58 protein-coding genes and 1 riboswitch (2 of these 59 running past the window's edge) are annotated in these 55,988 nt (G+C 56.7%); of the genes, 41 read left to right on the top strand and 17 right to left on the bottom strand.

Annotation, left to right across the window (positions count from 1 at the left end; genetic code table 11):
• Positions 1-2,629 carry the 5' portion of a carbohydrate binding domain-containing protein gene (locus tag BMW84_RS12285; protein ID WP_091068713.1) on the bottom strand. It extends 2,276 nt beyond the left edge of the window, so the window shows 2,629 of its 4,905 coding nt (coding positions 1-2,629); its start codon is at positions 2,627-2,629; its stop codon lies off the left edge, out of view.
• Positions 2,630-2,950: 321 nt separating this feature from the next.
• Between BMW84_RS12285 and BMW84_RS12280 the strand changes: the two genes are divergently transcribed.
• From BMW84_RS12280 to BMW84_RS12255, 6 genes are all read left to right on the top strand, one after another.
• Positions 2,951-3,388, top strand: a complete 438-nt coding sequence (locus tag BMW84_RS12280) for a hypothetical protein (RefSeq protein ID WP_091068711.1) — start codon at positions 2,951-2,953, stop codon at positions 3,386-3,388.
• Positions 3,389-3,463: 75 nt separating this feature from the next.
• Positions 3,464-4,636 carry a sensor histidine kinase gene (locus BMW84_RS12275; RefSeq protein ID WP_091068709.1) on the top strand — a complete coding sequence of 391 codons (1,173 nt, stop codon included), beginning with the start codon at positions 3,464-3,466 and terminating at the stop codon, positions 4,634-4,636.
• 13 nt (positions 4,637-4,649) lie between these two features.
• A complete protein-coding gene (locus tag BMW84_RS12270) occupies positions 4,650-5,345 on the top strand; it encodes a response regulator transcription factor (protein ID WP_091068706.1) in 696 nt (231 codons plus the stop codon).
• Positions 5,338-6,435, top strand: a complete 1,098-nt coding sequence (locus tag BMW84_RS12265) for a HAMP domain-containing sensor histidine kinase (RefSeq protein WP_091068705.1) — start codon at positions 5,338-5,340, stop codon at positions 6,433-6,435. Before BMW84_RS12270 ends, BMW84_RS12265 begins: the two co-directional genes overlap by 8 nt.
• Before the next feature lie 114 nt (positions 6,436-6,549).
• Positions 6,550-7,425 (top strand): M15 family metallopeptidase, encoded by an 876-nt coding sequence (locus BMW84_RS12260; RefSeq protein ID WP_091068702.1) that lies wholly within the window; start codon positions 6,550-6,552, stop codon positions 7,423-7,425.
• Positions 7,426-7,456: 31 nt separating this feature from the next.
• A complete protein-coding gene (locus tag BMW84_RS12255; RefSeq protein ID WP_254772969.1) occupies positions 7,457-7,984 on the top strand; it encodes a VanZ family protein in 528 nt (175 codons plus the stop codon).
• A gap of 81 nt (positions 7,985-8,065) precedes the next feature.
• Here the strand turns inward: BMW84_RS12255 and BMW84_RS12250 are convergent, their stop codons facing one another.
• Positions 8,066-8,584 carry a YfiT family bacillithiol transferase gene (locus BMW84_RS12250; RefSeq protein WP_091068701.1) on the bottom strand — a complete coding sequence of 173 codons (519 nt, stop codon included), beginning with the start codon at positions 8,582-8,584 and terminating at the stop codon, positions 8,066-8,068.
• 158 nt (positions 8,585-8,742) lie between these two features.
• Between BMW84_RS12250 and BMW84_RS12245 the strand changes: the two genes are divergently transcribed.
• A complete protein-coding gene (locus BMW84_RS12245; RefSeq protein ID WP_091068699.1) occupies positions 8,743-9,204 on the top strand; it encodes an AraC family transcriptional regulator in 462 nt (153 codons plus the stop codon).
• Between the two features lie 575 nt (positions 9,205-9,779).
• Here BMW84_RS12245 and BMW84_RS12240 read toward each other — a convergent pair.
• Entirely contained in the window at positions 9,780-11,285 is a 1,506-nt protein-coding gene (locus tag BMW84_RS12240) for a glycoside hydrolase family 43 protein (RefSeq protein ID WP_091068697.1), read from the bottom strand.
• Positions 11,286-11,479: 194 nt separating this feature from the next.
• Between BMW84_RS12240 and BMW84_RS12235 the strand changes: the two genes are divergently transcribed.
• Positions 11,480-12,391 (top strand): ArsR/SmtB family transcription factor, encoded by a 912-nt coding sequence (locus BMW84_RS12235; RefSeq protein WP_091068695.1) that lies wholly within the window; start codon positions 11,480-11,482, stop codon positions 12,389-12,391.
• 29 nt (positions 12,392-12,420) lie between these two features.
• Here the strand turns inward: BMW84_RS12235 and BMW84_RS12230 are convergent, their stop codons facing one another.
• A complete protein-coding gene (locus tag BMW84_RS12230; RefSeq protein ID WP_091068693.1) occupies positions 12,421-13,197 on the bottom strand; it encodes an ABC transporter ATP-binding protein in 777 nt (258 codons plus the stop codon).
• Positions 13,198-13,427: 230 nt separating this feature from the next.
• Here BMW84_RS12230 and trxA point away from each other — a divergent pair, with 230 nt between their 5' ends.
• Together trxA and BMW84_RS12220 are read left to right on the top strand one after the other, a co-directional pair.
• Positions 13,428-13,760 (top strand): thioredoxin, encoded by a 333-nt coding sequence (gene trxA, locus BMW84_RS12225; RefSeq protein ID WP_091068691.1) that lies wholly within the window; start codon positions 13,428-13,430, stop codon positions 13,758-13,760.
• Between the two features lie 18 nt (positions 13,761-13,778).
• Positions 13,779-14,093 (top strand): thioredoxin family protein, encoded by a 315-nt coding sequence (locus BMW84_RS12220; RefSeq protein ID WP_091068688.1) that lies wholly within the window; start codon positions 13,779-13,781, stop codon positions 14,091-14,093.
• Between the two features lie 130 nt (positions 14,094-14,223).
• Here BMW84_RS12220 and BMW84_RS24800 read toward each other — a convergent pair whose 3' ends face one another.
• Both BMW84_RS24800 and BMW84_RS12210 read right to left on the bottom strand, forming a co-directional pair.
• Positions 14,224-15,504 (bottom strand): TerD family protein, encoded by a 1,281-nt coding sequence (locus BMW84_RS24800; protein ID WP_175498790.1) that lies wholly within the window; start codon positions 15,502-15,504, stop codon positions 14,224-14,226.
• Between the two features lie 140 nt (positions 15,505-15,644).
• A complete protein-coding gene (locus BMW84_RS12210; RefSeq protein WP_091068685.1) occupies positions 15,645-17,000 on the bottom strand; it encodes an MATE family efflux transporter in 1,356 nt (451 codons plus the stop codon).
• 149 nt (positions 17,001-17,149) lie between these two features.
• Here BMW84_RS12210 and BMW84_RS12205 point away from each other — a divergent pair, with 149 nt between their 5' ends.
• Positions 17,150-18,022: an AraC family transcriptional regulator gene (locus BMW84_RS12205; protein ID WP_091068683.1), complete on the top strand. Its 873-nt coding sequence runs from the start codon at positions 17,150-17,152 to the stop codon at positions 18,020-18,022.
• 33 nt (positions 18,023-18,055) lie between these two features.
• Here BMW84_RS12205 and BMW84_RS12200 read toward each other — a convergent pair whose 3' ends face one another.
• Positions 18,056-18,907: a helix-turn-helix transcriptional regulator gene (locus tag BMW84_RS12200; RefSeq protein WP_091068681.1), complete on the bottom strand. Its 852-nt coding sequence runs from the start codon at positions 18,905-18,907 to the stop codon at positions 18,056-18,058.
• A gap of 219 nt (positions 18,908-19,126) precedes the next feature.
• Here BMW84_RS12200 and BMW84_RS12195 point away from each other — a divergent pair, with 219 nt between their 5' ends.
• From BMW84_RS12195 to BMW84_RS12185, 3 genes are all read left to right on the top strand, one after another.
• Complete coding sequence (locus BMW84_RS12195; protein WP_091068677.1) at positions 19,127-21,184, top strand: beta-galactosidase; 2,058 nt, start codon at positions 19,127-19,129, stop codon at positions 21,182-21,184.
• Between the two features lie 148 nt (positions 21,185-21,332).
• Positions 21,333-22,514, top strand: a complete 1,182-nt coding sequence (locus BMW84_RS12190; RefSeq protein WP_091069712.1) for an MFS transporter — start codon at positions 21,333-21,335, stop codon at positions 22,512-22,514.
• Between the two features lie 180 nt (positions 22,515-22,694).
• Positions 22,695-23,546: a metallophosphoesterase family protein gene (locus BMW84_RS12185; protein ID WP_091069711.1), complete on the top strand. Its 852-nt coding sequence runs from the start codon at positions 22,695-22,697 to the stop codon at positions 23,544-23,546.
• On the opposite strand, the gene BMW84_RS12180 is transcribed toward BMW84_RS12185, so the two are convergent.
• Both BMW84_RS12180 and BMW84_RS12175 read right to left on the bottom strand, forming a co-directional pair.
• On the bottom strand, positions 23,539-23,904 hold the full coding sequence (locus tag BMW84_RS12180; protein WP_091068675.1) for a response regulator: 366 nt from the start codon (positions 23,902-23,904) through the stop codon (positions 23,539-23,541). The two genes, BMW84_RS12185 and BMW84_RS12180, sit on opposite strands and share 8 nt — an antisense overlap.
• A gap of 23 nt (positions 23,905-23,927) precedes the next feature.
• On the bottom strand, positions 23,928-25,133 hold the full coding sequence (locus BMW84_RS12175; protein WP_091068672.1) for a sugar efflux transporter: 1,206 nt from the start codon (positions 25,131-25,133) through the stop codon (positions 23,928-23,930).
• 136 nt (positions 25,134-25,269) lie between these two features.
• Here BMW84_RS12175 and BMW84_RS12170 point away from each other — a divergent pair, with 136 nt between their 5' ends.
• Both BMW84_RS12170 and BMW84_RS12165 read left to right on the top strand, forming a co-directional pair.
• A complete protein-coding gene (locus BMW84_RS12170; protein ID WP_091068670.1) occupies positions 25,270-26,175 on the top strand; it encodes a helix-turn-helix transcriptional regulator in 906 nt (301 codons plus the stop codon).
• Positions 26,176-26,516: 341 nt separating this feature from the next.
• Positions 26,517-26,954, top strand: a complete 438-nt coding sequence (locus BMW84_RS12165; RefSeq protein ID WP_175498789.1) for a DUF5680 domain-containing protein — start codon at positions 26,517-26,519, stop codon at positions 26,952-26,954.
• Between the two features lie 136 nt (positions 26,955-27,090).
• On the opposite strand, the gene BMW84_RS24795 is transcribed toward BMW84_RS12165, so the two are convergent.
• Together BMW84_RS24795 and BMW84_RS12155 are read right to left on the bottom strand one after the other, a co-directional pair.
• Complete coding sequence (locus BMW84_RS24795) at positions 27,091-27,486, bottom strand: hypothetical protein (RefSeq protein WP_091068665.1); 396 nt, start codon at positions 27,484-27,486, stop codon at positions 27,091-27,093.
• 194 nt (positions 27,487-27,680) lie between these two features.
• On the bottom strand, positions 27,681-28,610 hold the full coding sequence (locus BMW84_RS12155) for an MBL fold metallo-hydrolase (protein WP_175498788.1): 930 nt from the start codon (positions 28,608-28,610) through the stop codon (positions 27,681-27,683).
• Between the two features lie 166 nt (positions 28,611-28,776).
• A riboswitch (guanidine-I (ykkC/yxkD leader) is annotated at positions 28,777-28,896 on the top strand.
• 70 nt (positions 28,897-28,966) lie between these two features.
• On the opposite strand from BMW84_RS12155, the gene BMW84_RS12150 reads away from it, so the two are divergent.
• From BMW84_RS12150 to BMW84_RS12140, 3 genes are all read left to right on the top strand, one after another.
• Positions 28,967-29,311, top strand: coding sequence for a DMT family transporter (locus BMW84_RS12150; RefSeq protein WP_091068661.1), 345 nt, complete (start codon positions 28,967-28,969; stop codon positions 29,309-29,311).
• The gene (locus BMW84_RS12145) at positions 29,312-29,626 is read left to right on the top strand and encodes a DMT family transporter (protein ID WP_091068659.1); all 315 of its coding nucleotides are present in this window, start codon (positions 29,312-29,314) and stop codon (positions 29,624-29,626) included.
• A 103-nt stretch (positions 29,627-29,729) separates the two neighbouring features.
• A complete protein-coding gene (locus BMW84_RS12140; protein ID WP_091068657.1) occupies positions 29,730-30,593 on the top strand; it encodes an aldo/keto reductase in 864 nt (287 codons plus the stop codon).
• Between the two features lie 164 nt (positions 30,594-30,757).
• On the opposite strand, the gene BMW84_RS12135 is transcribed toward BMW84_RS12140, so the two are convergent.
• Together BMW84_RS12135 and BMW84_RS12130 are read right to left on the bottom strand one after the other, a co-directional pair.
• Positions 30,758-31,615, bottom strand: coding sequence for an anti-sigma factor (locus tag BMW84_RS12135; RefSeq protein ID WP_091068655.1), 858 nt, complete (start codon positions 31,613-31,615; stop codon positions 30,758-30,760).
• Positions 31,587-32,198, bottom strand: a complete 612-nt coding sequence (locus BMW84_RS12130) for an RNA polymerase sigma factor (RefSeq protein ID WP_091068652.1) — start codon at positions 32,196-32,198, stop codon at positions 31,587-31,589. The genes BMW84_RS12135 and BMW84_RS12130 overlap by 29 nt, the downstream gene beginning before the upstream one ends.
• A 225-nt stretch (positions 32,199-32,423) precedes the next feature.
• Between BMW84_RS12130 and BMW84_RS12125 the strand changes: the two genes are divergently transcribed.
• Genes BMW84_RS12125 through BMW84_RS12115 form a run of 3 tightly spaced genes read left to right on the top strand, consistent with a single transcriptional unit; the run spans position 32,424 to position 35,646 of the window.
• Positions 32,424-33,593: a COG1470 family protein gene (locus tag BMW84_RS12125; protein WP_091068650.1), complete on the top strand. Its 1,170-nt coding sequence runs from the start codon at positions 32,424-32,426 to the stop codon at positions 33,591-33,593.
• Between the two features lie 5 nt (positions 33,594-33,598).
• The gene (locus BMW84_RS12120) at positions 33,599-34,576 is read left to right on the top strand and encodes an ABC transporter ATP-binding protein (RefSeq protein ID WP_091068647.1); all 978 of its coding nucleotides are present in this window, start codon (positions 33,599-33,601) and stop codon (positions 34,574-34,576) included.
• On the top strand, positions 34,576-35,646 hold the full coding sequence (locus BMW84_RS12115) for an ABC transporter permease (RefSeq protein WP_175498824.1): 1,071 nt from the start codon (positions 34,576-34,578) through the stop codon (positions 35,644-35,646). The genes BMW84_RS12120 and BMW84_RS12115 overlap by 1 nt, the downstream gene beginning before the upstream one ends.
• An 89-nt stretch (positions 35,647-35,735) precedes the next feature.
• Here the strand turns inward: BMW84_RS12115 and BMW84_RS12110 are convergent, their stop codons facing one another.
• Entirely contained in the window at positions 35,736-36,809 is a 1,074-nt protein-coding gene (locus BMW84_RS12110) for a M42 family metallopeptidase (protein WP_091068643.1), read from the bottom strand.
• A 232-nt stretch (positions 36,810-37,041) separates the two neighbouring features.
• Between BMW84_RS12110 and BMW84_RS24790 the strand changes: the two genes are divergently transcribed.
• The 16 genes from BMW84_RS24790 to BMW84_RS12035 all read left to right on the top strand — a co-directional run bounded on the left by BMW84_RS24790 (position 37,042) and on the right by BMW84_RS12035 (position 49,998).
• Positions 37,042-37,218: a hypothetical protein gene (locus tag BMW84_RS24790; RefSeq protein WP_175498787.1), complete on the top strand. Its 177-nt coding sequence runs from the start codon at positions 37,042-37,044 to the stop codon at positions 37,216-37,218.
• Positions 37,219-37,337: 119 nt separating this feature from the next.
• Positions 37,338-37,787 (top strand): stage V sporulation protein AC, encoded by a 450-nt coding sequence (spoVAC, locus tag BMW84_RS12105; RefSeq protein ID WP_091069709.1) that lies wholly within the window; start codon positions 37,338-37,340, stop codon positions 37,785-37,787.
• Between the two features lie 3 nt (positions 37,788-37,790).
• On the top strand, positions 37,791-38,825 hold the full coding sequence (spoVAD, locus tag BMW84_RS12100) for a stage V sporulation protein AD (RefSeq protein ID WP_091068641.1): 1,035 nt from the start codon (positions 37,791-37,793) through the stop codon (positions 38,823-38,825).
• The gene (gene spoVAE, locus BMW84_RS12095; protein ID WP_091068639.1) at positions 38,822-39,172 is read left to right on the top strand and encodes a stage V sporulation protein AE; all 351 of its coding nucleotides are present in this window, start codon (positions 38,822-38,824) and stop codon (positions 39,170-39,172) included. Before spoVAD ends, spoVAE begins: the two co-directional genes overlap by 4 nt.
• A gap of 187 nt (positions 39,173-39,359) precedes the next feature.
• A complete protein-coding gene (locus tag BMW84_RS12090) occupies positions 39,360-40,316 on the top strand; it encodes an AAA family ATPase (RefSeq protein ID WP_091068637.1) in 957 nt (318 codons plus the stop codon).
• A gap of 1 nt (position 40,317) precedes the next feature.
• A complete protein-coding gene (locus BMW84_RS12085) occupies positions 40,318-41,562 on the top strand; it encodes a DUF58 domain-containing protein (protein WP_091068634.1) in 1,245 nt (414 codons plus the stop codon).
• Positions 41,559-43,811 (top strand): transglutaminase TgpA family protein, encoded by a 2,253-nt coding sequence (locus BMW84_RS12080; RefSeq protein WP_254772968.1) that lies wholly within the window; start codon positions 41,559-41,561, stop codon positions 43,809-43,811. The genes BMW84_RS12085 and BMW84_RS12080 overlap by 4 nt, the downstream gene beginning before the upstream one ends.
• A 73-nt stretch (positions 43,812-43,884) precedes the next feature.
• A complete protein-coding gene (locus tag BMW84_RS12075; RefSeq protein WP_091068632.1) occupies positions 43,885-44,412 on the top strand; it encodes a YqeG family HAD IIIA-type phosphatase in 528 nt (175 codons plus the stop codon).
• The gene (gene yqeH / locus BMW84_RS12070; RefSeq protein ID WP_091068629.1) at positions 44,409-45,536 is read left to right on the top strand and encodes a ribosome biogenesis GTPase YqeH; all 1,128 of its coding nucleotides are present in this window, start codon (positions 44,409-44,411) and stop codon (positions 45,534-45,536) included. Before BMW84_RS12075 ends, yqeH begins: the two co-directional genes overlap by 4 nt.
• 16 nt (positions 45,537-45,552) lie before the next feature.
• Positions 45,553-46,410 carry a shikimate dehydrogenase gene (locus BMW84_RS12065; protein WP_091068626.1) on the top strand — a complete coding sequence of 286 codons (858 nt, stop codon included), beginning with the start codon at positions 45,553-45,555 and terminating at the stop codon, positions 46,408-46,410.
• A 59-nt stretch (positions 46,411-46,469) separates the two neighbouring features.
• Positions 46,470-46,763, top strand: a complete 294-nt coding sequence (gene yhbY, locus BMW84_RS12060) for a ribosome assembly RNA-binding protein YhbY (protein ID WP_091068623.1) — start codon at positions 46,470-46,472, stop codon at positions 46,761-46,763.
• Positions 46,764-46,814: 51 nt separating this feature from the next.
• The gene (locus BMW84_RS12055; RefSeq protein ID WP_091068622.1) at positions 46,815-47,417 is read left to right on the top strand and encodes a nicotinate-nucleotide adenylyltransferase; all 603 of its coding nucleotides are present in this window, start codon (positions 46,815-46,817) and stop codon (positions 47,415-47,417) included.
• The gene (gene yqeK, locus BMW84_RS12050) at positions 47,389-47,967 is read left to right on the top strand and encodes a bis(5'-nucleosyl)-tetraphosphatase (symmetrical) YqeK (RefSeq protein WP_091068619.1); all 579 of its coding nucleotides are present in this window, start codon (positions 47,389-47,391) and stop codon (positions 47,965-47,967) included. The genes BMW84_RS12055 and yqeK overlap by 29 nt, the downstream gene beginning before the upstream one ends.
• Positions 47,964-48,311 (top strand): ribosome silencing factor, encoded by a 348-nt coding sequence (rsfS, locus tag BMW84_RS12045; RefSeq protein WP_091068618.1) that lies wholly within the window; start codon positions 47,964-47,966, stop codon positions 48,309-48,311. The genes yqeK and rsfS overlap by 4 nt, the downstream gene beginning before the upstream one ends.
• Entirely contained in the window at positions 48,308-49,207 is a 900-nt protein-coding gene (locus BMW84_RS12040; protein ID WP_091068615.1) for a CvfB family protein, read from the top strand. The genes rsfS and BMW84_RS12040 overlap by 4 nt, the downstream gene beginning before the upstream one ends.
• A gap of 26 nt (positions 49,208-49,233) precedes the next feature.
• On the top strand, positions 49,234-49,998 hold the full coding sequence (locus BMW84_RS12035; RefSeq protein ID WP_091068614.1) for a class I SAM-dependent DNA methyltransferase: 765 nt from the start codon (positions 49,234-49,236) through the stop codon (positions 49,996-49,998).
• A gap of 740 nt (positions 49,999-50,738) precedes the next feature.
• Here BMW84_RS12035 and BMW84_RS12030 read toward each other — a convergent pair.
• The 3 genes from BMW84_RS12030 to BMW84_RS12020 all read right to left on the bottom strand — a co-directional run bounded on the left by BMW84_RS12030 (position 50,739) and on the right by BMW84_RS12020 (position 52,644).
• Positions 50,739-51,086, bottom strand: coding sequence for a VOC family protein (locus BMW84_RS12030; protein ID WP_091068611.1), 348 nt, complete (start codon positions 51,084-51,086; stop codon positions 50,739-50,741).
• A gap of 409 nt (positions 51,087-51,495) precedes the next feature.
• A complete protein-coding gene (locus BMW84_RS12025) occupies positions 51,496-51,654 on the bottom strand; it encodes an asparagine synthase (RefSeq protein WP_091068608.1) in 159 nt (52 codons plus the stop codon).
• A gap of 72 nt (positions 51,655-51,726) precedes the next feature.
• The gene (locus BMW84_RS12020; protein ID WP_091068603.1) at positions 51,727-52,644 is read right to left on the bottom strand and encodes an ArsR/SmtB family transcription factor; all 918 of its coding nucleotides are present in this window, start codon (positions 52,642-52,644) and stop codon (positions 51,727-51,729) included.
• 458 nt (positions 52,645-53,102) lie between these two features.
• On the opposite strand from BMW84_RS12020, the gene BMW84_RS12015 reads away from it, so the two are divergent.
• The 3 genes from BMW84_RS12015 to BMW84_RS12005 all read left to right on the top strand — a co-directional run.
• Positions 53,103-54,344, top strand: a complete 1,242-nt coding sequence (locus tag BMW84_RS12015; RefSeq protein WP_254772967.1) for an extracellular solute-binding protein — start codon at positions 53,103-53,105, stop codon at positions 54,342-54,344.
• A 75-nt stretch (positions 54,345-54,419) separates the two neighbouring features.
• Positions 54,420-55,298, top strand: a complete 879-nt coding sequence (locus tag BMW84_RS12010) for a carbohydrate ABC transporter permease (protein WP_091068601.1) — start codon at positions 54,420-54,422, stop codon at positions 55,296-55,298.
• Between the two features lie 55 nt (positions 55,299-55,353).
• Positions 55,354-55,988, top strand: the 5' portion of a protein-coding gene (locus BMW84_RS12005) for a carbohydrate ABC transporter permease (RefSeq protein ID WP_091068598.1). Its footprint extends 274 nt past the window's final position; 635 of the gene's 909 nt are visible here — the first part of the coding sequence; the start codon lies at positions 55,354-55,356; the stop codon falls past the right edge of the window.

Raw genomic sequence — 55,988 nt, 5'->3', positions numbered from 1 at the left:
CATTGTCGGAATTTTCCTTCATCTGGAACATCATTTCATAATGGCCCATTGTTTCGGTAAGCTCGGCGTTAAGTCCCGGCGAATAAGCCTGGAACCCGCGCAATTGTCCGCCGGTCAGCCTGGCATTGATGCTCCGCGAGGTATCGGTTTTCGCATCAAAGCTGAGCTTGTAGAACCTTCCTTTCGCCAGCGATACGATGGCCTGCGGCTGAATCGAATAAGCATTTCCGCCGGCGCTGGTAATGTTCACCTTCAGGAAATTCTTTCCGTCTACCGGTACGAGCGACAGATCGGCCGCGGCCCCGGCTTCTTTGTAGAGCGCCCAATGCGCTGTATTTGCGATACCCATGCCTTCGTCTCCGGCCGCCTGCTCCGTGAATCCGCTGTTATGGATAAAGTTGCCATTAACCGGCTGGAGCCACCCGTCAAGATAAGGCTCCTTCGCAATCGTAACCGGCACAGGCTCCCGGTAAGGTCTGCCGGTCAGGTCGTATACCCGGACGTAATCAATCTCCATCGACTGCGGGAATGTTGTATCTGCGGTCGGATTGCCGTCAAAATTGCCGCCTATGGCCAGATTCATCAGAAGATGGAACTCTTGGTTGAACGGCGCCGGATAAGCATTATTGGCCGGTTGCCCGCTGCTGATGCTATACCAGTCGTTTTTGGTCGAGTAGAGGGCACCGTCTACATACCAGCGGATCTCTCCCGGCTCCCATTCAATGGAATAGGTATGGAACTGATCGATGGTTCCGTTATTGGGGAAAACATATTCTTTGCCGGAGTAAACATTATCCGGCCACGTGCCGCCGTAATGAATGGTACCGGCAACGGTGTTCGGGCGGCTGCCCCAACCCTCCATAATATCGAGTTCGCCGGAAGCCGCCCAGTTGCCGTACTCATAATTCTCCGGCAGCATCCAGATCGCCGGCCATAAGCCTTTGCCGGTCGGAGCCTTCGCGCGGATCTCGAATTTGCCGTATTTCTTGCTGAACAGGCCCTTCGTCTTGATACGGGAGGACGTATAATCCTTGCCGTTCTGCGTCTCCTTGATTGCGGTAATGACCAGCTTGCCGCCAGATTCCTTTACATTTTTCTCGTTATTCGTATACCATTCCAGCTCATTGTTGCCCCAGCCGGGATTACCGACGGCGGTGCCGTCTCCAAGATCATAAGTCCACTTCTCGGGATCAATGGTACCGTCATTGAACTCATCGCTCCAAACCAGTGTCCACGGGTTTGCCGTCGGTGTAGGACCTGTACCGGCGTTGTTGCCTGCCGGTGACGCGCTGGCGGCAGGGGTAACAACCTTCAGCTCTGCGCTGCTGCCTTTATTCAATGCCGTACCGCCGCTGCTGACGCCGTCGGCATTATTTGTGACAGCACCGATGCTGCCGCTGCCCTGCAGCGCGGTGTTTGCGGCATTTACAGAAATCAGCAGCTCTGCTACCCGGGCATTGTCGGCCAGTTTTACCTGGCTTGGTGTGCTTAATTGAAGCTTACCCAGCTTGCCGGAGATCGCCAGCGTGAGTGCACCCGCCCGGTTCTCTTCTGTGCTCACTGCGGCAAAGTCGCCCTTAAGCGTCACCGCTTTGGCTCCTGAGCCGATCTCGACATTGGAAAACCCTGTTCCAGTCAGGGTTCCTTCCTCCAGCGTTGCCGCAGAGTCGAGCTGTACCGTTCCCGTAGCTGTCCCGCCGGTGGCATACACACGTACCGGGCCTCCGGGTTTGGCCACCATGATATTCCCAAGTTTACTGTTCTTAAGGCTTACGCTATGTTCTCCGCCTCCGCGGATGAAGGTTGTGCCGGTCACCTGCACCCCGTCAAGCGTGGCATTGCCTTCGGCGATGCCTTCGGAGAGGTACAGATTGCCTTCGATCACGGTATTCTTTAAGACGATATCCGCGCTGCTGAGCACGACATTGCCTTTTACGGTGCCCAGAGATACCTCTCCCGGAGACGCAACCCGTCCGCCAACCATCAGATCCACGATCCGGGCGAGCTCGGCGCGGCTGATGGCTCCATCCGGCTTAAACGTCCCTGCGGGGTAACCCTGTAAATAACCTGCAGCAGTTAACGCCGCCACGGCATCTTTCAAATTCGCGTCCGCACCCGCCAAATCCGTAAATGGAGCCGTTTGCTTACCGCCGGCTTCCAGCCGGAAAATCTTCTGCAATGCCACAGCAACCTCAGCGCGCGACAGCTTGGCGGAAGGATAAATCCGGTTGCTGGAGTCAGCGTTCAAATATCCCGCGGCTAAACCTTTCGCGATGTCGCTGCTGTACCAGCGCCCCTTTGCCGCATCCGAAGGAAGCACGGCCGACTCTGCTTTGTAGTTGAAGATTCGGTTCATGATGACGGCAAACTCCGCTTTGGTCACCGGATTATTGGGGCGAAAGGTCCCGTCTCCATACCCGCTAATGATGCCAAGATCACTCCAGCGCTGTACGGACTGTGAGGCCCAGTGGTCTGTTTTCAAATCAGTAAACGCTTTCAATTTGCTGGCTGCAACAATCTGCTGTGCAGATGCAGGCGCCGCAGCGGACACTGGGCCGCTTCCCAGGGGCGACAGCAGGCCGGTCACCAGGGCCATGGCCGCAAGCATGGCTGAAATGCTTTTTTTCATCCTCTGAATTCCTCCTTAGTGATGAATAAGAATTTCCTTGAACTCGAATCGGAACCGGTTTCGATCAACTGGAAGCGATTTCGGTAATATAGTCTCGCATTTCCTGTTACTGTACAAGGCACGGATTTTCTGATTCGGGTTCCATTTTTCGGGTTTGTTGGAAAAGCTAATCTTTGGGGGCGGGCTCCACGATTTTGCAAGGGTCTCGATAAATTTCAACCTTCCTCACTTTTTCTCTACTGTGGCCCAAAGGCAGCTCTGATAGATGAGTTCAGAAACAAGGAACTGAAACAACATCACTGAAATTCGGGGGGATTCAGCATGAATAAGAGATTTTCTGCAGGAAAAATGACGCTGTTGGCATCGGCACTGGCTGCTACCGCCGCACTGAGCGCCTGCGGCAACAATAACAGCAACGAAGCGGCAGCGAACAACGGGGCTGCGGCAATCAGCGGCGGCGAGCAAGTTACGCTGCGCGTCTTCTCCAACCTGCCAAACCGTAAATCGGGACAAGGCCTGGCCGAGCAAATGGTCATCGACAGCTACATGAAGGCTAACCCGAATGTCAAAATCGAGCTGAACACGCTCGTACAAGCCGGATACGTAAAGAGCTCGATCCTAAAGAATATGGCGACACCTGCAAGTTATGGTGCCTCCTTTGCCCCTCCAGTATATCGTTCGGCCGGAAGCAGAACAATCATCCCCGGAAAGGATTCGCCATTCTTAAACCTTATTCGCTTTTTCTCTACTGACAAATGAAATATTCACTATTGTATATTTCACAGAAAGTCCATACATTAATAATGGGTACATCAATCCAGAGGGAGAATAAAAATGGCATACCGTAAATATGAATTGCGTTCGTCATTAACACAGGTTATCCCCTTGATACTTACCACGCATTATCAATCGGCCGTGAACCGAAACGCCGTCTTCGCAGAGTTTTTGGAAACCTACAAGGAAACGCTGGACTTCACGTTTACGACAACGTTGACCCGCATGGTGGAAGCCTTGTTCATGGGGCCGATCGAATACAAGGAATATTTGAATTACCTGGAGAAGAAAGGGATCGAGCAAGGAGAATACACCGCAGATATCTACAGCGATCAATTCGAAATACTGCTGGAGATGAGCAAGGATTTAAATTTGACCGCGCAGCGTACAATGTTCCGAATCATTGAGGAGAACGTGGACCATGCAGAGGACCGCCTGTTTTTTCACGATCGCATCATGGAATGCAACTGGACCTGCTTTGCCGGCTTTGCCCAAGGGTATTTATCTAACAAAAAAGTGGAAATCGACAGTTTGCATGAACAGAAAATCGCAGTCATGGGACAAATGGCGGCAGGCATGGCCCATGAAATCCGCAATCCGTTGTCTTCGATTAAAGGATTTGCCCAGCTCGTGAACCACCGGTTGGCGGAGCCGGAGCTTAAAGTGAATGAATTGCGTGCATATATGGATATTACGATCAAGGAGATCGATGCCCTGAACGGGCTGGTGACGGATTTCCTGATTCTGTCCCGAAAAGGAGACGCCGCGCAGAAGGAAGGCACCGTCTTTAATGTAATGGAAGTGATACATAGGGTGAACCATATCGTAAACCAGCTTATTCTCAGCGACGATATCACTCTTTCCCTGGAGTATTATCAGGATGAAATCCGGTCGTTTGGAAGAGCTTCGCAGCTGGAGCAGGTCTTTCTGAACATTCTGAAGAACAGCATCGATTCCTTTGAGGGAGGCCGGGGACAAATTGATATTGCCGTGGCTGCCGTTCCCGATCCAGGCGAAATTGTTCTAAGCTTTAAAGATAACGGGGCGGGAATTCCGAAGGATAAGCTAAGCAGCATCTTCGATCCTTTCTTTACAACCAAACCGAAGGGGACGGGCATCGGGCTGTCCATCTGTAAGCAACTGATCGAAATGTACGGAGGCAGAATCCGTATCGATTCGGAAGTCCAAGCGGGAACCACCGTTAGCGTTACCTTGCCTTGGGTGAGGGAGTAAAGGAGCACAGCTCATGAAGCCAATTACAATATTGATAGCCGACGACGAGGTTGAAATTGCCGATTTGATCGCGTTGCATCTGGAACAGGAGGGCTACCGCTGCCTCAAGGTTCATGATGGAAGGGCGGCGCTGCAAGCGGTGCAGACGCAGCACATCGATCTTGCCGTACTGGACATTATGATGCCTGGTATGGACGGTCATGAAGTCACCCGGCAAATCCGGGAACGTTACCGGCTGCCGATTATTTTCGTAAGCGCCAAAACCTCCGATCTCGATAAAATCACCGGGCTGGTCATCGGTGCGGACGATTATGTCGCCAAACCGTTCAACCCGATGGAACTGGTGGCCCGAGTCAACGCCCAGCTTCGCCGTTCGCTTCAACTGAGCCAGCCGGCTGGAGACCGTTCGTCCGTTCTCGATGCCGGAGGTCTGACGATCGACCCGGAACGCCGCGCCGTCGCCTTATACGGTAGCCTTGTGGAGCTGACGCCCAAGGAATTCGATATCCTCTACCTGCTGGCCGGCCATCCGGGCAAGGTATTCAGCAGCGAGCATATTTTCCGCCAGGTGTGGGGCGAGGCTTATTACGAAGGCGCGAATACGGTGATGGTACATATCCGCACCTTGCGCAAGAAGCTCGGCAACGACCCGAACAAAAATAAGTGGATCAAAACCATCTGGGGAGTAGGGTATACATTCAATGGATAAGCTCTTTCGCGGTTTCCGGTTCCGGATGATTCAGCTGCTTGTCCTCAGCATGGCGGCTTCCGGCATTGTTACGTACATGCTCTATAAAATATTGCAGTCGATGTATGCCGACGTCAAAGTGGAGGACCCGCTGGCGAAGGTCCGCTTTTTTATCCGCGATATCGGCGACTTTAACTTTTTCCTGCTGTTCTTCGTCCCGCTCGCGATCCTCTTCTTCTTCCTGTTCACCAAACCGTATGCCCGTTATTTCCGTGATATCTCGGAACAGATTCACCGGTTGGCAAAAGGGGATTTCGGCGGCGAACCGCTGTACATTCCTTCCCGGGACGAGTTCGCGGATATCGCGGACGATTTGAATCTGGCTGCCGCGAAGCTGCGGGAGGCCGTGGAACGGGGGGATTTCGCGGAAAGCAGCAAAGACCGGCTGGTGCTCAATCTGGCCCATGATTTGCGGACGCCGCTGACCTCGGTGCTCGGCTACCTCGATTTCGTGCTGAAGGACAGGGATCTCACCCCGGAGCAGATCAAACATTACACCATGATCGCTTATGCCAAATCCCGGCGGCTGGAGAAATTGATCGAAGAGCTGTTCGAAATTACGCGCATGAACTACGGCAAGGTTACGATCCGCAAAACGCCTTTCGATTTAAGCGAGCTGCTGCACCAATTGAACGAGGAAGTCTACCCCTTGTTCGAGAATAGCGGGCTGACAGCGCGGCTGCAGCTCCCGCAGCATCTGCTGATGAACGGGGACGGCGAGCTGCTGGCCAGGGTGTTCGAGAACCTGCTGACCAATGCGGCGAAGTACGGGGCGGACGGCCAGTACATCGATCTGAACGGCCGCGCCGATGAACGCGAAATCGTCATTGAGGTCGTGAATTACGGCGGCGGCATTTCGGCAGAAGAGCTGCCCCATGTATTCGAAATGTTCTACACAGGCGATACGGCCCGGAGCCATCAGGAGGGCCAAAACGGTACCGGCCTGGGATTGTTTATCGCGAAAAATATCGTGGAGCAGCACGGCGGGACGATCGCGGTGCAAAGCGACCTGCTCCTCACCTGCTTTGAGGTCCGGCTTCCCCGCAGCTAAGCTGGCGTGATCGGCGGTAATTGCGGTAATTTAAGAAAAACTTTAGAATTACCCCCACTTCTTTTTTAACGTTTCCCTGTATCTTAAAGCCATAAGACAAGGGGGAACCTTAAGATGCGAAAGTGGGTTTTTTGGGCTGTGCTGCTGCTCCTTCTGACCGCAGATGCCGTATGGAGCGGTACGGGCATCGTTGGGGGAAGAGGGGGATTAAGGAACGCCGATCTGCCGATGGAGTCTTCCTCCCGGAACAACGAGCTGCTGGCGATCACGCCCGATCAGGTATACCGCGGAAATCTGCTGCTCGTCAACCGGGAATATGCCGTCCATGCGGAAGGCGTTGCCACAGATATTATAAAGCTGTCCGAGCATCCGGAGCTGCGCGAGGGGTACGGACTGATGGATCACTCGATCCGTCTCTCCAAAGAGGTAGCCAAACGGTTCGGCGGGATGGTGAAAGCGGCCGCTGGAGACGGGGTATCGCAATTCCTGATCAGCAGCGGGTACCGGAGCAAAAAGGAACAGGAGCAGCTTTTCGCGCAAAAGGGTAGCGATTATGCCCTGCCGGCCGGCAACAGCGAACATAATATCGGTTTCTCGCTCGATATCGGCTCGGCCGGCCAGGAGATGAGCCGTGCTCCGGAGGGGCGATGGCTGCGGGAGCATGCCGCGGAATACGGATTTATTCTGCGCTACCCGGAGGATAAAACGGAGATCACCGGCATCGAATATGAGCCCTGGCATTTTCGTTATGTCGGCCTGCCGCACAGCCTAATTATGCAGGAACAGCATTGGACGCTTGAAGAGTACCTGGCTGTTCTAAAAGAGCGGCAGTCGTATTCGGCAACGGTTGGGGGAAAAACCTACATCATCACGTATCATGCCGTTTCCGGCAATACGGTGATTCCGGTGCCTGCGGACCGGGGCTACGAATTATCCGGCAACAATATGGACGGGGTTATTCTGACGGAGCTCCCTTCATCGACGGAATAAGGCTTCCAGAGGCAGAAAGAGAGGTTAATTATTGAAATCCAAATCGGCATCATCCATGAAAAATATTCTTCTTCAGATCACATATGCGCTGTACGTCTACGCGCTGATCAAAATTATCCTGTTCAAATTCGGCTCCATTGAACCGGGTTTCTTGTGGGATCAGCTTCAGCATGCCGGCGACAGCCTGGCCCGCCAGCTGCAGTGGGGCAACTTTACGCCGCTCGTTACGATTTCGGATGAACTCCGGGCAAAGTCCGCCCATTCGATGGTGAACCTGCTTGGCAACATCGCCTTGTTCATCCCGCTGGGCGTGTTTGCCCGCCTGCTGTCGCCGGGGCGGCGCTTATCGCTGCCCGGGATGCTGCTGCGCGGCCTGGGTCTCAGCCTGCTGCTGGAATGTGCCCAGGGCGTGTTCGCCATCGGCACCTTCGATGTCGATGACCTGCTGCTGAATACGCTTGGCGCGCTGCTGGGTTACGGGCTATGCCGGCTGTTAATGGGCGGGAAGAAGCCTGGGGCCGAGCGGTCCAGCGAGTTCCAAGCCAAGACAGCTGGCTGACCGTTGGCTTGGAGTCAGATAAACAAAAAAAGCAGCTTGCCACAAAGGCAGGCTGCTTTTTTTGCAGGCTCCGTAATGCGTTTACCAGCCCATGCGATCGCGCAAAGAAGTAATATGGGCCAGATGATGTTTGCCGTGCCAAGCATAGATTCCGATATTTCTGCCGAGAGGAACTTCGCCGGATTCCGGATGGATAAAGGTCTTTTCCATATCGTCGGGAGTTAGCGCCCGTAAAACGCGGGTCCAGCGTTCATGCAAGGATTCCAGAAGGACAAGCGAGGTTTCAACCGGCAATTGATAATCCGGGAGCTCCGCCCATTTCGTTTCGTTATAAGGTTTGATCGTAGGGCGTTCTTCGGTGAGCGCCAATTTAAAGCGGGTGTAAGCATTCATATGGCTGTCTGCAACATGGTGAATGACTTGCCGCACCGTCCAGCCCTCCGGACGATAAGGTGTATCCAGCTGATCCTGATCCAAGTCCGCTACAGCCTCCCGCAATAATCCCGGCAAAGCTGCAATCTCATCGATCCAGTCGCTGGCCACGCTGCCGGTCATTTCACCGTCAAATTGAAAAGGGCCAATCGGGTATCTCAAATCCATCTGCTTCATCCCCCTTGGTTTTATGGCGAACGAAATGAGTCGCTAAAATCCATCATACTACAATCTCCTTATATTTTTGTAAAAAATCAGTGTAATTCATTTTAGTCCATGTTAGCATCCGCTTGTAGAGCAAATAACGCAGGAAAGGATGATGCAGGATGAATTTTACGGTTGAAGAAATCCCGGATTACCGCATCGCATACGTACGGAAGACGGGACCTTATGGTCCGGCCAATGCGGAGGCGATGGAGCGGATGAAGGACTGGGCAGCTGCACAGGGCAAGCTTACGGGCAACGCGATTCTGTTCGGCATCCCGCAGGACCACCCGTCCGCGACACCGCCCGAAAAGTGCCGGTATGACGCAGCCCTTGTCATTGCTGCCGGGGACGCGACCGATGAATCCGTCTGTGAAGGGATCCTCCGCGGCGGAACCTATGCCGTCGTGCGGATCGGACACACGCCGGAAGAAGTACGGCAGGCTTGGGCGGAGATTTTCCCGGCGCTCCAAGACAGGGGCTTTGAACCCGAGGACAGGCCGGTGATGGAACGGTACCGGGGCGAGCTCCTGCGCAAGCATCAGTGCGAGATATGCGTACCTGTAAAAGGAGCAAAAGAGTAGAATACGGTGCCGCGCCTTGCCTTCAGTAGCTCCGTTGGCTGCTGCATTGCAGCATTGGGACGGGAATGTGTAATGTATGGAAGCATCCGCAAGTAATCCGACAAACAAACCGGAAGATAAACCGGCGTGTCCATTACGGCCGCTCCACTCCTCCGCTAACGGACCTGAGTGCCGTTATTGGCAGCAATCCCTATCATTTCACCTGCTAACGGACTTGAGAGCCGTTATTATGCGGTTATTCGGCGAATATCAGCGTTATTGATGTGAGTAACGGCGCTGGTGTCCGTAAGCATGGGAAATACGGCGATTTCCCATAAATAACGGCGCTGGTATCCGTTAGACTTTAGTGGGGCGGGAGGAAGGCTGGGAATGGACGGGGGAAATGGGCACAAGCAGGGGGGGCAGGTGTGATTGCGGAGCGGCAAGTCTATAGCGCAACGGCAGTGCTATTGAGGGGCGGCGGCAGATTCGGTCGGCCGATGGACATGCAGGCTCCAGTAGCGCTCGGCGATGCCTTCAAAAAAAGGGGAGTTCCGGCAGGCCATGAATTGGCCAACCGGAACTCCCCGATTTTTTTACAAATACTCGCAATTGAAATTCGTAAACTCTGCCGAGGCATCTTCTCCGACCGCATACAGCCCGATCAGCACGCCGGTAAAACCGCCGGCCACCTCGGACGACAGGTATCGCGTCTGTGCCGAGCCGAGGAGAATGTCTTCGCTGCCGGAACGCAGGAAGAAGCTGTACCGTTCATGCTCCGACTTGATGACCAACGTGGCCTCATGAGCATCGTCGGACAGGGCGATCTCCCGCTCAACCGATTTGATGTCGCCGATATTCAGGCGCTCGATCACCTGATAGCCTGCCGCCGTTTTGCGGAGCGCCAGATCATAATGATGATTCTCGTCCATGTAGATCGTCAAGCCGGCTTCGCCTTCCTTGTTGCTCCAATCGAGGCTCACGTCGCAGGAGATCACGGCATCGAAGTCGCGCTGGCGCAGCCCGATGAACGTCGGCGTGGCCGGCGCATCCAGCGTAACCAAGGTACCTTGCAGCGTAACTTTATCCGCATCCAGGCGATAGTTGCCTTCCACCGGATGGCGCAGGCGGGCCCAATCAAGGTTCCAGTCGGTATTGCCGAAGGTGTATTGCTTTTTCTCCCGCTGAACAACCGTCTCCGGAATCCGGTCCGTCTCGATGCTGATCAGCGTCGTGCCGTCATGGCCTGCCGTGAACCAGCCGTCTTCCCCGAACGTAACCGGAGCCAGGAACACCTCGCGGCCGAGATGATGGAAGGTCAGCCAGCGGCCGATCTGCCGGAAGCCCAGGTGAAAAATCCACCAGTTCCCCGCACCGTCCTGCACCAGGTCGCCATGGCCGACGCCCTGCAGCTCGTAACCCCCCAGGTTCCGGTTCGTCAGTACGGGATTGTGCGCGTAAGGCTCGAACGGTCCGGTGAGCGATTCGCTGCGCGCATACGTAATCATGTGGCCGTATTCGGTGCCGCCTTCCGCCGCCATCAGATAGTAAAGGCCGTTAATCTTGTACATATGCGGACTCTCCAGATAACGTCCGCCTGTCCCTGCCCAGATCGAGCGGCTCGGACTCAGCTTGCGGCCGGTTTCGATCTCAATTTCGCACTGGACAATGCCGCCTTTGCCGAAATCGTCCACGCCATTGCTCATGAAGAAGGTCCGGCCGTCTTCAAAATACAAATCCGGGTCGATGCCGCCCTGATCGACGAACACCGGCTCCGACCACTCCCCATAAATGTCGTCGGTCCAGACATAGAAATTCTGGCGCAGCGTGTCGTTGGTCGTCGTCATGTAGAACCGTCCGTTGTTATGCCGGATCGTCGGCGCGAATACGCCGCCCGAGCTGCCTACGGTCTCCAGCTCAATCTGGCTTTTACGCGTCAGGCAGTGGCCGATTTGCGCCCAGTTGATCAGATCCTTGCTCTCGAAGATCGGGACGCCCGGAAAAAACTGAAACGAACTGCAAACCATATAATAGGTGTCGTTCACCTTGCAGACGCTTGGATCCGGATAGAAGCCTTTAATGACCGGGTTGTTGAATTTCATGGTTACACCTCGCTGGTTAAATTCGCTAAAACGAGAATTCGTAAAAATAAGAATCCAGTATGTCCATCACTAAGCAAATTAAACATCAACCGGCGATTTCTTGCAATGCACGGCGCTTGCTTGTACTCATTAAATCATTTAAATTAATATAAATATGATTTCAACATGGCGTTTGGCAATGGAAGGATAGGGCGATGATCAAAGCAAACGGAGAAGCGAAATATATGGCGCTGTATGAAGCGCTGGCCAGCGAAGTCCGCTGGAAGCTGATGGGGCTGATTGCCGGCGGGGAGATGAACGTAAAGGATATCGCCGACCGGCTGGAGCTCAGCCCGTCCATCGTCACCATGCATATCCGCAAGCTGGAGTTGGCCGGACTGGTCGGCAGCCGCAGGGTGCGGTTGAACGGCGGGACGCATAAGCTTTGTTTTCTCAAGCAAGAAAACATCGAAATCGAGCTGCCTTCCGCCAGCCGCAACGCCAAGCTCCGGGAGCAGACGATCTCCGTCGGCCACTATACCGCCTTTGATGTTCACCCCACCTGCGGACTGGGCACGCATGAGAAGGAGATCGGGGTGTGGGACGATCCGCGGTATTTTCTCGACCCGGAGCGGGTGCAGGCGGCAATTCTCTGGTTCGGCTGGGGATACGTCGAATATAAGACGCCCAACTATCTTTCGCCTGAGCAGGCTGCTGAGGCCATTGAAATTTCGGTGGAGCTGGCTTCGGAAGCGCCGGGTTTAAGCGACCATTGGCCCTCGGACATCGGGTTTACGTTCAACGGCGTGTTCCTCGGCACCTGGACCAGTCCGGCGGATTTCGGCAGGGCGGCGCGCGGCAAATATACGCCCAAATGGTGGCACCGGAACGTCAACCAATACGGGCTGCTCAAGACGATCCGCATCGATGCCTCGGGCACTTATATGGACGGGGAACGGATGTCGGAAGTCACGATCGCCGATGTCCGGCTGCAGGAGCCGTTCTGGACGCTGCGCTTTACGGTGGACGAACGGGCAGAGCATGTCGGGGGCTTGACGATCTATGGCGCCGGCTTCGGCAACCATGATCAGGATATCGTCATCCGCGTTTATGTGGATGAACAATAAATGAAGACCGGAGAGTTGAAGACCCGCGGCTAGTTGGCCGCACGTACATAGACGCGTTCCCCGTGTTTGTCCACAACCACTTCCGCTTCGAAAAAGCTGCTGAGCACGTCGGTGGTCAAAAGGTCTGCAGACTCCCCGCTTTGCACAACCTCGCCTCTGCGCAGCAGGAGCGTATGGCTGAATACGGGCAAAATTTCCTCCGTGTGGTGGGTGACATAGATCAGCGTCGGCGATTCCTTGGACAAAGCCAGCTCCCGGATGCTCTCCAGCAGCCGTTCCCGGGAAAAGAGATCCAGCCCGTTGCAGGGCTCGTCCAGGATGAGGATGCGGGGGTTCGCCATCAGCGCGCGGGCGATGAGCAGCTTTTGCTTTTCCCCTTGCGAGCAGGTCCGGTATTCCCGGTCCCACAGATGGAGGCAGCCGAGCTGGCGCATCAGTTCCCGGGCAAGCGACGTATCTTCCTCGGAGAAATCGTCATACAGCCCAATCGTGGCATGTTTGCCGCTGATGATCACGTACTGCGTTCGGTCGGTGCCGTAGAGCTTCTCCTGCAGCGAAGAGCTGACCCAGCCGATGGATTTGCGCAGCTCGCGCAGGTCGACATCGCCAAACCGGTGGCCCAGAACCGAAATGCTGCCCGAGGTCGGCCACAGATAGCCGGTAATCATGTTCAGCAGCGTCGTTTTTCCGGAGCCGTTGAGCCCGAGGAGCGCCCAGTGTTCGCCGGGCCGGACCTGCCAGTCCACGTTGCTCAGCAGGGTGTTCGCCCCGCGGGTCCAGGTGACCTGATGCAAATCGATAATCATGAAGCGACCTTCTTTCCACGTTTTTTTAATAGCATAAACCGGATGACACGGAATGTCATGGCGAAAAATGCGACATCAACCACGAATTGGGCTTTTCCGGCTTGCAGCCGAGCATACGTGCCCAGGCTCTTTTTGTTTGTAATTTACTTATTTAATGTAAGCTGGATTACAGAAAAACCACCAACTCGGGGGTATGATATAGATACAGAAACGGAGGAGGCGAAAGAGAAATGAACGTTCAGACGTTAACGAAAAATACATTTCATGAGGCGGTTGCGCACGGCGTGACGCTCGTTGATTTTTACGCACCGTGGTGCGGACCTTGCAAAATGCAGGGGCCGATCGTGGAGCAGCTTGCGGAAGAAACGAAGCAGCTGGCGACTATGGCCAAAGTCAACACCGATCAGGAGCTGGACATCGCTGACGAGTTCGGCATCAAGAGCATGCCGACGCTGCTCTTTTTCAAGGACGGGTATTTGGTGGACCGGCTGGTCGGTCTGCAAGGGAAAGAAACGCTGAAACGTAAAATCGCAGAGGTTGCCGCGCTCGGCACCAGCTGCTAACCGAAGGAGAGAGTGAACATGGAGAGACTGCAATCGCAGGAACAATTCGGAGAACTCACCGGAAGAGACCGGATCACCGTGATGAAATTTGATGCGACGTGGTGCCCGGATTGCAAAAATCTGGACCGCTTTATCGGGGATATCGTAGCGGAGCATGCGGACAAGGAATTTATTGCCGTCGACGTCGAGCAGTTCCCGGAAATCGCCGAAGCTAACGAGGTCCGGGGCATCCCCAGCCTGCTGGTCTACCGGAACGGCGAAAAGCTCGCGCACCTGCACAGCAAATTCGCCAAAACGCCGGCGCAAATCCGCGAGTATCTGGAGGCCTTGTAACCTATTCTGAAGGCATCGCAATTTAAAAAAAACTTTCGGGCATAACGCATATGCCTGAAAGGTTTTTTGAGTTGGGGCGCGCTCTCTGGGTGCTAATAAAGCCGGCTTGCCGAGAGTCCGCGCATGCGCGTTACATCGCCGGCTCTTCCGACGTTTCCAGCCCGAAACGTTCGCACAGCGCCTTCAGCCCGCCCGGGAAACTCCGGCCGATCGGGTGGAACCACCACTCCCCTTGCTGCTTGTACAATTCTCCGGCGGCAATCCCCGTCGCGTCCGCAGACGACTCCAGCGGAAATACCGCTACCGTAGCGCCTGTATCCGCCCTGACGATGCGCAATCCTGCGCTTGCCAACTGCCCCGGATTCCCGTTCTGCTGCTCCCCATGGTACAGCGTCAGCGCAAACAGAATCCGCTCGGCTTCTTCCGGAAGCCCGGCCGTACGGACCAGAAAGCTGCTCTGACGGTCCGCAGGTTTGAACAGAACAACGGAAGCGTTGGCATTCGCAGAATTTCCGTAGAAAATCAGGTCCTCTTCCTTCCGGCAGCGTCCCGAACCATCGGCGATAAACGCCGAGACGTCGACCTCGGGCCGCGCGGTACCGTCTTTCATCTCCCAGCCGAACTCAAGCAGCAGCCGGGGAGCTTCCCCGCTTGGGTTGACGGGAATCCGCTGCCCTTGGATCAGCGCCGGATAATCTTGTCCAGCTCCGGCTGTCCACAGTGCGGCTACAGCGGACGTATGAGACGTCGCTGGTATCGCGCCCCCGGCAGGGGCAGACGCCGGCGCGGCCGCTTTTTTCGCCGGCGTATTCTTTTTGGCCGGCTTCTTGGGCAGCGCCGTGAACGGCGTATAGCCTGCGGCATGCAGCGTGCCGCTCGCATATCCGGCTTCCTGACTGAGCAGCAACGGATCGGTGTGGCCGTGCTTCTCCATCAGCTTGCCGAGGATTTTGGCCGCGGCTCTGGCATCGTCCAGCGCGTCATGGTGATTCAGACCGATGCCGAAATGCCGCGACACGGTATCGAGCCGGTGCGAGTCGAGCTGCCCGAGCAGCTTTTTGCTGAGCAGATACGTGCACAAATATTGAAACGACGGATATTCGGCGCCGCATTTGTCCAGACAGTACCGCAGCACGCTCATGTCGAAGGAAGCATTATGCGCGACTACGACTTGTCCGGCGAGCCAGGGCGCGAGCTCCGGCCAAAGCTGCCCGAACGTGGGCTGACCCCGGACCATGGAGGGCGTGATCCCGTGAATCGCGATGTTCCGGCCGTCAAAATGTTCCTCCGGATCGATCAGCCAGCTCTTCTCCCTGACGATCCTTCCGTTACTATAATGAACCGCCCCCAGCGAGCAGGCGCTGGAGCGGCTGGCATTTGCAGTTTCAAAGTCAATCGCTATAAAGTCCATAAAGCATCTCCAATCCAGGCATATATTCTTTAGTTTAAAGTAGCATTGCTGCTAATACAATCCAAAGCCTGGCATAAAAAAGTGCTCCGGGAAAAGCCAACGTATGGCTTCCCGGGGCACTTTTATGTTAGGAGCCGGATTTAACCGCGGGCCGCCGCTGCCGCATGGATTTCCGTCGGGCGGCGTCTCCGCCAGCGGTGCGCGAAATACGCGCCGCGTACGGCTTCGTCGAGGATCATCGCCGCCAGGACGCCGGCGACGCCCCAGCCGGCGGATACGCCAAGCAGGTACGCTCCGCCCGTCGAAATCAGCCACATGCCGATGACGGTGAGCACGGCGACGGGCCGGGCCTCGCCGATGATATTCAGCGAGCCGGAGAGGCAAAAGGCGTTGACGCGCAGTGCCTGCCACAGGATGCAGACCGCCAGCAGCGGAACGGATAAGTCCAGAATATCGGGACTGGAAATAAACGCCCGTAAAACCGGCCTTCCGGCGATCCAGAGCCCGGTTGAGGTGGCGAGGGCCAAGGCGGTACCGATTGCAATCGCCTTGACCGGACCTTTGTACACCAGGTCATGCCTGCCGGCGCCGTACGCGTGGCCGATCTGAATGGCGAGCGCGCTGCCGATGGCCGAGGACAGCATCCAGGGGAATTGCTCGACCGTCTGCACATAGGTGTAGGAGGCTAAGGTGTCCGGTCCCATGGAAGAGAGGATGGACAATAATACGATTTGGGAGAAGCCCCAGGACATGGCCGTGACGGATACGGGCAAGCCGATGCCGAGAATCTCCTTCAGCAGTCCCCGGTCCATCCCCCGCCAGTCGCTGCGCTGCATGCGCGGCGTAAACGTCTTCCACAACAGCTGGAGGGCAAAAACGAGCGCGGCGAGCCGGCTGACGACGGTCGAGATGGCGGTCCCCTCCACGCCGAGCGCAGGAAACGGCCCCCGGCCGAAGATCAGGCCATAATTCAGCCCGAGATGCAGCAGGTTCATGCCGAGCGTAATCAACATCGGCCCTTTCGTGTTGCCGGTGTTGCGGATCAGCGCATTGATGACCAGCTGCAGCGTCACGGCGGCCATCCCTCCGCCGACAAAGGTCAAATAGGAACCGGCGTACGGCGAAACCGCCGCCGGAATGCCCATGAGCCGCAGGACCGGCCCGGAAGCAAACACGAAAAAGAGGCCGCCGGCCAAGCCGAACGCCAGATTGATTTTGATGGCGATCGCGGCCGTCTTGCGGGCTTTTTCCCATTCACCGGCGCCCCACATCCGGGCAAGAATTGCGCCGGCCCCGGCGTTGATTACGGTAAACAGCGTCATCGCTGTCTGGATGATCTGGTTGGCGACCCCGACCCCGGATACCGCCTGATCGCCGAGCCGGCTGACCATCATCGTATCCAGCGTGCCCATCAGAAATTGCAGGAGCAGTTCGATGCCGATCGGCCAGGACAGCTGCCATAACCCCGTGGTCTTGTTGTTGCTTGCGCTCTGCATGTCCGTTACAGCCGCCCTTTCCGTCAATCTTGTCTTATGTGCTGTTCCGCATTCCGCGTATACGCTACAATGATAGTGGAGCCGGCGCCGATTGTCTTATCGGATATTGGGCTTCATTATTCCAATCTTGTTATCCGGAAAGGATTCGCATGAACAGGGAGCTTTGGGAAGATACCGAGCTGGCGGGGCGGACGTTTCCGTTCAATATTTTTCATACGGCATTTCAGGAGCATGACGCGCTTCGGCTTCATTGGCATGAGCATTTCGAGATGATCCGGGTCGAGCGGGGGGAAGCGTTGTTCCAGATCGGGGGACAGACGTATCAGGGGCAGCGGGGCGATCTCTTCTTCGTGAACAGCGGGGAACTGCATGCGATCCAATCGCCGAGGGATCGTTTTACGATTGATGTTGCCGTTTTTCATCCTTCCATGGTTGGCATGCCGGGCGGAGATCACCACGCCTTCGATATGGTGTCGCCTTATACGGCCGGGCTGAAACGAATCCGTAACCGGTTGCCGGCTGCGGAGCCGGAGGTGGACGGAATTTCCCGGCTATTGATGGAGCTTGTAGCCGAGTTCAACGGCCGGGCCGAACATTACGAGCAAGCGGTTCGGGCGTTATGCCAGCTGCTGTTCACCCGCATCGTCCGCCGGTTTGACGACAGCGGCGATTCCGTCCGGAAAAATGCCGTATTCCTGCAGAAGACCGAGCGGCTGAAGGCGCTGCTGCAGCATGTCGAACAGCATCTTGCCGAACCGATCCCGCTGGACAAGGCCGCGGCGATGGTTCATCTCAGTCCCTATCATTTCTGCAAAATGTTCAAGCAGCTGACCGGCATGACGTTTGTGCAATATGTCAACGGCCAACGCATGGCGGAAGCCGAACGGCTGCTGCGGGGAACCGCACTGACCGTGACGGAAATCGCGGAGCGCGTCGGCTGCGGGGGCATTAACAGCTTTTCGAAGCTGTACAAGCAGCTGAAAGGGATCACGCCGACGGCAACCCGGCAACAAAAGTCCTGACACGGAACAGGGGCCCGAATATGATTCGGGCCCTTATTTGTACAGCTTGTTTAAATGGCGGAACTCCAGCGGGGTCATGCCCTCCAGGGCCCGGAAGCATTTGCCGAAATAGCTGGTTTGCGAAAAACCGCTCTCCGCCGCGATCTGCTTAACCGACAGGCTTGTGGTGGCCAGCAGGCGTTTGGCCTGCAAAATCCGGGCTTCCATCACGAAATCCGGGAACGATTTGCCGAAGATCCGGCTGAATCTGCGGCTGAAATAATGCGGGCTGTAGCCGGCGAGCGCGGCGGCTTCCTCCAGCGTAAAAGGCTCTTTGCAGTGCGCCAGAATATAGTTGGCGGCGGTGCGGATCTTATCCGCGGAGGGGCTGGCGGGAACGTTCAGCTGCGACGCCACGGACTGCAGACGGAGAAGCAGCTCGTAGAGCGCAGCGGCCATCGCGTATTCGTCGTCGACCGTGTAGCTCCGGCCCAGCTCCAGCAGCCTGTCGAGCAGGAACCGGGCGGGAACCATATCGCCAAGCTCGAACAGCCAGGGCTCATCCAAACCTTTGCCGTTCAGCAGCTCGTCCAGATGGGTGCCGAAAAAATGCACCCAGCGGATGTTCCACGGATCATGGGCGCTCGAATGGTAGGTTTGCCGCAGTCCCGGGCCGTAGAGAAAGCCTTGTCCCCGGACCAGCTCGTACGTTTTGCCGTCCGCCTGCAGATACCCCGTCCCGGACAGCACGATATGCAGATTGTAATAACGGTCCAGATGATTTTCGCGCGAGGCGTATTCCCGCTGGACCGCATGCTCCGGGAACTCGCTGTATCCGCCGATGAAATCGGGAAAGCAGACGTGGCGGGGAAACAGCGGCTTGGGGAGGAAAATATGCTCCTTCATGTGGGGCTCCTTTCGATGATATGAACAAAAAACGGATTTCAGGCGGGGTCGCAAGTGCGCAACATTTTCATACAATTTATCGTGTATTCGATTTCATATTAGAGTAATAGAAGAGCCTGATGACAATATATTAATATACTTCGCATGATTTTGTCATTTCCATCCGGCCGGGCGGGTACTAGAATGAAGGTACGAAACCGTCCAGGAGGTAGCCCTTACATGAAGAAATCGCTTCAAAGCAACGAATTGACCCTAGGTGTATGTTATTATCCGGAGCATTGGCCGGAGGAGCTATGGGAGGATGATTTCCGCCGGATGCGGGAGCTGAACATCTCCGTGATCCGGATGGCGGAGTTTGCCTGGTCGATCATGGAACCGGAGGAAGGCCGGTTTGACTTCGGCTTTTTCGCCCGCGTGCTCGATCTGGCGGATCGTCACGGCCTGCAGGTCATTCTAGGTACGCCGACGGCGACGCCGCCCGCCTGGCTGACCCACAAGTATCCCGAAACGCTGAACGCCAGCAAGGAAGGCGTGCTCTACCGCCACGGCATGCGGCGCCATTACAATTATTCCAGTCCGAAATACCGCGAGCTGTGCGCGCGGGTGGTGCGGAACATGGTGCTGGCCTATAAAGATCATCCGGCAGTCATCGGCTGGCAGATCGATAATGAGCTGAACTGCGAAATCAACGTGTTTTATGCCGATGCGGATCACGCCGCATTCCGGGAATGGCTGAAGGAGCGTTACGGCACGCTGGAGGCGCTCAATAAAGCGTGGGGCACCGTGTTCTGGAGCCAGACCTTCACCGATTGGGAGCAGGTCTACTTGAGCCGCCCGACGGTCAACCAGTCGATTAATCCGCATTTGGCACTGGACGAGAAGCGGTTTATTTCCGCCAACACGATTTCTTTTGCCAAGCTGCAGGCCGACATTATCCGCGAGCTTGCGCCGAACCAATGGATCACGACGAACGGCATGTTCGGGCATCTGGACAACCATGAAATGACCGAAAGGCTGCTGGACTTTTACTCTTACGATTCGTATCCGCAGTTCTCGACGATTTTTCCGGGGCAAGACGAACATCCGCTGATGGACCGCGCCTGGAGCATGAACCTGACCAATGTGCGTTCGATTTCGCCGAACTTCTGCATCATGGAACAGCAGTCCGGCCCGGGCGGCTGGGTCGACCGGATCGGCATGGGAACCCCAAGACCGGGACAAATCCGGCTCTGGACGTACCAGTCGGTCATGCATGGCGCCGATCTTGTCGTTTATTTCCGCTGGCGCACGGCGACGATGGGCACGGAAATATATTGGCACGGCATCAATGACTACCATAATCAGCCGAACCGCCGGGTCGCGGAGGTGGCGCAGATCGGCGGAGAGTTCGCGAAGATCGGCACGGAAATCGCCGGCACCGCTTATCAGGCCGACATTGCCATTATGCAGGACTACGATAACAACTGGGACGGCGAACTTGATGAATGGCATGGCCCGCTGGGCTGGCAGAGCATGCTCGCCTGGTTCAAGCAGCTGCAATACCGCCACATTCCGGCGGATCTCGTGACGCTGCGGCCGACCAGCACGCTGGAGGAGCTCCTTCCTTACCCAATCATCGTGTATCCGCATCCGGCCATTATGACGGATGAGACGGCAGAGCTGCTGACCCGGTATGTCGAGCAAGGGGGCAAGCTGTTCTTCGGGGCGCGGACTGGTTATAAAACGCCGGAAGGCCACTGCGCGATGCGGCCGTTCCCGGGTCCGGTCGCCGGGCTGTGCGGCATTACGGTCGAGGACTTTACGCTGGTCAAAGGCACGACGCCTGCCGCGGAGCTGCATTGGGAAGGCCGTCTGGAGGCCGGTACCCCGGCGAAAGGCTTTAACGATATTCTGAAGGTGGAGCATCCGGATACCGAGGTGATCGCGGAGTATGCCTCCGAATATTACCGGGGCAAGCCGGCCCTGACCCGCCGCGCCGTCGGCGGAGGCGAGGCCTGGTATTACGGGGCGGCGTACAGCGAGCCGGTGGTCGATGCGATCCTTGACGAGCTTGGGCAACGTTCTCCGGTAGCGGATTGGCTTGAGCTGCCGGCCGAAGTGGAACTGGGGATCCGCGCTTCAGCCGATGCTTCGTACGTGTTCCTGCTGAATTACGCCGGCGAGCCGGCCGTGGTACGAGCCGGACAGACCGTCAAGGAACTGCTGTCGGGTGAAGAGCTGGAGGGCGAAATATCGATACCGCCATACGGGGTTCTGATCCTTCAGACCTCGCGGTAACGCCGTGAAATACTTGTTTGACTAACCGGCAAACATGTCGTAAATTAAACTCGTTGGGCCATCTTTCCCAAATCGGAAAGTGGCCCTTTTATTCATATAGAGAGAAAAAACCTGCGATCAGCGGGCAAGGAGAAGGAATGTGGACAACATGACGAAAAGTGGGATTGTTCAGAAAGACAGGCAGATCCTGACACTCAGGGGACTGAATTTTTGGCTGTACGCGGTACAGGCGGTCATCGCGCCGTTTTTGCCGCTTTATTTTGCCGACAAGGGGTATACCTCCTCGCAGATCGGACTGCTGATGATGATCGGTCCGTTTGCGGCCAGTCTGGTCCAGCCGTTCTGGGGGTACATCAGCGACCGTTTCCGTACCGTAAAATTGCTTATCGGACTGCTCTGGATAATGACGGTTGTAAGCGGTTTCGCTCTGTTTCACGCGCATACCTATGCATTGACGTTGGTGTTCGTTTTGTCGCTGTACTTCTTTTTTCAGCCTTCCACGCCGCTTCTGGACAGCATCTCCTCGCGGTCGGCTGCACGGCGCGGCGCGTCCTACGGATCGCTGCGGCTGTTCGGCTCGATCGGCTACACGGCGATTTCGCTGTCGGCCGGATTCCTGTTGGCCCGGATGGGCGGCATCAGCCATTTGTCCACATTGTTTATGGCGGCATGGATTGTTCCGCTGATCCTGCTCTTTTTCCTGCGCGACGAGCCGTCCGAGGGAGAAGGGATCAATCTCAAGGCGTTCAAAGAACTGATCCTCAATAAATCCTTCCTGTGGTTTCTGCTGCTGGTATTTATTCTTTCGGTCCCTCACCGGATGAACGATGTTATGCTCGGATTATATATGAAGGATCTCGGTGCATCCGATGCAATGGTTGGCTGGGCTTGGGCGCTGGCCGCCGCCGCCGAAATTCCGGCTTTTGCGCTGCTCGGCAAATATCTGCATAAGGTGCATGAGTTTGCGCTGATCGGCCTGGTCGCCTTCATTTACACGCTCCGCTGGCTTATGTATTATGTGTCCGATGATCCCTGGGTGCTTCTGCTGCTGCAGGCCGGCGCCTGCATCACCTTTGCCGTCTTCTGGCTCACCTGCATGCATTACGTGGCCCGGACGCTGCCGCCGCAGCTGATCGCTACCGGCATATCGCTGCTAAGCATGGTCTACCTTGGCCTTGCCGGCGTTTCGGGCGGGATCATCGGCGGCCGGCTCAGCGACGCTTTCGGCGGAGCCAGCATGTACTTGTTCGCTGTCATTGTTTCATTTATTGCCGGGTTCCTGTTCCTGGGCACGCATATGAAACGCCGCAGACAGGAGCGGCGGCTGTAGACAGCTCCGTTCCTACACGAACCCGCACCTTCCCAAGAGGGCTGCGGGTTTTTAGCATGCCCTGAAGTTCCGGTCCGTTTTTTTTGCGGAACCTCTCTTGGTCTAGGAAATGGCGGACGTTTCCGAATATGATGCTACTGCATCAGAAGGAGGATCTCGCGAGAAGGAGTGGTGATGGCAATGAAGAAACCGGCAAGAGCGAAGAAAAAGCAGGCGTACCCCAAGCGCCTCCGGCAACCGGTATTGCGGGCCCGGCCCAAACGGTCAAGCCGGACATCCGTAAACGCCCAGACCGTACGTTTTGCGGTGATCGGCGACAGCCATGTCGGCTACGGCAACAGCCAGGCGATCTTCGCCGGCCTGCTGCCCAAAGCGGCAAGCGGCGGCAACAAGCGATTCTTTATCTTCGGCGGAGACAACGCGCAAGCGGGGGCCGACCATGGCAGCCATGCGGATGCGTATTATCAGGCGTTCAAGGATCAGGTCACGCAAACACTGGGGAGCATCCCGTACCGGACGTCCATCGGCAATTGGGAAGCCAGTACCCGCCCGCTGTTCGTGAAGCATTTGAACCCCGTGTACGGACAGATGAATTTTCCGGGGACGCAAGGAAAAGTAAAGTACATCTGGCTGGATTGCGCGCTGGGTGCCTTCAGCAGCGGCAGCCTCCGGCTGCTCCGCAATCTGGACGACAAGTCTTTTTACGTTATTGACTTTCATTGGCCGCTGAATGTACCGGGAATTACGGTGGATCCCAGCCATGTGCTCAGCAAGACGGAAACCGAGAAGTTCTATAATGCCATTCCTTTCGCGGCCAGAAGCAAGGTGCTGGCGATCTTTACGCATCATGGGCATAAATTTTTCCGGAAGCTGGGCAATCTGTATTCGGGGTATGCCAAAACGAAGTTTTTTGTGTGCGGTTGCTCCGGCGATTATAAGTGCAAGAGCGGAGACCGGGGGTATTACGACGGGGTATTGACGATAAACGGAAACACGGCAAGCCTCGAGGCTTACCGTGTTCAGGTTACGTAGAGGCGGGAGCGGACAGGCGTGACAGGATAGGCTCCAGGCTGGCGCTGTTCAACGGCTTCTGCAGCGAATCGATGCCGCACAAGGCAAAAGGCGCGAGGATGAAATCATGGCTGCTGGTCACGACAACCTTGCTCTGCGGCAGGCGCTGTTCCAGCCGGTCCAGCAGGCGCGAGCCGTTCAGAAGCAGCAGCTTGGCATCGGTTACGATCAGATCGGGCTCAAGCATCTCGATCAGCTGGACGGCGGAACTGTCGCAGACGGCTTCCCATACCGCATCGATCCGGATCTGGAGCCGGGTGAGCATTTGCCGCAGCGAATCGCGTACATGAGGATTGTCGTCAACAAGGATGATTTTCATGGGTACACCTCCTGTAATGCGGATCAAGAATCACCGGGACTCGCAGCCAGTCCGCGCTGCGGCAATGCCATCAGCGCGAAGGCGGCGCAAGCGAAGAGCAGGCAGCCGACATAGGCGCCGCGGTTGCCGAACCAGCCGGCGGCGAGGCCTCCGGCCAGGTTGCCGGCGAGCCGGCCGAGGGTGCTGCCGTTGGTATACAGCGTTGAAGCATAGCCGGGTTGATCCGGCAGCAAATCCTGAATGTAGCTGATGCCGACGGTGGAGATCACGGCGACGAAAAAGGCGAGCAGCACCTGCCCGGCGAGCACCTGCCACATCTGGGATGCGAACAGCACGACCAGATAGTACACCCCGCCGACCACGATGCCGGACAACATAAGCTTCTGGCCGGAGAATTTGGCGGACAACCCGCCCAATGCCAGCATGATCGGAATCTCAAGCAAAGCACAGATGCTGGCGACGGTCGCCACATCCCCGGTGTTGCCGCCCAGGGAGCCGGTAACAAACAGCGAGATGTTCAGGTTGTTCATCCAGTGGCCGGTATACAAAAAGGCGACGACCAGAAACGGCAGCAGCACCCGTGCATCCTGGTGCAGGCGCATCGGCGGAGCGGGACGCGCAGCCGTTGAAGCAGGGGCTGCGGCCGGCTGCTTCATGAAGACGGAAATGAGCACGGCGCAAAACACGAAGATCGCCACGGTCCCGGCAAAGATCCCACGGAAGCCGAATTGCGCGATCAGCACCGATCCGATGAGCGGGCCGAGGATGAAACCGAGCGAAAACATCGAGCGCAGCGTCGAGTTGGCGAACCCGTGGTCCGCCGTGCCGCTGGCATTGACCGCTTCGCGCGAGCTGGCAAACAGCTGCGGCATGGCGGGCGTGCCCAACGCCGTAAAGACCGTCATAAAGACCAGCAGCGCGTAAAATTCATGAATGAACAAATAGCCGGAAAAAGCGATGGCGTTGCAGATCAGCGCAGCGGCCATAATTTTTTTGCGGCTGAGCCCGCTGTCGGATCGCCGTGCGACGGCCGAGCTGAGCCAAACGCCGCTCAGCAGCGTAACCGCCGTAAACACGCCGAAGGTTGCGGCAGAGACTTCCAGCTTGGTGGTGAAGTACACCGCGAGGAACGGCGAGCTTATCGAAATCGCCATCCCCATCAGCATCATGCAGATCATGTAGAGGGGATAGCCGGGAATGCGGAATAAAAGGCGGATTCGTTTTAGCATAATGTAAGGCAGGACTCCCTTGGACAACAGCTTGCAGTCAGCTCTTTGATTTGGTTATAGTATAGTTAATTATGCAGGGCAAAAGAATGTTTAATCTGATTGAAAAGTTCTACTATTTGGCTGGGGGAACCTTAGCATGGATTTAAGGCTGCATGCTTGTGCCTATTCTTTTCATACTCTTCCGTTTAAAACCTCCTTTACGCCGCCGCCGTATTATCTGTTCCGTCTGCAGGTAACCGGTTCGTCGAAGGCGCTTGTCCATGGGAAAATCGTCCGGCTCGACGCAGGCGATCTGCTGATCATCCGTCCCGGCGAGCCCTATCATCTGTCCGTGGAAGAGATCGACGGCAGGATCTCCAGCGGCGACTATTATCTGCTCTGCGAGGGCGCCTGGATGGACGCATGGTTCGCCGCCCGACACCGGCCGACGCTCCAGCGCATTCATCTGGATGCCGGAATGCTGTCGCTCTGGCAGCAGCTGTCCGTCGAGCAGCACCGCGTCGTGGGCGCCCAACCCGAGCTGATCCGCCATTTGCTGTGCGCCTTGTGCCTGTCGCTCGACCGTCTGTCGGTCGAAGAATCGTCGCTTGAAGCGCCCAAACGTTCCAATGAAATGGTCATGCGGATGCAGCTGTACATCAGCGAAAATGCGCTCAGTCCGCTGCGGGTGGAGGATGTCGCCGCGTTTGCCGGACTCAGCGTCTCGCGGGCGGTTCATCTGTTCAAGGACCTGACCGGATACACCATTATCGGTTATGCGCAGGAGATCCGTTTATCGAACGCGCTGGAGCGTATCCGTTATACGGACTTCAGCCTGGAGAGCATCGCCTCCAGCTGCGGCTTCGGCACATACTCCTATTTCCACAAGGTGTTCAAGGCAAGGTTCGGCTTCACGCCGCGCGAGATTCGTAGCAGGCATGCGGAACCGGACCATGATGCGGCCAGCCTGCGGCTGAAGGATCTGTCCGGCATGTCGCCGGACGCGCTGCGCTTCCTGACGCTGCGGGGCGACCGCGAAACAACGGATGAATGGATGGAGTAATGGCCAACAAGACACTCGAATACGCGTAGAATACGAAAGCCTGTCCCGTGCCCGAAAGGGTGCGGGATTTTTTTTGTTTGTAGCAATTGATGTATTTTTAAGCGCTGTGAGTGGGTGTTTGATGTAGCGATGAAAGGGGGGAGCAGGAAGGCGTATTTGAAGGCGTGCCCCGAGTCTGCCGTTACGAGTAATCCCGACATATGCGGACGACCGTTTGTGATGACACGGCGGCCAAGCAGCGCCGGGGCCGGCAGCGGTAGCAAAATATCCTTTGAATAAAGCGAACGAATGTTCTATAATAAAGAAGATACATATTTTGTATGCGGAGGGATATTAAGCGCATGATTGAGTGGTTGGATTTTCTGCTGGAAGCCAAAAAAGCTACCTATGCCGGTGAAGGCCCGGAGGGCTTGTCATCAAGGCCGTTATCGCATGATCTGGAATATCGCAAGGGTGATTTGCTGTACATTGACACCTATCTCGGTTCCGAGAAATTTTCCGGCCAGGAAGGGGTATGGGTGAGCGGCCAGCCGGTCTGGGCCATGAATTATACAGGACGGGTGAATGGAGAGGGATTTAACGGGGATTTCCTGAAGGAGGCGCTGTGGCATGCATCGGCATCCCATCCGTTCAGAGGCCCGGAGCTTTATCAGAGCGGAGATTATTCATATGAATGCGCAGCGACCGGAGATCTGGACTGGTTTCAAGGCGCGGAGGTCATCCGGTTGAGAGGCCAGCAAATCTATGAATGCTTTTTCCACGGCGGGGCTGTGAAATAAGAAATACTCTGAACGGCGTCCAGTTAGCAATGAGAGCAAATTTCCCTGTATCAGCCGTTTTACGCTTGAAATGTAGGCGCCGAACTGAATGAATAGGGCCTTATCTCCGAGACTAAAAAAGCGGGCTAAGGAGGGATCAATCCCCTCCCCCTCCCCCGCCGCCATCGCCGCCGCCGGAGTCTCCGCCCCCGCCAAAGTCTCCGCCCCCGCCAAAGTCGCCCCCGCCGCTGATCCCGCCTGAATGGTCGCCGTGATGTCCGCCGCCGAAGCTGCCCCCGTCATGGTGATGCCCATGGTGGCTGTGATGATCCTGGTGTCCCTGATGGTGATGCCCTTGTTTATCGTGATCATCTCCACCGTAACGGGAATTCAAATCCGGCGTGCTGTCAATTCCTGTAGTGTAGAAGCCGTCTCCCGAATGATTTCGGCCCGACCCATTGTAGCCTCCGGGTCTGCCTCCGCCATTCGCTTTAATAGCCTGAACAATCGCAAATACGGCAATAAATATAATCAAAAGAATCACAACGTTCATTGGCAATCGCTCCTTTTAATAGAATTTTACAATCTCCATCCAATTGCTCTCCGTATTATCGTATGCAACTGAGCGGTCGTCATTGCGGTCATGCACATGATGCTCAAGATGCTCGTAATGTCATCGCCGCAGCCTAGGCGTAAAAGCCAGGGTACGTATTTCTCCGTGCCTGGTTTGCCTGCCGTCATGAGTGGTCAGTGAGAGGCTCGGCCAAACAAAAATTCAAGATTACGGTGAAAAACGCCATCCGCATGCCAGCCCCGGTAGGCCTCCGGTATCGGATATTCGGCGGCAGGGAGGCCTGCCCGCGGATTTGCGCCAAGGGCGAGCAAATCTTGGATATATTCCCGGATCCGCGTTATGCTCTCGGGTCCGCCGACCGGGCCATGGCCGGGAACGATCTGACGGGCGCCGAGCTGTTCCAGCTCCGAAAGCGCCTCCAGCCAGTGCTCGGGATCGCCGTCCGTCAGCAGCGGGTGGTTGTCGACGGCAATGACGTCCCCGGCAAAAAGTATCCCTTCCTCCGGCAAAACTAGCACCGAATCGCACGGGGTGTGCGCCGCCCCGACCGTAAAAAGTTCCGCGCTTCGGGCAGCGCCGTGAAACGATAGCTTTTGCCCAAACGTGACCTCGGGATAACGGAATTCAAGGGTCTGAATCGATTCCCGGAGCTCTTCCAGGACAATCCGCTGCCCATTCTGGCGGCTTCGGACCGCCTCATCCACGGCCTCGTCTATCTGCCGCTTGACTCCGGCAATGTCGGCTTCAAGCTGCGGAAGCAGCGGCGTCATCCGGTCTAGCCATGCCTGCTGGGAGGATAACATCAGCTCCCGGGTCAGACGGCTGGATACGATCACCGCATCCCCGAAATGCTGATTGCCCCGGACATGGTCGCCGTGAAAATGGCTGTTAACCACATAACGGACCGGCTGGCCCAGCAGCTCCATTGCGGCTGTGTGTAAATCGTTGCCGGCTTGAGGAGTATTAAACGTATCGAACACGAGGGTATAACCGCCCATGTCGATGATGCCCGCATTGCTCATGGCACCGCCGTATTCGGCCGCTTCGAGGGCAAAGATGCCTTCTGCTAAAGAGTGGATTTGAAAATGTCCGGATAGGTACATGACACTGCCCCCTTTAATCATAAAGGATAAATTCAGTTTAATTCTACCACTGCATCCAATATCGGGGAGTCGCAATTATCACTCACGCAACGCTTGAAATTCGGCTGGGAGTTTGCTAAGATCCAATGAAACGTATCATTTAAAAGTTGAAGCATTCAACAACTGAATTTATGTTTTCTAGGGTTCCGCAGCCGCAGGTTTAAGGTTCATCAGGCTGGCAGGTCCGAGGGAAAACGCATGGACCGGCAGGTTCATGTTCACACGGAGGGATAAAAGCCCGGGAGGTATCGCCATGATGGCGAGCACCTTCCGGGCTTTATTTTTTCCGGCAAACCAAAGAGGGAGAGATGAGGGAAATGAAAAAATGGGGGCCATGGTTGCTGATCGTCGTTTCGGCTTGCTTTGAGGTCGGCTGGGTTACCGGCCTGAAGCATGCATCGCAGCCTTGGGAGTGGGGGCTTACGATTCTGGCGATTGCCGTCAGCTTTTACGGCCTGATTGCGGCGAGTGCCCGCCTGCCGGTGGGCACAGTGTATGCGGTATTCGTCGGCCTGGGGACGGCGGGAACCGTTCTGATGGAGATGCTCGGGTTCGGGGAACCGTTTAAGCCGCTGAAAGTTGCGCTGCTGCTGATTCTTTTGGCTGCGGTGATCGGACTGAAGCTGGCTACGCCGGAAACGGTGCATAAGGAGGGGAAATAAATGGACTGGCTGATGCTGCTTGCCGCCGGCTGCTGCGAAATGCTGGGGGTGGCGATGATTGGACAATGGAATAAGACCCGCACATGGTCTTCGCTGGGGCTGCTGGTCGCCGGTTTTTCGGCAAGCTTTCTGCTGCTCTCGCTGGCGATGAAACATCTTCCGATGGGCACGGCCTATGCGGTGTGGACGGGAATCGGCGCTTCTGGGGGAGCGATTCTGGGCATGGCCCTGTACGGGGAACCGCGCGGCAAGTTGCGAATATCCTGTATCGTGGCGATCCTGGGAGCGGCCATCGGACTCAAATTGCTCGGGTAAAGCGCGCAATGTTAAAGAAATAGACACTTGTACGATGTTAACCCCGGGTCAATGTGGTAAGGATAGAGGTAACACTACCATCGGAGAAGGGGATCTTGAACCTATGAGCAACTATCCAGCACCGCAAATCACGCTTCGGGACGGAACGGCATTGCCCAAGATCGGGCTAGGCACCTGGTTCATGGGTGAAAAAGGGGCGGACCGCGCCGAAGAAATCGCCGCCCTCCGCCTGGGCGTGGACATGGGACTGAAAGTCATTGATACCGCGGAGATGTACGGGAACGGACAATCGGAGGAACTGGTCGGTGAAGCGGTACGGGGCATCCGGGACGACGTATTTCTGGTCTCCAAGGTGCTGCCGCAGCATGCGGGGCGGAACGTGCTTGCGCAGAGCTGCGAGCAAAGCCTGAAACGGCTGGGCACCGATCACTTGGATCTATACCTGCTGCATTGGCGGGGGGACGTGCCGCTGGAAGAAACGGTAAGAGGCATGGAAGAGCTGGTGGCCTCCGGAAAAATACTGCGCTGGGGCGTGTCCAACTTCGATCTTGACGATATGAAGGAGCTGTACGAGGTGCAGGGCGGCGACCGCTGCGCCACCAATCAAGTACTGTACCATCTCGGGTCCCGAGGCATCGAGCATGATCTTTTGCCGTGGCAGGCAGGCAACCGGGTTCCCGTGATGGCGTATTCGCCGCTCGCCCAAGGGGGCATGCTGCGCAAAGGGATGATCGAAAGCGGGACGGTGCGGGAGATCGCCCGGCGCCATGAGGCGACGCCGCTGCAAATCCTGCTGGCCTGGAGCATCCGGGACCACGAGGTACTGGCGATCCCGAAGGCGTCTAGCCGCAAGCATGTCGCGGAGAATGCCGCAGCGGCGCAGATCCGGCTCCGTCCGGATGAACTGTGGATGCTGGATGAAGCGTTTCCGCAGCCGGCGTGGCGGGTACCGCTGGATATGATTTAAAGCTTGATGTGAAAAAGAGGAAGGCCGGGCATCCGAATTTCGATGCAGCAGGCCTTCCTCTTTGCGTATAACGGCCGGGCAAACTGCAGCCGCAACCCAGCCGCCTAAGGCCGCGGCAGCTGAACCCGTGCCGCCTAAGGCCGCGGCAGCTGAACCCGTGCCGCCTAAGGCCGCGGCAGCTGAACCCGTGCCGCATCCGGCGAGGTCGGATTGGAGCTGCCGCCGGCCGGCTCTACGGTCAAGGCGATATTGTCCGCTTCGGCCAATCCGCCGTCCTTCACGTAGAGATGGCCTTTGGCCGCTTCGATCTGCACCAGGCCGAGCGTATCCCGGCGGTTGCCTTTGACCGCCCAGGCCTGGATCGAATGGTCGCCGCGCAGCGCGACATCCTCGATCAGCACGAACAGCTCGTGCGAGCGTTCGTTGTACCAGACGTTGCCGGAGAACTGGTCCTGCCGGCTCCAGTCCAGCGGATAGCTGACCGTCTCCGGCCGGCTCAGCACCGCCAGTGCAGCGGGTTCGTAGCTGCTGACATACCGGGTGCGTTCGTTGTCCGCACCCAGCCCCGCGTTGCGCAGGCCGGCGAACAGCACGGCCAGCGCGGCTGCGGCCAGTACCGCCGCTGCGCCCCGGCGGTACAAGGGCCGGACGGCGGCCAGCCTGCGGCGCAGGCCGATCCGCAGAACGCGCCGCCTCAGGCTGCGGCGCACGTGGTCTGCCGGCAGCAGCGGCGCCGGCAGGTCCGGCCGCGGTCCCGCGGTGAAGGGGAGGGCGCCTGCGGCCGCCTCTCCAGGGCTTGCGGGACCGGCCCCCTCCGGCCCGAGCTCCGGGTCGGAGGGATCGGCGAGCAGCGGCACCCACTGCTCGTAAAGGCCGCGGCAGCGCGGACAGGTACCCAGATGGCGGCCCATCTGCTCCCGCTTGCCGGCGCCGACGCTGCCATCGATGTAGTCGATCCATTCTTCTTCGCGGAAGTGGCGGACGAAACTTCCGTCATCGTTTTGGTTTCCGCTCGGGTTCATGCTGCATTCCTCCCTCCGGCTGGTCGATCCATCCCTGTTTCATAAACTGCTTGCGCATATTCCCTACGCCGTATTTGATCCACGATTTGACCGTCCCGAGCGGCACGCTCCAGGACGCCGCCAGTTCCTGATGCGTTTGGGCGCCGAAGTACGAGGCGACGATCGCCTTTTTCTGGTTGTCCGGGAGCTGCCGCAGCGCTTCGCCAAGCGCTTCGCACTGCAGCTTGCGTACGGCAAGCTCGTCCTGGCCGGGACCTGCGTCTTCCCTGATCAGCTCTTCCGGATCGGCTACCGGCCGGCTCCTTGCCTTGCGCCGCTGGCGGTCGATGCAGCGGCTGCGGGTCATCACTGCAAGCCAGGCTTTAATCGAGCCGCGGCCGGAATCGTAAGCGCCGCCTTTGCGCAGCACCTCCAGAAAAATATCGTGGCATATATCCTCGGCCTCCATGCGGTCGCCCGTCTGCCGGCAAGCGATTTGCATGACGAACGGCGCGTAGCAGGCGTAAAATTCGTCAAACGCGGCGGCCGAGCCTTCGCACATTTGCGCGAGCAGGCCGGCCATCGCTTCATTGCTCGGGTCCATGCCCATCCTCCTCCATTGCCGCTTTTCCATTCCGCCCAGTGATTTTTCTTCCTCCGTTGTATCACGATCTCCGGCGCTTGGAAAGACCCTAAAAAATTTATTTGGCGGCATAAATCCGCCGGCTCCTCTCGTGCGTATCCCAAGCGGAAAAACGGAACGGACGCCTCGAAAGCCTGGCCGGGGCGGCTCCGGTTCGAAGAAGCAGATGCCTGAGGAGGAATGGTTATGTGGAAGAAATACGGCGGCAAGCTGGCGATTCTGCTGGTCGTGCTGCTGGCAAGCGGATGGTTTGGAGGTAATGTCGCGGTGCCCAAAGCCGCAGCGGCGGGGGCCGTCGAGCTGTATACCCCGTACATCGAGCTGTCGGCTGCGCCCGGCGAATCCGTGACGTATCCGATCGACGTGATCAATCACGGCGATTCGACGGCCAAAGTGGCTTTAGGATTCAATGCGAACGGGAACTTCTGGAAATACGAGCTGACAGCCGGAGGCCGGCAAGTGCAGCAATTGGCCGTGAAGGGCGGAGAATCGCAAAGCGTAAACCTGCAGCTCGAAGTGCCGCTGGAGGTCAATAAAGGCGGCTATACTTTCGCCGTTACCGCGCCGGGCCAGGACACGCTGAACCTGAAAGTCAATGTCTCGGAGCAAGGCACGTTCAAATCGGAGTTTGCCGTGGACCAAGCGAATATGCAGGGCCATTCGGATACGACCTTTACTTACAGCGCAGTGCTGCGCAACCGCACCGCCCAGAAACAATCGTATGCGCTCGCTTCCCAGGCGCCTGAAGGCTGGGATGTCAGCATCAAGGCGGACGGAAACAGCGTGACCTCTGTGGAGATCGACGCGGGCGGGGAGAAAAACATCAGCATTGAAGCAAAACCGCCGGAACAGGTTAAAGCGGGCACTTATAAAATACCGGTCACGGCGTCCAGCGGTTCCACCGATACGCAGACCGAGCTGGAAGCCGTGGTCACCGGAACCTACAGCCTGACGCTCAGCACCTCGGATGATCTGCTTAGCACGGATATCAAAGCCGGCGGCGAGCGGCGGATCAATCTGGTCATTACGAACACGGGCAGCGCGCCGCTGGAGAATGTGGCTCTGTCCAATCAGGGTGTGCCGACAGGGTGGGAGGTTTCCTTCGATCCGTCAACGGTCCGCAGCATTGAACCGGGAGCCAAGGCAACAGCGCAGGCCATCATCAAGTCCAGCAGCAATTCGCTTCCGGGCGATTACGTAGTCAGCTTAAGTGCATCCTCGCAAGGAAAATCCGCCACGGCCGACCTCCGGGTAACCGTAAAAACCTCGGTGTTCTGGGGCTGGATCGGCGTGCTGATCATTCTTGCGGTCATCGCCGGCATTTACTATCTGTTCCGCAAATTCGGAAGACGGTGAAGCTTATGGAAGACACGGTTGTCATTGAACTGAACGAACTGACGAAGCGGTATGGCGATTTCACTGCCGTCGACGGCCTCAGCCTGACGCTGCGCAAGGGAGAAGTGTTCGGGCTGCTTGGACCGAACGGCGCCGGCAAAACGACGACGATTCTGATGATGCTGGGGCTGACGGAACGGACGGAGGGCGAAGCCCGTATCTGCGGCTTCGATCCGGCGCGTTCGGCGCTGCAGGTGAAGCGGCGCGTGGGCTATATGCCGGATGATCTCGGCTTTTACGAGGATCGCACCGGGCTGGACAATCTGGTTTATACCGCCCGGTTGAACGGCATCGGCCGGGAGGCTGCCACGCTGCGGGCCAAGGCGCTGCTGGAGAAGGTAGGGCTTGCCTCCAGCGCGCGGGCCAAGGTCGGCACTTACTCCCGCGGGATGCGCCAGCGTCTCGGCCTGGCCGATGTGCTGATCAAGAATCCGGAGGTGATCATTCTCGACGAGCCGACGCTCGGGATTGACCCGGAAGGGGTACGGGAATTGCTGGCGCTGATCTCGGATCTCAGCCGCAACGAAGGCATTACGGTGCTGCTGTCCTCGCACCAGCTGCAGCAGGTCCAGCAGATCTGCGACCGGGTCGGACTGTTCGTCAAAGGCCGTCTGATCGCTTGCGGCGATCTCGCGACCCTGTCCCGCGAGCTGAACCAGGAAGTCAGCGTCGATGTGGAGTTGGCGGTCCGGCCCTGGACCGACGAGCTGGCTGACCGCTTGCGCGGGCTCGACGGTGTGCGTGCATTATCCGCGGAAGTCTGGAAAAGCGATGATACGGCCGTCGGTACCACACTGGTTACGCTGCGCTGCGACCGGGATGTGACCTCGGCCATTGCGGCTGAGGTCATCCGGAACGGGGCGGAGCTGCATTACATCCGGCGTAAGGAATTCGGGCTGGATGATATTTACCACCGTTATTTCGAGAAGAGGGAGGAAGGATGATGTCCGTAAAAGCACAAGGCGGCGCGCTGTTTGCCGGTGGGGTAAGCCGGCTGCGCAGTCTGCTCCTTAGCGGCCGGTCGCCGGCAGCCGCGCGCGAGGAGCGCGAGAAGGGCGGCGGCTCAGCCTTCTGGGTCATGGTGCAGAAGGAAATGGGCGACCATATCCGCAGCTGGCGGTTTACGATTCTGATCGGCATCGTCGTACTGGCCTGCATCGGCTCGGTGTATTCGGCGATCCGTTCGATTCAGGCCGGCGGGACGGATAGCCAGGGCAGCGCGACCTTTTTGTTCCTCAAAATGTTCACCTTGTCCAGCAGCACCCTGTCCATCCCGACCTTCACCACCTTTTTGTCCTGGCTCGGCCCATTGATCGGCATTTCGCTCGGCTTTGACGCCGTTAATTCAGAGCGCAATAAAGGAACCCTCGGCCGCCTGTTATCCCAGCCGATTTACCGGGACGATTTCCTGAAAGCGAAGTTTACCGCTTCGCTGCTGCTCATCGCCGTCGTTGTTTTCTCGCTTGGTTTTCTGGTGACGGGACTCGGCCTCCTGACGATCGGCTATCCGCCGACGCCGGAGGAATTTTGGCGGATTCTGATTTTTCTGATGATCGCAACGGTGTACATCGGCTTTTGGCTGAATCTGTCGATCCTGTTCTCGATCCGCTTCCGTCAGGCGGCGACGTCGGCGCTGTCCGGCATTGCCGCGTGGTTGTTTCTTACATTGTTTTATGGAATGATCATCAGCCTGATCGACAGCGCCACGGCGGTTCCGGAGACGGCGACGGTCGCCGAGCAGCTGCGGCATATCCACTTCATTCTGGGGCTGAACCGGATCTCGCCGACCGAACTCTTCTCGGAGACGATTACGACAATGCTGACGCCGGGCGTGCGCTCGCTCGGTCCGATGACGATGGACCAGCTGGTCGGCGCGATCTCCGCGCCGCTGCCGCTTGGACAAAGCGTGCTGCTGATCGTGCCGCAGCTTACCGGGCTGCTGGCCGCAACCGTGCTGTGTTTCGGGCTGTCGTATTATCTGTTCATGCGTCAGGAAGTGCGCTCCCGTAACTGATGGACGGTTTGCTTACTATATTTATGTTATCCAAAAAAGGGCTTCCCGCCGCCAAACGCTTGGCGCGGAAAGCCCTTTTGCTTGTTTTCTTAGCTATGTTCGAGAATGGTCTGCAGCGTCGTGCGGTCGAGGCCTTCCACTAGCTTCACGAGCAGCTCCTTGGCTGCATCGATGTCGTCGGTATGGACGATCGACGAAGCGGTATGAATATACCGCGAGCAGATGCCGATGACTGTGGACGGTACGCCGATGCCGCTCAGGTGAACTTGTCCGGCGTCGGTTCCGCCCTGGGATACGAAATACTGGTATTTAATCTTGTGGGTATCCGCCGTATCCTGAACGTACTCGACAAGTCCGCGGTGCGTAATCATCGTCGGGTCCAGGATGCGCAGCAGCGCGCCGCCGCCGAGCTGGCCGAAGGCCTGGCGGTCGCCGGTCATGTCGGCCGCCGCGCTGGCATCCAGCGCGAAGAAGATGTCCGGAGCGATCAGGTTTGCTGCCGTACGCGCGCCGCGCAATCCCACTTCTTCCTGGACGTTTGCGCCGGCGAACACGGTGTTCGGCAGCTTTTTGCCATGCAGCGCCTTCACCAGCTCAATTGCCAAGCCTACGCCGTAGCGGTTGTCCCAGGCTTTGGCCATAATCTTCTTCGGATTCACCAGCGGGGTGAACGGGCAGACCGGTACGATTTGCTGGCCGATTTTGACTCCTGCGTTCATCGCTTCTTCACGGCTGTCCGCGCCGATGTCCAGGTACATCTTGCGGATGTCGCCGGGCTGCTTGCGCTCTTCGTCGCTCAGGAGGTGGATCGGTGTGCTGCCGACGACGCCGTCCAGCGGACCCGCCGGCGTAATTACCTGCAGACGCTGCGAGGAGACTGCGGAAGCCAGCCAGCCGCCGAGGGGCTGGAAGCGAAGCATCCCGTTGTCGGTAATGCCCGTCACCATAAAGCCCACTTCGTCGAAGTGGCCGGCTACCATGATTTTAGGGCCGTTCTCTTCGCCGCGCAGCACGCCGAACAGGCTGCCGAGGCGGTCTTGCACGAACTCGGACGTATAGGGAGACATCGCGTCCTTCACGTACGCCCGGAGCTCGCGTTCGAAGCCCGGCGCCGCAGGAAATTCCGTCAGCGTTTTGAACAGATCAAGTGTTTCTTGTTTCATGAGTGTAATCGCTCCTTTGCAATTTTACCATTTACCAGTATGAACATTGCTTCCGGATTTGTCCATGTCTTATGGCAGCGTGCTACTCCGGAGCGAACTGCCGCGGGGAGGCTGGAGTAACGAAAAGCAGGGCTCCGGGTAAACTCAGCGAGCCTCTCCCTTACACCTGGCAGGGCGTCCGCGAATAAGATACGGTGAGGCTCCGCAGGCAAGGGCCGGAAAGGAAGCGAGCATGATGCGAGTGGCGGGGAGCGCGGCCGAGTCGCTCCTGGGGGAGACCGCGCCGCAGGCGAAGATCCACGGTTTGGGAGCTCACATGCGGAGGCTCCGGGGCATTCCGGAGCGCGAAGCGGTGCTGATTCTCATTTTGTTTATTTTGCTGGTGGTTGTGCTGCTGTATTTTACCTGAGCAGGTGGGACATAACGGAGCTGTATACGGCGAACAATATGGAATAACTTCTACACCAGGAGGTGTCCTTTTTGCCGGCAAAAACCAAACAATCGGGTGTCAAGCTCCGGCTTGACACCATGACCCCCAAGGATTACGAAACATTGTCCAAGCCGTATGTGCCGACCCGGCCGGTCTTTAAAAACTGTATCCGCGCCTTTCTCTCGGGCGGATTGATCTGCGTCCTTGGACAGGGCATCCAGGAGGCGTTTATGGCGATCTTCGATATGAACGCCAGGGAAGCGGCGAGTCCGACCGTCGCCGTGCTCATTCTGCTCTCCGTCATTCTCACCTGCTTCGGGGTATACGACAAAATCGCCCAGTGGTGCGGTGCCGGAACGGCGGTTCCCGTCACCGGGTTTGCGAACAGCATGTGCTCGGCGGCGCTGGAGCACCGCTCCGAAGGCCTGGTGCTCGGCGTAGGGGCGAACATGTTCAAGCTGGCCGGATCGGTCATCGTATTCGGCGTGGTGGCCGCGTTTGTCGTCGGCGTCGTTTACGCCGTTATGGGCTGGGGAGGTGCGCATTAAACGATGAAACAACTCGGCAGCCAAACCTGGCAGTTCACCACCCGGCCGGTTATCGTCGGCGCCTCTTCCGTTGTGGGTCCGGAGGAAGGTGAAGGTCCCTTGGCCTCCTATTTTGACTTTATTTACGACTCCCTGGAGATGGGCGAAAAAACCTGGGAGAAGGCGGAGCGCGCCCTGTTCGAAAAAGCGGCCAAGCTGGCGCTGATCAACGCCGAAATCCAGGAGCAGCAGCTGGAGTTTTTCGTCGGCGGCGATCTGATGAACCAGATTATCAGCAGCTCATTCGCGGCCCGCAAGCTCGGCGTACCATATCTGGGGGTGTTCGGTGCCTGCTCCACCTCGATGGAGAGCCTGGCAATCGCCTCGATGATCGTCGATTCCGGCGGTGCGAATTATGCGCTTGCCGGCACGTCCAGCCATAACTGCACCGTGGAGAAGCAGTTCCGCTATCCGACGGAATACGGCTCGCAAAAGCCACCGACTGCCCAATACACCATCACGGGCTCGGGCTGTGCCATTGTCGGCAAGGATGACGGCCAGTCCGGCCGCATCCATGTAACCACCGCGACCATCGGCAAAGTAATGGACCTTGGGTTGACCGATCCGTTCAACATGGGGGCGGCCATGGCTCCGGCTGCGGCGGATACGCTGACCGCGCATTTCCGTGACACGGGTTTGTCTCCCGGCTATTACGACCTGATCGTTACCGGCGACCTCGCATCGGTTGGCCTGCCGATTGCCAAAAAACTGCTCGCAGAGGAAGGCATTCCCATGGAGCAGACGGTATTCAGCGATTGCGGCCTGATGATCTACGATCTCGAAAAGCAGAAATACGTCATTGCCGGCGGAAGCGGCTGCGGGTGTTCGGCCACGGTGACCTACGGCCACATTCTGAAACGGATGAAGCGGGGCGAACTGAAACGCGTGCTCGTCGTCGCCACCGGCGCACTTCTTTCTCCGTTATCCTACCAGCAGGGAGAGAGCATTCCTTGCGTGGCGCATGCCGTCTCGCTGGAGAGCGGAGGTGAGGAAGCATGATTTATTTATGGGCTTTTCTGGTGGGCGGCGCAATCTGCGTCATCGGGCAATTGATGTTCGATGTGCTGAAGCTGACGCCGGCACATACAATGAGTACGCTGGTCGTGCTTGGCGCGGCTGCGGATGCTTTTGGCCTTTACGATCCGCTCGTGAAGTTTGCCGGCGCCGGGGCAAGCGTTCCGATTACCAGCTTCGGCAATTCCCTGGTCCACGGGGCGCTGACCGAACTGGAGCGGGATGGATGGATCGGCGTCGTGACCGGGATATTCGATGTCACCAGCGCCGGGATTTCTGCGGCAATCGTCTTTTCCTTTCTGGCAGCGCTCGCCGTCCGGCCGAAAGGGTAAACCCGGACCGGCGAAAGCCCGCCTATGTCGGTTTCATTAGGCTTAGAAGCGAAAGCCCCATATTGTGGGGCTTTTTTTTTCATTTGCCGGCCCCTCCAATTTCCTTTCATATGTCACATGTACTTTAGGCCCCCTAATCATGTAAAATATAAGCAATACTGCTTATTTTGACATAGGAGGTTAACATATGCCCGTCCGTCAAGAATCAACGCACATCATGAATGCAGTACGCACCAATCTGGAATCTTGCATACTTGGAAAAAAGTTTGAAATAGAGCTGCTGCTCACCGCCCTGCTCGCCGGAGGGCATGTTCTGATCGAAGATGTCCCGGGAACGGGCAAAACCCAGCTGATACGGGCATTGTCACGGTCCATGTCCGGCGAATACCGCCGGATTCAGTGTAATCCCGACATCCTGCCGAGCGATATCACCGGTGTGTCGGTGTATCATCCGCGGGATGAAATGTTCCACTTCCGACCGGGCCCGGTGATGACCAACATTTTACTGGCCGACGAAATCAACCGGGCGACGACCAAAACCCAGTCCGCTTTGCTGGAGGTTATGGAGGAACGGAACGTGACCGTAGACGGCGAGACCTATCCGCTGCCGCATCCGTTTATGCTATGCGCAACGCAGAACCCGATTGATTTTGAAGGCACGTACACCCTGCCGGAAGCCCAGCTCGACCGCTTTATGCTGCGGATCAGCCTCGGGTATCCCGACAAGGATACCGAACGCAGCCTGCTGCTTACCCATCAGGAGGGCCAGCCTGTGGACAAGTTGACGCCGGTAACCGGCATGGAGACCATCGCCGCCATTCAGGAAGAGATCCGCTCCGTGTATATCAGCGAGGTCGTGCTGAATTATTTGCTGGAGATCGTGCGGCAGACGCGGGAGCATCCGCTTGTACTGCTCGGCGCGAGCCCGCGGGCCTCGCTATCGTTTATGATGGCCTGCAAAGCGTATGCATTCCTCCAGGAGCGCGATTATGTGCTTCCCGATGACGTCAAGACGCTGGCTCCATACACGCTGAGCCACCGCATTCTGCTGCGTCCCGAATCGCGGCTGGACAACGTCAGCGTGGAGTCGCTTCTGCAGAAGCTGCTTCAGGGCGTGCCTGTGCCTGTTGCCGTGAGGCATTAACATGGGCGGCCAGGGATTCAGGGCGTCCGCCGGCATCCGGATTCGCAAATTTGCAGGGGTAATATTCATCTGGGCGGTTACGCTGTTCTTCTTGCTGTTCCAGGGCGGCAAATCCGCGTTCATGCTGTTTATTATGATCTCGGTGTTGTTCCTTTATTTAATCATCGGCGGGCTCGGAGGCGTACAGCGGGCCAAAGGCAAACGGAGCCTGTTCGCGGAGCAAGACAAGCCGGAACTGCTGCATGCGGGCGGATCGCTGCGGGTCAAGCTGGAGATTTCGATACCCGGCTTTCTGCCGCTGCCTTATGTGGTCGTCAAAGAGCTGCTGAAGCGCCATAACGGCGAATCGTGGATTTTTCAGGAGAGCATCATCCCCGGCTTGGGCAAGGGAGAGCTGATCTTTCAGACGCCGCCGCTGGAGCGGGGACGTTATACGTTTGAGAAAACGGAAATTGCCAGCGAGGATATTTTCGGCTTGGTGGAGCATAACGGAAGCTTTCTGGCCGAAGGGCAGTTTCGCGTGCTGCCGCGGGCGGTCTTCATTCCGAGATGGCAGCTGTACGAACGCCGGGCACGGATCGCCGGTCCGCAGGCTGCGCTGCTGCATTCCCGGCGGGAGACCACGCAGATCAACGGAGTCCGCGATTATGTGTACGGCGACCGGTTGACCCGGATCCACTGGAATGCTACTGCCAAGACGGGGGACTGGAAGTCGAAGGAATTCGAGCATGAATCGCTGCCGAAGACGATGGTGGTACTGGACGGCAGCTCGCTGGGGTACAGCGGAGCCGCCCAGTTCGAGCTGGCGGTATCCATTGCGGCTTCCCTGCTAGGATACGGCATTCGCGAACGAATCGGTATCGGCCTGTGCTGCCTCGACAAAAATACGAAGGTGTTCCAGCCGGCGGACAATGCGGCGGAGCGCCAGCGGATGACCCAATACCTGATCGATATCAACGCCGAAGGACGCGGACCGCTTGTCTCCAGGCTGGAAAAAGCCCGGCGGATGTTCCCTAAAGGCGCCTACCTTGTGCTGATCAGTCCGCAGACCGGTCGCCCTGTGGTGGATGTCATGCGCTGGGCGGAAGCGGAAGGGATGACGCCTTCCCAGATTCACGTGCGCGGCAACTCGGCCAAAGGCCGCGAAGGCGAATGGCTGAACGTGCTGAGATCGCATGGCGTTTCGGTAACAAGCGTCGGTTCCCTGCAGGATCTTCCCGCCATTCTCGGAGGTGAAGCCCCATGATTGCGAATTGGTGGAGCAAGCTCAAATCGTCCTGGTACCGCTCGTTCAGCCTGCTGTGGCTGCTGATTATCGCCCTTCAGTGGGTGAGCTACACCAAGCCGTTTTGGCTGGACGAGACAACGGCGGCCGTGCTGCTGACCCTTGCGGCGGTCGCCGTGCTTGAAATCCTGCTGCCGCTGTCCTGGACGGCCCGTGTGATCGTGGAAGCAGCGGTTGCAGTCTATTTGACCTACCGTTCCGTTATCCATTACGGTGCCTACGTGCCGGATCCGATGCTGACTTCGCTGCGCGACCGCCTGCCCGGGCTTGCTTCGGCAATGGGCGAATATCTGCTGTTCGCGCTCGGGGCGGCCGCGCTGCTGCTGGCGGCTTCGTGGTGGGTAAAGACCAAAGCGCGGATTTTGCTTTTCGTTGCCTGCAACGTTACGGCGCTTGCGGCGCTGGACTCATTTACTCCTTATATATTATGGCAGGAAATCGCCTGGGTTATGTTTGCGGGGATGGGCTGGCTCGTCACCCGGCATTTGCGGAATTTTCAGCTGAATTATCCGCGGGGCTGGTCGCGACTGCTCGAATATCCGCTGAAGGTCATTATGAACGTCGCCATCATCTTCTCGCTGGTCATTGTAACCGGCATCAATATGCCCAAGGTACGGCCAACCCTGCCGGACCCTTATGAGTTTTGGCAGGACTTGAACGGGACCGGCACCGGCTTTCGCATCAGCGGCAAAAGCGTAAATGTCGAGCCTGGCAGCGGGACCTCCACGGCCGGGACGGGAGCCTTATCGGGGTACCGTACCAGCGACGACAACCTCGGCGGCGGATTCAACTTCGATTATACGCCGGTGATGACCGTGACCTCCGACCTGCGGACGTATATGCGGGGAGAGACGCGGAATGTATATTCCGGCAAAGGCTGGACCGACGATGATACCGTCACGCGGGGCAAATTGGCCGAAACGACGGTTGGACAATCGCTCGAAGCTCCCGCCGCGCCGAACACCGAGACTCGCCTCTTGAAGCAATCCGTGCGAATCCTCGGCAACGGCGATTATCCCGTGTTTTTCGGCGGGTACGCGATATCTTCGGTGGATACGATTAACGGCGAGCCCCACAGCGAAGGCGGCCTGTACTGGCGGAGCGACAGCAGCGAACTGGTCTGGAATCCAACCCGGGGGCGGCCTTATCCGCAGTCCTATACCGTGACTTCGCAGGTTCCTGTCGTTCCCGTGCAGGAGCTCAGCAAGCAGACATTCGAGACGCTGTACGGCGGACTTGATCTGGATGCGTATCTCCAGCTGCCGAACAGCTTTCCCGAGCGGGTGAAGGAGCTGGCGCGGCAGGTTACCGAACAGGGACAGACTCCGTATGGAAAAGTCGCGCTGCTTCAGCAATATTTACAGCAGACGTATCCATATTCCAATCAGCCGGATCTTTCCCGCAGCAAATCGAAGGATCTGGTCGACAGCTTTCTTTTTGAAATCAAGGAAGGGTATTGCGATTACTATTCTTCCGCGCTTGTCACCATGGCCCGCTCGCTCGGCATCCCGGCGCGCTGGATCAAAGGGTACGCACCCGGCGAGCAGGCGCAAATTCCGGACAACCTTGCAATGCAGGGCGTGACGAACAATAACTATACAATTACGAATGCGGACGCGCATTCCTGGGCAGAGGTGTACTTCGGCGATTACGGCTGGGTTCCGGTAGAAGCGACGCCCGGCTTCAACGTTCCGCTGCTGACGCAGAGCGAAACACCGGATACGGAGCAAGCCGATGTACCGGAGGAAGAGACGACCACGCTGGAGCCGGCCCCCGCGGGAACAGGCGATGGGTCTAACCTGCATGTGGGCGAATGGCTGATCTGGGTCGCAGGGGCGATATTGCTCGCCTGGGCCGGATTTCTGATCTGGCAGCGCCGGACCGCCCTGAGATACGGGCTGCAGCGGCTGCGGAACGGCCGTCCGCTGACTCCGGAAGAAAAAGTGGAGTACGAAACGGCACGCTGGGTAAAGTATGCCGGAAGGAAGGGCATGCTGAAGGAAGAGCATGAAACGCTGCGCGAATCGGTCGGGCGCTGGGGCAAGGAGACTCCCGAAACGGCGGAGAATTTGTCCTCTCTGCTGCGCCTCTATGAGCGCGCGAAATACAGCCCGGAGATAACAGAAGACAAAGACTGGCGCAGCGTGTATACTGAAGCTTTACGGCTGCGAAGAAGCTTGCGTTCGCGCGGCCGGGCGCGGCGGAACTAAGGCCGCGCGGCGGCTCGTTTGCGAGACGCGAAGAGTATGATATAGTTTTTCGTATGAAATCGAGGTGAACGTATTGTTTGAAAGGTTAGTGCCGAAGCTGCGGGTGAATACGGTCTTTGATATCGATCTTGAGGATTTGTACCGCCAGGGCTACCGCGGCATTATTACGGATCTGGACAACACGCTGGTCGGCGCCAAAGCGCCTTTGGCAACGCCCGAGCTGCTGCTATGGTTTGCCAAGGTCAAGGAGCTGGGGTTCAAGCTGATCATTGTATCCAACAACAATATGCAGCGGGTGTCGCGTTTTGCCACGCCGCTTAATATTGAGTTTGTGCATCAGGCCCGCAAGCCGAGCAACGCGCCGTTCCTGAAAGCGATGAAGCAGATGGAACTGACGCCGCAGCAGACGATCGTCGTCGGCGATCAGATGCTGACCGATGTCTACGGCGGCAACCGTCTGGGACTGTACACCGTGCTGGTGCTGCCGATTTCCGTTCAGGATGAAGGCATGGGCACGCGGATCAACCGCAGGATCGAACGGATTGCGCTGACGCGTCTGAGAAAGCAAGGTTTGTGGCATGAGGAGGAGAACCCGAAGTGAACCAGCAACATGAAAAAGAACATCCGGTGCATTGCAGCGGCTGCGGCATCAAGCTGCAGACGGAGAACAAGGAGCGGCCCGGCTATATTCCCGAGGTCGCGTATGAGCGGGAGCCGGTCATCTGCCAACGCTGTTTCCGCATTAAAAACTATAATGAAGCTTCTTCCGTATCCGTCGATCAGGACGAATTCCTGAAGCTGCTGAGCGGCGTAGGTGAACGGAAAGCGCTTGTCATTCATATCGTCGACCTGTTCGATTTTGAAGGCAGCCTGATTTCCGGCCTGCAGCGTTTTGTCGGATCCAATCCGGTCATTCTCGCCGTCAACAAATGCGACCTGCTGCCGAAGGTGACGAACTGGAACAAGCTGCGCAACTGGATGCAGCAGCGCTGTAAGGAGCTCGGGCTGCGCACGGAGCAAATCGTGCTGTGCAGCGCGAAGCGCAACCAGGGTTTTGACCGCCTGCTGGACGCCGTCAACGAGCTGCGCGGGCAGCGCGATATTTATGTGGTCGGCGCAACCAATGTCGGCAAATCCACGCTGATCAACCGCCTTATCTCCGACTACAGCGATCTGGATCAGGAGCTGACGACCTCCCGTTATCCGGGGACGACGCTGGATCTGGTGAAAATCCCGCTGGACGACGGCCATTCCATCGTCGATACGCCGGGGATCGTCTATCCTTGGCGGTACAGCGAGCTGGTGGAGCGGCGCGATCTCGGCGCTGTGATGCCGGAGAATCCGCTCAAGCCTGCCGTGTACCAGCTGAATGAAGGGCAATCCTTGTTCTTCGGCGGCCTGGGACGGTTTGATTTCATTCAAGGCGAACGCCAATCGTTCACGTGCTTCATCAGCGGGACGCTGAAGATTCACCGTACGAAGCTGGAACGCGCGGATTCCTTGTATGCCGAACACCGCGGCGAGCTGCTGACGCCGCCGAACGCCGACAATATGGATAAGCTGCCGCAGTGGCAGCGCCATGAATTCCGCATCGCTAAGCGGAGCCGGACGGATCTGTTCATCTCCGGCCTGGGCTGGATCAAGGTGAACGGGGAGGAAGGCGCAGTCGTCGCGGTTCATGTGCCGCGCGGCGTAAAGGTGCTGACCCGCCCGTCGCTGATCTAAGCAAGGAGGAATAGCGATGACCGAGTACAAGCAAGATTCGCCTCTGCTGCTTGGCGTAATCGGCGACCCGATCCATCATTCCAAGTCGCCGGCGATGCACGGCGCCGCACTTGCGGCGCTGGGCATCGCCGGCGCTTACGTGCCCATGCACGTGAAGCCGGAGGCGCTAGAAGCGGCGGTGCAGGGCATCCGCGCCCTTGGCTTCCGCGGCATCAACGTGACCATCCCGCATAAGGTGGCCGTCATGCCGTTCCTCGACCGGCTGGACGAAAGCGCCCGCGATGCGGGGGCGGTCAATACCATTGTGAACGACAATGGTATTTTGACGGGCTTCAATACGGACGGCATCGGCTATGTCCGTTCCCTGAAGGCGGAAGCGGCGCCGGACCTGCGCGGCGCGCGGATTCTCGTTCTTGGCGCGGGCGGCGCAGCCAAGGGGATTGTCACCGCCCTGCTGCGGGAGCAGCCGGGCGGGGTGGTCATCGCCAACCGCACCTCGGACAAGGCGCGGGAGCTGGCCGAAGCCTGCCAGGGCAAAGGCGTTGTGGCCGGCATCGGCCAGGCGGAAATTGCCGATGCGGTCCAACAGGCGGATATCGTGATCAACACGACATCCGTGGGCATGTATCCCCATATCGACGATACGCCGATGGATACGCAGCTGCTGCGCCCGGGCATGATCGTCAGCGATTTGATTTACAATCCGCTGCGCACGCGCCTGCTGCTGGAAAGTCTGGAACGGGGCTGCATGATTCATGGCGGCCTGGGTATGTTCGTGAATCAAGGCGCGTATGCCCTTGAATACTGGACAGGGCTGCCGGCGCCGACAGATGTTATGAGACGGATAATACTCGAAAGCCTGGGCGGAAACTGATTTCGAAAGAGACAGGGGCGTCCAGGGTATAATATAAGTAGTAAGGGGTTTGTATATTAATGTTAACAGGAAAACAAAAACGCTATCTGCGGTCGCTTGCCCATCATCTGGATCCTGTATTCCAGGTCGGCAAAGGCGGCATCAACGATCATCTAATCCGCCATATCGAAGAAGCCATTGAAAAACGCGAGCTGATGAAGGTCAGCGTGCTGAACAACAATGCCGACGATCCGAAAGAGATCGGCGCGGAGCTGGCCGAGCAGGCCGGCGCAGAGCTGGTGCAGGTCATCGGCAAAACGATCATTCTGTACAAGGAATCGCGCGATAACAAAACCATCGAGCTGCCGCGTTAAGCGGTTGATCCGCGGCCCCAGGTCTGCCGGATCGTGAAGGAGGAGCGCCTCTTGAAGATTGGCATTATGGGAGGAACGTTCGATCCTCCGCATATCGGACATTTGCTGGTGGCGGAAGCTGCCAGGGACGCGTACTCGCTGGATGAGGTGTGGTTCATGCCCTCGCATATTCCACCGCACAAGCAGGCAGCCGGCGCGACGGGAGCCGAGCGGCTGGCGATGACGGAAGCCGCGCTTGCCGGGCATCCGGCTTTTCGCATTCTGGATGTCGAGATTCGCAAAGGCGGCGTTTCGTATACGATCGATACGGTCCGCGGGTTGCAGGACCTGCATCCGGCCCATGATTTTTTCTTTATCATCGGTGCGGATATGGTAGAATATTTGCCCAAGTGGCGGGAGATCAACGAGCTGGCGGAGCGTCTGACCTTTATCGGCGTCGGCCGGCCCGGCACGCTGCTCGATCTGGCGCAGCTGCCGGACTACATTGCCTCCAAGGTGCTGTTGGCGGATATGCCGCTTGTCGATATTTCCTCAACCGTTATCCGGCAGCGGAGGGCAGAGGGCAAATCCATCCGGTATATGGTTCCCGACGCGGTACTGGAGTTCGTGCAAAGGAGTGGATTATATGGCTTACAGCCGCGAAGCGTTAATTGAAGCGGTTGCCGCGCAGATGCCCGACAAGCGCTGGAAGCATACCCTCGGCGTCATGGAGACTTCCGTGAAGCTGGCCGAGCGGTACGGTGCCGATCCCGTCAAGGCGGAGACGGCGGCGATTTTGCATGATGTGGCCAAATACTGGCCGGTCGAACGGATGCGCGAGATCATCGAACGCGAAGGCCTTTCACCGGAGCTGCTGCACTATGACAAGCAGTTATGGCATGCCGAGGTCGGCGCATTTGTCGCCGAACGGGAATATGAAATCACCGATTCCGAGATTCTCGGGGCGATCCGTTATCATACGTCGGGGCGCGAAGGAATGACGCTGCTGGAGAAAGTAGTCTGCCTCGCCGACTATATGGAGCCGGGACGCGATTTTCCCGGAGTGGACTCTATCCGTAAGCTGGCGAAAACCAGCCTGGAGGAGGCGTTAGTCGCGGGCTTTGACTCGACGATCAGTCTTCTTTTGCAGAAGCGCCAGATTATCTTCCCGCTCACCGTACTCGCGCGCAACGACTTAGTAAGAATATTGGAGGATACCAAATGAGTGTAAATTCAAGCAAGCTGCTGGAACTGGCGCTGAATGCCGTCCATGACAAAAAGGCGATGAACGTCGTCGCGCTTGACCTGCGCAGCGTTTCGCCGATCAGCGATTATTTCATCATTTGCCACGGTAACTCGGACACTCAGGTTCAGGCGATTGCCACCGAGGTCCGCAAGGTTGTCCATGAAGCCGGCGGCATGATCCGCGGCATCGAAGGGATGGACGCAGCCCGCTGGGTGCTGATGGACCTCGGCGATGTCATCGTGCATATTTTCCACCGGGATGAACGGGAATACTATAATATCGAGCGTCTGTGGTCTGACGCCAAGGTTGTGGAGACGGTATGAGTTTGATTGCGGGAACGATTGAAAAGCTGGAGGTCCGGCGCGAAGTTTCGCCATACGGCTATTTTTTAGGCGCGGGCGACGAAGAAGTGATGCTGCATTACACCGAGCTGGTGGGCAGCAAGCCGAAGCCGGGCGACAAGGTTGAAGTGTTCATCTTCTTCGATACGGAAGACCGGATCGCGGCAACGATGAAGAAACCCCATTTGACGCTGGGCGAGATGGCGCTGCTGGAAGTGGCCGATATCCATCCGCGTCTGGGCTGTTTTCTGGAGATGGGACTGGGCCGCCAGCTGCTGCTGCCGCTGAACGAGCTGCCGGAGCTGATCGAGCTGCGTCCCCAGGTCGGAGACAAGGTCTACGTCCTGATGGAGCATGACAAGCAGGGGCGTCTCCGCGCCAAGCTGGCCGGGGAGCAGGAGCTTGCACCGAAATGTTTCGCTGCACCGGATTCCTGGAAAGGCCAAACCGTAACTGCACGGGTGTACAAGCCGCTGCAGATGGGGACCTTTGCGCTGGTGGACGGCGGAGTACTCGGCTTTGGCGTGATCGGGATGGTGCATTCCTCCGAGCGCAGCCGCCTGCTGCGCCTGGGCGAGACGTTTGAAGCGCGCGTGTCGCATATCCGTGAAGACGGGCGGGTCAATCTGACCATGATGCAGCGCAAGGAAGTGGGCCGCGACGTGGATTCCGCGATGCTGCTGGAGTTCCTGAACTCCCGTCCGGACAAGTCCATGCCCTATTCCGACGCGACGCCGCCGGACATCATCAAGCAGCGTTTCGGTATCAGCAAATCCGCCTTCAAGCGGGCGCTGGGCAAGCTGATGAAGGAAGGCCTTATCACCCAGAAGGAGAACTGGACCCATCTGGCGCAGAAGGAAGATTCTTCGAACGAATAAGTACAGCTGGAGAAAGCGGTGCAGGCATGTCTTCGTATGGAAAATTTGCATATGTGTATGACCAACTAATGGCCGATATGCCGTATCCGAGATGGCTGGAGTTTGCGGAGACGGCATGGGCCAAACACGGTAAACCGCGCACGGTCGCGGAGCTGGGCTGCGGAACAGGCAGCATTACGCTGCCCCTGGCCCGGGCCGGCTATCAAATGACCGGCATCGACTTATCGGCGGACATGCTGGCGGTGGCCCAGCAGAAACTGGAGCGTTATCCCCAGGGCCTGCGGCTGCTGCGTGAGGGCAGCGTGCAGTGGGTGGAGCAGGACATGACGGAATGGGAGCTGCCGGAGCCGGTGGACGCCGTTCTGTCGTTCTGCGACTGCATCAATTACGTGCTGGAGGAAGAGGATGTGGAGGCGGTATTTGCCGCTACCTATGCCGGCCTGAAGGAAGGCGGTACATTCATCTTCGATGTCCACCATCCGAACACGCTGCTGCGCTACGACGAAGAGCAGCCGTTTGTGCTCGATGAGCGGGATGTGTCGTATATCTGGACATGCGGGCTGGACGAATTCCGCTGCGAGATCGAGCATCACCTGTCCATTTTTACGCGGGAGGACAACGGCCTCTACCGCCGCTTCGAAGAGACGCATATCCAGCGCGCTTACGACCCGAAGTGGACGGAAGCGGCGCTGCGCAGGGCCGGATTCCGCGAGGTGGCGGTGTACGCCGACTTCGAGTGGGTCGCCGCCGATGACAGCGCGGAGCGGCTATTCTACGTGGCCATCAAATAAATAAAGCGTTCGTTGAACGCTTTGGGCAGCCCTTATCCTTTGCGGTAAGGGCTTTTTGCTGTGAAATTTGGCGTAATTGGAGGAGGAACTGCGCGTGCGAAGAGCAGCTATGGACAAGGCCGGTGCCTAAAGGGAGGGGAGGATCGGCGCAAATGGGGCATGACATGGACATGTGGGCCGCAAACAAGACTTGCCAGCCGTTAATGGATATGAGAGCATAAAGGAGCTAAATTGACCTAACAGAACCCAACTGCTAATGGACATGAGCATGAGGGTGCAACAAGACAAGTCAGCAACTAATGGACATGAGCATGAGGCAGCAAACCTAACAAGCCATCCTCTAATAGGCATATGGATAGGCATATGGGTTTGTAATGGAACGTTTCAGTCACTAATGGACATGAGCATGAGGGTTTTAACTGAGCGTTCCAGCCGCTAACGGACATGAGTGCCGCTATTTGAGGTGTACTCATATATTTCCCAATGCAACGGACATGAGCGCCGTTATTTCAGCTTTTTAAAGGTAAAACAGCCCTCGGAGCATAAATAACGTCTCTGGTGTCCGTTAAGAAGAGGAATAATGGCTTTTAGGCAAAATAACGTCTCTGGTGTCCGTTAGCAGCGGAAAGGAGGCTCATAGGCAAAATAATGGCTCAAGGTGCCGCTAAGTAGTGAAAAGGTGACTATTCTATTAGACAAAGCGATGGCCTAGGGCTGTAAAGCAGCACTCGGTCCCGCAGCTATTTCTCCCATAGCTCGATCAACCGGCCGTCGGGATCCTTGATCCAGACAAATGTTCCGAATTCGCCGCTCTCTTTGTTTTTGGCCAAAGGAACGCCGAGCCGTTCCAGATGCCCCAAAGTCTCATCCATGTTATCGACCTGGAAGTTCAGCATCACCTGTTGATCGGAAGGGAAATACGCGTCGTTTTCGGCAAAAAAAGAAAAAACGGTTTCGCTCCCCGACTGGGGGCTGAACATGGTCCCGTTCCAGTCGCCGATTTCAAGCTTCAGTACATCGCTGTACCATTTTTTGGTGCCCTCAAGATCCTTGGTCCGCCAGAATACGCCTCCGAAACCTTTGATCATTTCAATCAGCTCCTGTTTGTCATTTGACGATCTGTCATCCGATGACTTAACTATTCTAGGTGAACTGCGGAGTTCCTGTCCGCGCCGCCGAAAATTGTTCATGCGCAGGTAACATGGCAACTCCTCTGGAAAAGTCACTATCCCCGCAACACCGTCACTGGCTGCAGCCACTCCGCCCCTATTCCCGCAACAATCCAGTCAGTCTTCACGCACCTGCTCCCCCAGCTATACTTGTAGTTTTCCCGCAGCTACTCGGCGCAGCCGCTCCCGCAGCTACTTCGCACAGCCACTCCCATAGCTATCCCCGCAGCTTTTCTCGTAGTCATTCCCGCAACCACTCCCGCCACATAAACAAACGTCCCGCTCAGCTAATCCTAGCCGGACGGGACGTTTCATCTTCCTTTACCTTTTACCGGTGTTCAACCAAGTCAATTGCACCTAACACGAGATGCGCCAGACCGAAGCCAAGGACGCCAGTGGCGGCCAGCTTATATCTGCTTCCGAGAAACGCTGCGCTGGAAGCGGTAACGACGGTACCAAGAACGGCGGGGATCAATCCTTCACGCATTGAAAAACACTCCTTCTCGGTGGTATGGGAGACAGGACTAGTGTGGGTCAAGCGCGCGATAATTATTCCGAGTTACACATCATGAACGTTGTAGAGCACGCGGGCCAGCAAATCCTGGCTGTAGTTGCCGAAGTTTTTACCGTAAATCGTAAGGCCGCGTTTGTTGACCGATTTGTCGGTCACGGCGATACGGAAGGTCAGCTCGCTTTTGTAATCAAGGTTAATGTCGTCCAGCGTAATATCGGAAATGCGGCAGCCGTCGATGAAACTGCCTTCCTGATTGATCCGGATCAGCTTGAGCATCCCGTATTGATTCAGATGGGGCGGCCACCAGTCGGGATTAAACGTTCCCCGCGTATCGCCGAAATCCCCGGGGCTGGTCCAGGAACCGATTTCGATGCCATTCAGATAGAAGAACAGATCCGACGGATAGTTATCGCAATAGCCAGGCGCTTCCGAGCCCAGCTCCATGGAGAACTGAATCTCGCGGAAGCTTTGATTGGCCTTCAAATAATTCGGGATTCGGTACTCCAGGAAACCTTCCGCCATCCAGATGATTTCCGAGTCGATCCGCTGCGGATCGGCGAAATAACGCGGTTCGTCAAAATCGCCGATAATGCTGTCCTTAGTGGCGAGCCCGCAGGTCGGAACGGCCTGGTAATTGCTGTAGTGGCCGACCTGGATTTCCACTTCATATAGGTTGTCGTCTTTTTTGCTGCGCAAATCGACCATCAGCTTGTCTTTGTTCAAATAGCATACTTTCTGAATGCCGTGTTTTCCGCCGGAAGTGCCGATTTCAATCAGACCGCTTTCCTCTAGCTTCTTAATATGCATGGTGATGGCACCGTTGCTGAGATTCAGCTTCTTGGCGATGTCGTTGAGGTTAAGCGATTGGTTGGTGGCCAGCAGTTCGAGAATCTGGATGCGGATTTCCGAGCTGAGCGCTTTGAAGATGTCAATGCCGCTCATTAGGTCTTTAATATAAATCATGTCACAGTACCTTCTTCCGGGGACGTCTTTAAAAAGATTATTTTATAAAATTATAAACTAATTAAGGGGTAAAAGAAAGTTTTTTTCCTGTTTTTGTAGAAACGGAATAAAAATATGTTAGTTTCTTGTAGAAAACAATGATTTATTTTAGGTTTTTATGTGAATATGGAGGATGAATAGGGCTTATATTGTGATTTTTATTGCGTATTTACAGTTTAATTCAATAAAACATAAAAAGATTTACATTTATATATTTACAGGTGGCCTCCTATATGTTATTTTATAACTGTAAGCGAATTCATTCAAATGTTTTTTAATCATTTTAGTAAGTTATAAAATGGAAGCTTGAAGGATTGGTTTTAATGAAAGCGGTATTTTGGAGTTCAGGGTTCATTGTTTGCAAAAACATTTTTGTAGATGATTGACTAATTTAATTCACTTTTTAGGAGGAGAAAGGCTTGAACAAAAAATGGGGGTTAGCAGTATTACCAGTGGTTTTAATGTCGAGCTTGTTGGCAGGCTGCGGTAAAGATGATTCGAAAACGATTACATTCTGGACGCCGCTCACCGGCGACGACGGAGCTTACATGGATCAACTTGTAAAGGACTATAACGCAACGAACCCAGATATTAAAGTAAAGCATGTTGTTACTTCAGATATGTATACCAAAATTTCCACTGTGCTGAACTCCGGCAAAGGAGTGCCTGACCTGGCCATCATCCACGCCGACCGTGTTCCGGGATATGTAGACCAAAAGGTACTGGAGCCGATGACAGCCATTACGACAGCCCAGCCGGAAATCAAGCAGGATAACTATATTCCGCAAGCCTGGTCCACAGGCAACATCGACGGTACGCAATATACCATCCCGCTCGATATCCATGCCAACGTCATGTACTACAACAAGGATCTTTTGAAAAAATACGGCGCCGAATCCTTCCTGGACGACAATGTCGTAACCATCGACGAAATGCTGTCCCTGCAAGGCAAGATGGCGGAAGGCGACTACGTTGTCAATGACGCCTTGCTTGGCTGGGTCATCCTGGCGCAGCTGAAAGACCTCGGCGGCGACGTTGAGAAGGACGGCAAACCTACGGTGAACACGCCGGAAATGAAGCAAGCGCTGGAGAACGTGAAGAAAATCAACGACGCCGGCCTGATGACTCCGTTCGGCGAAGACGGCTATCTGATGTTCCAATCCGGCAAGGTGCTGTTCTCCACCGACGGTACGTGGACTTCGACCGCCCATGCCAAGGTAGAAGGCCTGAACTTCGGCGTTACCAACATTTACTCCCCGGTGACGGACAAATTCTATAACCGCGGTTCTTCCCATATGTTCGCGATGCTGAAGAACAAGAACAGAACCGACGAGAAAGTCGAGGGCATTGGCAAGTTCCTGGAATACATCCGCGAGAACTCCATCGAGTGGGCGAAAGCCGGACAAATCGTGGCCAGTAAGCAGGTCAATGAAAGCCCTGAATTCAAAAATTATATGCAATCCTTCTTTACTTCCAGCGACAAGGAAATCCAGTCCCTGCTGATCTATACCTATAAATATTATCCGTACGTCGCCGAAGCGGTAGATACGTACTGCAATGATATTGTCCGCGGCAATGTGGACATCGACGAGACGCTGCAGACGATGCAGAAGTACGTTGAGGACAAAATTGCCGAAAGCTCAGGTACGGCCCAGCAATAAGACCGCCCTGGAAATGATGAATAAAGCAATGCGCCGACCCGGTGCATTGCTTTATTCCAAAGGAGAGAAATGCCTATGAAAAAGAAATTCAACTTCGCGCCCGCATTCTTTGTCGGTCCCCATATCATTTTGTTTGCCATGTTCGTGTTTATACCGACGATCTACGGGATTTACGCTTCGTTTACGAAATGGGATCTGATGAACTCGCCGGAATGGGTGGGGCTGGATAATTACCGGACCATCCTGTTCGACAGTACCTCGACCTTTCATACGCAGTTCAATAACGGCCTCAAGAACACGCTGATCTTCGTCGGACTGAGCGTGCCGATTCTGATTATCCTGCCGCTGATGATCGCCGTCGCGCTGGAGCACCGCAAGGTCAAGATGAAGAGCGTCATCCAATCCATTCTCTATGTGCCTGGCCTCATCTCCATTTCCGCGGGCGCGCTGATCTGGCTGCTTCTGTTCAACAAACAGCTCGGGATTGCCGGCAACGTCTTCGGCACGACTGTATCGTGGCCGGCCAACCAGCCGTATGCGTGGATCATTATTATCGTAATCACCATTTGGGGCGGCGTCGGCGGCAATATGATCATTTACCGCGCTTCCATCAGCGGCGTGGCGAAAGATCTGTATGAATCGGCCGAAATAGACGGGGCCGGAGCCGTTCGCAGGTTTACCAGCATTACGTTGCCTTCGATCCGCTTCCCGCTGATCTATACCTTCGTCATGACGACGGCCGGCGCGTTTAACGTATTCGGCCAGCCGCTGATGATGACCAAAGGCGGACCGAACCAGTCCACGCATGTGCTCATGATGTATATCCGCCAGCTGGCTTTCGGTACCGGACAGTCCATTGCAGGCATGGCCTCGGCGATGGCGGTCCTGCTCGGTCTGATCATTCTGGTCATTTCGGCATTGCAATATTACGTTATGAACCGAAACGCAGCGTAGCCGTGAGCTATGCGACAATCAACCCGTAATGGAATTACGAAAAGGCAGGTGTCCTATGTCAAGCCAAACTGCTCAGCAACTGGAGAATCCGTCCGTCGGACGTCAGGGCGTTCATAAAAAAGGAGGACGGCTCAGCATTTCCCAATGCATTGCCTATCTTTTTCTGGGCGTATTATGCATTATTTGGATCGTGCCCGTCATCTTCGGCATTACCACATCGTTCCGTTCGCAAAGCGAGGTCGTCTCGTCCGGCTTCAGGCTTTTTCCGAAACAATGGATTATGGAGAATTACCGCGTCATTCTTGAAAATACGTCGACCGCGCCGATCATGCGCTGGCTGGGCAACTCGCTGTTCATCGCCTCCATGCACACCCTGCTGGTGGTCCTGATCATTTCCATCACCGGCTACGGATATTCGCGGATGAAATTCAGAGGAAGAGACACGCTGTTCTTCACGTTGCTGGGCATCTCGTTTTTCCCCGGCGTCGTCAACATCATTCCTTCCTACAAAGTCATCGATGCGCTGGGCTGGGTCAATACTTCCTGGGCAATGATTATTCCCGGACTTGCGGGTATGGGTAACATCTTCCTCGTCCGGCAGTTTATGAGCACGATTCCGAAGGATTTGGACGAATCCGCCCACGTAGACGGCGCAAGCCATTTCCAAATCTACCTGCGGGTCATTGTTCC

The organism is Paenibacillus sp. NFR01 (genome assembly GCF_900111565.1).
In the GTDB taxonomy this organism is placed as follows: Bacteria; Bacillota; Bacilli; order Paenibacillales; family Paenibacillaceae; genus Paenibacillus_AQ.
This window is presented reverse-complemented; position numbering and strand designations above follow the sequence as displayed.

Bases quoted from the DNA above. Each gene is read 5' to 3' on its own strand.
- BMW84_RS12270 (WP_091068706.1), top strand. From the start codon at position 4,650: ATGAAGCCAATTACAATATTGATAGCCGACGACGAGGTTGAAATTGCC.
- BMW84_RS12230 (WP_091068693.1), bottom strand. From the start codon at position 13,197: ATGATTATCGATTTGCATCAGGTCACCTGGACCCGCGGGGCGAACACC.
- BMW84_RS12275 (WP_091068709.1), top strand. From the start codon at position 3,464: ATGGCATACCGTAAATATGAATTGCGTTCGTCATTAACACAGGTTATC.
- yhbY (WP_091068623.1), top strand. From the start codon at position 46,470: ATGTTAACAGGAAAACAAAAACGCTATCTGCGGTCGCTTGCCCATCAT.
- BMW84_RS12265 (WP_091068705.1), top strand. From the start codon at position 5,338: ATGGATAAGCTCTTTCGCGGTTTCCGGTTCCGGATGATTCAGCTGCTT.
- BMW84_RS12250 (WP_091068701.1), bottom strand. From the start codon at position 8,584: ATGGATTTGAGATACCCGATTGGCCCTTTTCAATTTGACGGTGAAATG.
- BMW84_RS12010 (WP_091068601.1), top strand. From the start codon at position 54,420: ATGAAAAAGAAATTCAACTTCGCGCCCGCATTCTTTGTCGGTCCCCAT.
- BMW84_RS12140 (WP_091068657.1), top strand. From the start codon at position 29,730: ATGAGCAACTATCCAGCACCGCAAATCACGCTTCGGGACGGAACGGCA.
- trxA (WP_091068691.1), top strand. From the start codon at position 13,428: ATGAACGTTCAGACGTTAACGAAAAATACATTTCATGAGGCGGTTGCG.
- BMW84_RS12180 (WP_091068675.1), bottom strand. From the start codon at position 23,904: ATGAAAATCATCCTTGTTGACGACAATCCTCATGTACGCGATTCGCTG.
- BMW84_RS12120 (WP_091068647.1), top strand. From the start codon at position 33,599: ATGGAAGACACGGTTGTCATTGAACTGAACGAACTGACGAAGCGGTAT.
- BMW84_RS12165 (WP_175498789.1), top strand. From the start codon at position 26,517: ATGATTGAGTGGTTGGATTTTCTGCTGGAAGCCAAAAAAGCTACCTAT.
- BMW84_RS12170 (WP_091068670.1), top strand. From the start codon at position 25,270: ATGGATTTAAGGCTGCATGCTTGTGCCTATTCTTTTCATACTCTTCCG.
- BMW84_RS12245 (WP_091068699.1), top strand. From the start codon at position 8,743: ATGAATTTTACGGTTGAAGAAATCCCGGATTACCGCATCGCATACGTA.
- BMW84_RS12065 (WP_091068626.1), top strand. From the start codon at position 45,553: ATGACCGAGTACAAGCAAGATTCGCCTCTGCTGCTTGGCGTAATCGGC.
- BMW84_RS24795 (WP_091068665.1), bottom strand. From the start codon at position 27,486: ATGAACGTTGTGATTCTTTTGATTATATTTATTGCCGTATTTGCGATT.
- BMW84_RS12190 (WP_091069712.1), top strand. From the start codon at position 21,333: ATGACGAAAAGTGGGATTGTTCAGAAAGACAGGCAGATCCTGACACTC.
- BMW84_RS12200 (WP_091068681.1), bottom strand. From the start codon at position 18,907: ATGAAGGAGCATATTTTCCTCCCCAAGCCGCTGTTTCCCCGCCACGTC.
- BMW84_RS12155 (WP_175498788.1), bottom strand. From the start codon at position 28,610: ATGTACCTATCCGGACATTTTCAAATCCACTCTTTAGCAGAAGGCATC.
- BMW84_RS12035 (WP_091068614.1), top strand. From the start codon at position 49,234: ATGTCTTCGTATGGAAAATTTGCATATGTGTATGACCAACTAATGGCC.
- BMW84_RS12080 (WP_254772968.1), top strand. From the start codon at position 41,559: ATGATTGCGAATTGGTGGAGCAAGCTCAAATCGTCCTGGTACCGCTCG.
- BMW84_RS12115 (WP_175498824.1), top strand. From the start codon at position 34,576: ATGTCCGTAAAAGCACAAGGCGGCGCGCTGTTTGCCGGTGGGGTAAGC.
- BMW84_RS12260 (WP_091068702.1), top strand. From the start codon at position 6,550: ATGCGAAAGTGGGTTTTTTGGGCTGTGCTGCTGCTCCTTCTGACCGCA.
- BMW84_RS12240 (WP_091068697.1), bottom strand. From the start codon at position 11,285: ATGAAATTCAACAACCCGGTCATTAAAGGCTTCTATCCGGATCCAAGC.
- BMW84_RS12025 (WP_091068608.1), bottom strand. From the start codon at position 51,654: ATGCGTGAAGGATTGATCCCCGCCGTTCTTGGTACCGTCGTTACCGCT.
- BMW84_RS24790 (WP_175498787.1), top strand. From the start codon at position 37,042: ATGATGCGAGTGGCGGGGAGCGCGGCCGAGTCGCTCCTGGGGGAGACC.
- BMW84_RS12220 (WP_091068688.1), top strand. From the start codon at position 13,779: ATGGAGAGACTGCAATCGCAGGAACAATTCGGAGAACTCACCGGAAGA.
- BMW84_RS12280 (WP_091068711.1), top strand. From the start codon at position 2,951: ATGAATAAGAGATTTTCTGCAGGAAAAATGACGCTGTTGGCATCGGCA.
- BMW84_RS12175 (WP_091068672.1), bottom strand. From the start codon at position 25,133: ATGCTAAAACGAATCCGCCTTTTATTCCGCATTCCCGGCTATCCCCTC.
- spoVAC (WP_091069709.1), top strand. From the start codon at position 37,338: ATGACCCCCAAGGATTACGAAACATTGTCCAAGCCGTATGTGCCGACC.
- BMW84_RS12150 (WP_091068661.1), top strand. From the start codon at position 28,967: ATGAAAAAATGGGGGCCATGGTTGCTGATCGTCGTTTCGGCTTGCTTT.
- BMW84_RS12125 (WP_091068650.1), top strand. From the start codon at position 32,424: ATGTGGAAGAAATACGGCGGCAAGCTGGCGATTCTGCTGGTCGTGCTG.
- BMW84_RS12135 (WP_091068655.1), bottom strand. From the start codon at position 31,615: ATGAACCCGAGCGGAAACCAAAACGATGACGGAAGTTTCGTCCGCCAC.
- BMW84_RS12020 (WP_091068603.1), bottom strand. From the start codon at position 52,644: ATGATTTATATTAAAGACCTAATGAGCGGCATTGACATCTTCAAAGCG.
- BMW84_RS12205 (WP_091068683.1), top strand. From the start codon at position 17,150: ATGAACAGGGAGCTTTGGGAAGATACCGAGCTGGCGGGGCGGACGTTT.
- BMW84_RS12110 (WP_091068643.1), bottom strand. From the start codon at position 36,809: ATGAAACAAGAAACACTTGATCTGTTCAAAACGCTGACGGAATTTCCT.
- rsfS (WP_091068618.1), top strand. From the start codon at position 47,964: ATGAGTGTAAATTCAAGCAAGCTGCTGGAACTGGCGCTGAATGCCGTC.
- spoVAE (WP_091068639.1), top strand. From the start codon at position 38,822: ATGATTTATTTATGGGCTTTTCTGGTGGGCGGCGCAATCTGCGTCATC.
- BMW84_RS12090 (WP_091068637.1), top strand. From the start codon at position 39,360: ATGCCCGTCCGTCAAGAATCAACGCACATCATGAATGCAGTACGCACC.
- BMW84_RS12235 (WP_091068695.1), top strand. From the start codon at position 11,480: ATGATCAAAGCAAACGGAGAAGCGAAATATATGGCGCTGTATGAAGCG.
- BMW84_RS12130 (WP_091068652.1), bottom strand. From the start codon at position 32,198: ATGGACCCGAGCAATGAAGCGATGGCCGGCCTGCTCGCGCAAATGTGC.
- BMW84_RS12185 (WP_091069711.1), top strand. From the start codon at position 22,695: ATGAAGAAACCGGCAAGAGCGAAGAAAAAGCAGGCGTACCCCAAGCGC.
- BMW84_RS12145 (WP_091068659.1), top strand. From the start codon at position 29,312: ATGGACTGGCTGATGCTGCTTGCCGCCGGCTGCTGCGAAATGCTGGGG.
- yqeK (WP_091068619.1), top strand. From the start codon at position 47,389: ATGGCTTACAGCCGCGAAGCGTTAATTGAAGCGGTTGCCGCGCAGATG.
- spoVAD (WP_091068641.1), top strand. From the start codon at position 37,791: ATGAAACAACTCGGCAGCCAAACCTGGCAGTTCACCACCCGGCCGGTT.
- BMW84_RS12210 (WP_091068685.1), bottom strand. From the start codon at position 17,000: ATGCAGAGCGCAAGCAACAACAAGACCACGGGGTTATGGCAGCTGTCC.
- BMW84_RS12085 (WP_091068634.1), top strand. From the start codon at position 40,318: ATGGGCGGCCAGGGATTCAGGGCGTCCGCCGGCATCCGGATTCGCAAA.
- BMW84_RS12195 (WP_091068677.1), top strand. From the start codon at position 19,127: ATGAAGAAATCGCTTCAAAGCAACGAATTGACCCTAGGTGTATGTTAT.
- BMW84_RS12040 (WP_091068615.1), top strand. From the start codon at position 48,308: ATGAGTTTGATTGCGGGAACGATTGAAAAGCTGGAGGTCCGGCGCGAA.
- BMW84_RS12030 (WP_091068611.1), bottom strand. From the start codon at position 51,086: ATGATCAAAGGTTTCGGAGGCGTATTCTGGCGGACCAAGGATCTTGAG.
- BMW84_RS24800 (WP_175498790.1), bottom strand. From the start codon at position 15,504: ATGGACTTTATAGCGATTGACTTTGAAACTGCAAATGCCAGCCGCTCC.